Origin of the sequence: Xanthomonas sp. WHRI 1810A (genome assembly GCF_040202885.1) — a bacterium.
In the GTDB taxonomy this organism is placed as follows: Bacteria; Pseudomonadota; Gammaproteobacteria; order Pseudomonadales; family Pseudomonadaceae; genus Aquipseudomonas.
This window is the reverse complement of record NZ_JBEGED010000002.1, coordinates 57,672-115,342: the sequence shown is the minus strand read 5'-3', so window position 1 is coordinate 115,342 and position 57,671 is coordinate 57,672. Positions and strand designations below refer to the sequence as shown.

At 63.4% G+C, this 57,671-nt stretch carries 47 protein-coding genes (2 of these 47 cut by a window edge); 16 read left to right on the top strand and 31 right to left on the bottom strand.

Annotated elements, in window-relative coordinates; all coding sequences use genetic code 11:
* The 7 genes from ABQX22_RS03785 to ABQX22_RS03755 form a co-directional block, all read right to left on the bottom strand.
* Positions 1-2,461: the 5' portion of an error-prone DNA polymerase gene (locus ABQX22_RS03785; protein WP_349796633.1), read on the bottom strand. Its footprint begins 641 nt before the window's first position; the window shows 2,461 of its 3,102 coding nt (coding positions 1-2,461); its start codon is at positions 2,459-2,461; its stop codon lies beyond the left edge, outside the window.
* Positions 2,458-3,888, bottom strand: coding sequence for a Y-family DNA polymerase (locus ABQX22_RS03780; RefSeq protein WP_349796631.1), 1,431 nt, complete (start codon positions 3,886-3,888; stop codon positions 2,458-2,460). The genes ABQX22_RS03785 and ABQX22_RS03780 overlap by 4 nt, the downstream gene beginning before the upstream one ends.
* Positions 3,889-3,895: 7 nt before the next feature.
* Complete coding sequence (gene imuA / locus ABQX22_RS03775; RefSeq protein ID WP_349797523.1) at positions 3,896-4,513, bottom strand: translesion DNA synthesis-associated protein ImuA; 618 nt, start codon at positions 4,511-4,513, stop codon at positions 3,896-3,898.
* A complete protein-coding gene (lexA, locus tag ABQX22_RS03770; protein WP_349796629.1) occupies positions 4,513-5,121 on the bottom strand; it encodes a transcriptional repressor LexA in 609 nt (202 codons plus the stop codon). The genes imuA and lexA overlap by 1 nt, the downstream gene beginning before the upstream one ends.
* Before the next feature lie 159 nt (positions 5,122-5,280).
* Positions 5,281-5,826 (bottom strand): methylated-DNA--[protein]-cysteine S-methyltransferase, encoded by a 546-nt coding sequence (locus ABQX22_RS03765; RefSeq protein ID WP_349796627.1) that lies wholly within the window; start codon positions 5,824-5,826, stop codon positions 5,281-5,283.
* A gap of 55 nt (positions 5,827-5,881) precedes the next feature.
* Positions 5,882-6,562 carry a hypothetical protein gene (locus ABQX22_RS03760; protein ID WP_349796625.1) on the bottom strand — a complete coding sequence of 227 codons (681 nt, stop codon included), beginning with the start codon at positions 6,560-6,562 and terminating at the stop codon, positions 5,882-5,884.
* A 239-nt stretch (positions 6,563-6,801) separates the two neighbouring features.
* Positions 6,802-7,920, bottom strand: coding sequence for an MFS transporter (locus tag ABQX22_RS03755; RefSeq protein ID WP_349796623.1), 1,119 nt, complete (start codon positions 7,918-7,920; stop codon positions 6,802-6,804).
* Positions 7,921-8,223: 303 nt separating this feature from the next.
* Between ABQX22_RS03755 and ABQX22_RS03750 the strand changes: the two genes are divergently transcribed.
* The 8 genes from ABQX22_RS03750 (at position 8,224) to ABQX22_RS03715 (ending at position 16,573) form a co-directional block, all read left to right on the top strand.
* Positions 8,224-9,225, top strand: coding sequence for an aliphatic sulfonate ABC transporter substrate-binding protein (locus ABQX22_RS03750; RefSeq protein ID WP_349796621.1), 1,002 nt, complete (start codon positions 8,224-8,226; stop codon positions 9,223-9,225).
* A complete protein-coding gene (locus ABQX22_RS03745; protein ID WP_349796619.1) occupies positions 9,222-10,055 on the top strand; it encodes an ABC transporter permease in 834 nt (277 codons plus the stop codon). The genes ABQX22_RS03750 and ABQX22_RS03745 overlap by 4 nt, the downstream gene beginning before the upstream one ends.
* Positions 10,056-10,287: 232 nt before the next feature.
* Positions 10,288-11,310 carry a LacI family DNA-binding transcriptional regulator gene (locus ABQX22_RS03740; protein ID WP_349796617.1) on the top strand — a complete coding sequence of 341 codons (1,023 nt, stop codon included), beginning with the start codon at positions 10,288-10,290 and terminating at the stop codon, positions 11,308-11,310.
* Positions 11,311-11,375: 65 nt separating this feature from the next.
* Entirely contained in the window at positions 11,376-12,173 is a 798-nt protein-coding gene (locus ABQX22_RS03735) for a sugar phosphate isomerase/epimerase family protein (protein ID WP_349796615.1), read from the top strand.
* The gene (locus tag ABQX22_RS03730; protein ID WP_349796613.1) at positions 12,166-13,131 is read left to right on the top strand and encodes a sugar kinase; all 966 of its coding nucleotides are present in this window, start codon (positions 12,166-12,168) and stop codon (positions 13,129-13,131) included. Before ABQX22_RS03735 ends, ABQX22_RS03730 begins: the two co-directional genes overlap by 8 nt.
* Positions 13,132-13,200: 69 nt before the next feature.
* Positions 13,201-14,508 carry an MFS transporter gene (locus tag ABQX22_RS03725; protein WP_349796611.1) on the top strand — a complete coding sequence of 436 codons (1,308 nt, stop codon included), beginning with the start codon at positions 13,201-13,203 and terminating at the stop codon, positions 14,506-14,508.
* 22 nt (positions 14,509-14,530) lie between these two features.
* Positions 14,531-15,514 carry a 2-hydroxyacid dehydrogenase gene (locus tag ABQX22_RS03720; protein ID WP_349796609.1) on the top strand — a complete coding sequence of 328 codons (984 nt, stop codon included), beginning with the start codon at positions 14,531-14,533 and terminating at the stop codon, positions 15,512-15,514.
* A 108-nt stretch (positions 15,515-15,622) separates the two neighbouring features.
* On the top strand, positions 15,623-16,573 hold the full coding sequence (locus ABQX22_RS03715) for a VTT domain-containing protein (protein WP_349796607.1): 951 nt from the start codon (positions 15,623-15,625) through the stop codon (positions 16,571-16,573).
* Here the strand turns inward: ABQX22_RS03715 and ABQX22_RS03710 are convergent.
* The 10 genes from ABQX22_RS03710 to ABQX22_RS03665 all read right to left on the bottom strand — a co-directional run bounded on the left by ABQX22_RS03710 (position 16,555) and on the right by ABQX22_RS03665 (position 26,458).
* A complete protein-coding gene (locus ABQX22_RS03710; protein ID WP_349796605.1) occupies positions 16,555-17,547 on the bottom strand; it encodes an XdhC family protein in 993 nt (330 codons plus the stop codon). The two genes, ABQX22_RS03715 and ABQX22_RS03710, sit on opposite strands and share 19 nt — an antisense overlap.
* A gap of 642 nt (positions 17,548-18,189) precedes the next feature.
* A complete protein-coding gene (locus tag ABQX22_RS03705; RefSeq protein ID WP_349796603.1) occupies positions 18,190-18,543 on the bottom strand; it encodes a RidA family protein in 354 nt (117 codons plus the stop codon).
* A gap of 9 nt (positions 18,544-18,552) precedes the next feature.
* On the bottom strand, positions 18,553-19,734 hold the full coding sequence (locus tag ABQX22_RS03700) for an NAD(P)/FAD-dependent oxidoreductase (RefSeq protein WP_349796601.1): 1,182 nt from the start codon (positions 19,732-19,734) through the stop codon (positions 18,553-18,555).
* The gene (locus tag ABQX22_RS03695; RefSeq protein ID WP_349796599.1) at positions 19,727-21,103 is read right to left on the bottom strand and encodes an NAD(P)/FAD-dependent oxidoreductase; all 1,377 of its coding nucleotides are present in this window, start codon (positions 21,101-21,103) and stop codon (positions 19,727-19,729) included. The genes ABQX22_RS03700 and ABQX22_RS03695 overlap by 8 nt, the downstream gene beginning before the upstream one ends.
* Positions 21,100-21,453, bottom strand: a complete 354-nt coding sequence (locus ABQX22_RS03690; protein ID WP_349796597.1) for a (2Fe-2S)-binding protein — start codon at positions 21,451-21,453, stop codon at positions 21,100-21,102. The genes ABQX22_RS03695 and ABQX22_RS03690 overlap by 4 nt, the downstream gene beginning before the upstream one ends.
* Positions 21,443-22,582 carry an NAD(P)/FAD-dependent oxidoreductase gene (locus ABQX22_RS03685; RefSeq protein ID WP_349796595.1) on the bottom strand — a complete coding sequence of 380 codons (1,140 nt, stop codon included), beginning with the start codon at positions 22,580-22,582 and terminating at the stop codon, positions 21,443-21,445. Before ABQX22_RS03685 ends, ABQX22_RS03690 begins: the two co-directional genes overlap by 11 nt.
* Positions 22,579-23,376 carry an ABC transporter permease gene (locus ABQX22_RS03680; protein WP_349796593.1) on the bottom strand — a complete coding sequence of 266 codons (798 nt, stop codon included), beginning with the start codon at positions 23,374-23,376 and terminating at the stop codon, positions 22,579-22,581. Before ABQX22_RS03680 ends, ABQX22_RS03685 begins: the two co-directional genes overlap by 4 nt.
* A 6-nt stretch (positions 23,377-23,382) precedes the next feature.
* The gene (locus ABQX22_RS03675) at positions 23,383-24,255 is read right to left on the bottom strand and encodes an ABC transporter permease (protein WP_349796591.1); all 873 of its coding nucleotides are present in this window, start codon (positions 24,253-24,255) and stop codon (positions 23,383-23,385) included.
* Entirely contained in the window at positions 24,242-25,315 is a 1,074-nt protein-coding gene (locus tag ABQX22_RS03670; protein WP_349796589.1) for an ABC transporter ATP-binding protein, read from the bottom strand. Before ABQX22_RS03670 ends, ABQX22_RS03675 begins: the two co-directional genes overlap by 14 nt.
* 75 nt (positions 25,316-25,390) lie before the next feature.
* Complete coding sequence (locus tag ABQX22_RS03665; protein ID WP_349796587.1) at positions 25,391-26,458, bottom strand: ABC transporter substrate-binding protein; 1,068 nt, start codon at positions 26,456-26,458, stop codon at positions 25,391-25,393.
* A 219-nt stretch (positions 26,459-26,677) separates the two neighbouring features.
* On the opposite strand from ABQX22_RS03665, the gene ABQX22_RS03660 reads away from it, so the two are divergent.
* On the top strand, positions 26,678-27,571 hold the full coding sequence (locus tag ABQX22_RS03660; RefSeq protein WP_349796585.1) for a LysR substrate-binding domain-containing protein: 894 nt from the start codon (positions 26,678-26,680) through the stop codon (positions 27,569-27,571).
* 484 nt (positions 27,572-28,055) lie between these two features.
* Here ABQX22_RS03660 and hemB read toward each other — a convergent pair whose 3' ends face one another.
* Entirely contained in the window at positions 28,056-29,030 is a 975-nt protein-coding gene (gene hemB / locus ABQX22_RS03655) for a porphobilinogen synthase (protein WP_349796583.1), read from the bottom strand.
* A 215-nt stretch (positions 29,031-29,245) separates the two neighbouring features.
* Between hemB and ABQX22_RS03650 the strand changes: the two genes are divergently transcribed.
* Together ABQX22_RS03650 and ABQX22_RS03645 are read left to right on the top strand one after the other, a co-directional pair.
* Positions 29,246-30,526, top strand: coding sequence for an MFS transporter (locus ABQX22_RS03650; RefSeq protein ID WP_349796581.1), 1,281 nt, complete (start codon positions 29,246-29,248; stop codon positions 30,524-30,526).
* Positions 30,523-31,476 (top strand): class I SAM-dependent methyltransferase, encoded by a 954-nt coding sequence (locus tag ABQX22_RS03645; RefSeq protein WP_349796579.1) that lies wholly within the window; start codon positions 30,523-30,525, stop codon positions 31,474-31,476. Before ABQX22_RS03650 ends, ABQX22_RS03645 begins: the two co-directional genes overlap by 4 nt.
* A gap of 119 nt (positions 31,477-31,595) precedes the next feature.
* Here the strand turns inward: ABQX22_RS03645 and ABQX22_RS03640 are convergent, their stop codons facing one another.
* Complete coding sequence (locus ABQX22_RS03640) at positions 31,596-33,215, bottom strand: methyl-accepting chemotaxis protein (RefSeq protein WP_349796577.1); 1,620 nt, start codon at positions 33,213-33,215, stop codon at positions 31,596-31,598.
* A 688-nt stretch (positions 33,216-33,903) separates the two neighbouring features.
* On the opposite strand from ABQX22_RS03640, the gene ABQX22_RS03635 reads away from it, so the two are divergent.
* Entirely contained in the window at positions 33,904-35,250 is a 1,347-nt protein-coding gene (locus tag ABQX22_RS03635; protein WP_349796575.1) for a cation:proton antiporter, read from the top strand.
* Between the two features lie 21 nt (positions 35,251-35,271).
* Here the strand turns inward: ABQX22_RS03635 and ABQX22_RS03630 are convergent, their stop codons facing one another.
* On the bottom strand, positions 35,272-36,990 hold the full coding sequence (locus ABQX22_RS03630) for an ATP-binding protein (protein ID WP_349796573.1): 1,719 nt from the start codon (positions 36,988-36,990) through the stop codon (positions 35,272-35,274).
* Positions 36,991-37,408: 418 nt separating this feature from the next.
* Here ABQX22_RS03630 and ABQX22_RS03625 point away from each other — a divergent pair, with 418 nt between their 5' ends.
* Both ABQX22_RS03625 and moaA read left to right on the top strand, forming a co-directional pair.
* A complete protein-coding gene (locus ABQX22_RS03625; protein ID WP_349796571.1) occupies positions 37,409-38,236 on the top strand; it encodes a formate/nitrite transporter family protein in 828 nt (275 codons plus the stop codon).
* Between the two features lie 60 nt (positions 38,237-38,296).
* Entirely contained in the window at positions 38,297-39,295 is a 999-nt protein-coding gene (moaA, locus tag ABQX22_RS03620) for a GTP 3',8-cyclase MoaA (RefSeq protein WP_349796569.1), read from the top strand.
* A gap of 450 nt (positions 39,296-39,745) precedes the next feature.
* Here the strand turns inward: moaA and ABQX22_RS03615 are convergent, their stop codons facing one another.
* The 6 genes from ABQX22_RS03615 to ABQX22_RS03590 form a co-directional block, all read right to left on the bottom strand.
* Positions 39,746-40,561 (bottom strand): ABC transporter ATP-binding protein, encoded by an 816-nt coding sequence (locus ABQX22_RS03615; RefSeq protein ID WP_349796567.1) that lies wholly within the window; start codon positions 40,559-40,561, stop codon positions 39,746-39,748.
* An 11-nt stretch (positions 40,562-40,572) separates the two neighbouring features.
* Positions 40,573-41,442 carry a nitrate ABC transporter permease gene (ntrB, locus tag ABQX22_RS03610; RefSeq protein WP_349796565.1) on the bottom strand — a complete coding sequence of 290 codons (870 nt, stop codon included), beginning with the start codon at positions 41,440-41,442 and terminating at the stop codon, positions 40,573-40,575.
* A 27-nt stretch (positions 41,443-41,469) separates the two neighbouring features.
* The gene (locus ABQX22_RS03605; RefSeq protein WP_349796563.1) at positions 41,470-42,801 is read right to left on the bottom strand and encodes a CmpA/NrtA family ABC transporter substrate-binding protein; all 1,332 of its coding nucleotides are present in this window, start codon (positions 42,799-42,801) and stop codon (positions 41,470-41,472) included.
* A 305-nt stretch (positions 42,802-43,106) separates the two neighbouring features.
* Positions 43,107-44,402 carry a nitrate- and nitrite sensing domain-containing protein gene (locus tag ABQX22_RS03600; protein WP_349796561.1) on the bottom strand — a complete coding sequence of 432 codons (1,296 nt, stop codon included), beginning with the start codon at positions 44,400-44,402 and terminating at the stop codon, positions 43,107-43,109.
* A gap of 355 nt (positions 44,403-44,757) precedes the next feature.
* On the bottom strand, positions 44,758-45,084 hold the full coding sequence (locus ABQX22_RS03595; protein ID WP_349796559.1) for a thioredoxin family protein: 327 nt from the start codon (positions 45,082-45,084) through the stop codon (positions 44,758-44,760).
* Positions 45,085-45,607: 523 nt separating this feature from the next.
* The gene (locus tag ABQX22_RS03590) at positions 45,608-47,233 is read right to left on the bottom strand and encodes a methyl-accepting chemotaxis protein (protein WP_349796557.1); all 1,626 of its coding nucleotides are present in this window, start codon (positions 47,231-47,233) and stop codon (positions 45,608-45,610) included.
* A gap of 652 nt (positions 47,234-47,885) precedes the next feature.
* Here ABQX22_RS03590 and ABQX22_RS03585 point away from each other — a divergent pair.
* Positions 47,886-48,149, top strand: a complete 264-nt coding sequence (locus ABQX22_RS03585) for a DUF1652 domain-containing protein (protein ID WP_349796555.1) — start codon at positions 47,886-47,888, stop codon at positions 48,147-48,149.
* A gap of 81 nt (positions 48,150-48,230) precedes the next feature.
* Here the strand turns inward: ABQX22_RS03585 and ABQX22_RS03580 are convergent, their stop codons facing one another.
* The gene (locus ABQX22_RS03580) at positions 48,231-50,723 is read right to left on the bottom strand and encodes a UvrD-helicase domain-containing protein (RefSeq protein WP_349796553.1); all 2,493 of its coding nucleotides are present in this window, start codon (positions 50,721-50,723) and stop codon (positions 48,231-48,233) included.
* Positions 50,724-51,099: 376 nt separating this feature from the next.
* On the opposite strand from ABQX22_RS03580, the gene ABQX22_RS03575 reads away from it, so the two are divergent.
* Positions 51,100-51,795: a pirin family protein gene (locus tag ABQX22_RS03575; RefSeq protein WP_349796551.1), complete on the top strand. Its 696-nt coding sequence runs from the start codon at positions 51,100-51,102 to the stop codon at positions 51,793-51,795.
* Between the two features lie 200 nt (positions 51,796-51,995).
* Here the strand turns inward: ABQX22_RS03575 and pgm are convergent, their stop codons facing one another.
* From pgm to umuC, 4 genes are all read right to left on the bottom strand, one after another.
* Positions 51,996-53,642, bottom strand: coding sequence for a phosphoglucomutase (alpha-D-glucose-1,6-bisphosphate-dependent) (gene pgm / locus ABQX22_RS03570; RefSeq protein WP_349796549.1), 1,647 nt, complete (start codon positions 53,640-53,642; stop codon positions 51,996-51,998).
* Positions 53,643-53,814: 172 nt separating this feature from the next.
* Complete coding sequence (locus tag ABQX22_RS03565) at positions 53,815-56,058, bottom strand: ATP-dependent DNA helicase (RefSeq protein WP_349796547.1); 2,244 nt, start codon at positions 56,056-56,058, stop codon at positions 53,815-53,817.
* A 180-nt stretch (positions 56,059-56,238) separates the two neighbouring features.
* Positions 56,239-56,484, bottom strand: coding sequence for a hypothetical protein (locus ABQX22_RS03560; protein WP_349796545.1), 246 nt, complete (start codon positions 56,482-56,484; stop codon positions 56,239-56,241).
* Positions 56,485-56,536: 52 nt separating this feature from the next.
* Positions 56,537-57,671 carry the 3' portion of a translesion error-prone DNA polymerase V subunit UmuC gene (gene umuC, locus ABQX22_RS03555; RefSeq protein ID WP_349796543.1) on the bottom strand. 146 nt of this gene lie beyond the right edge of the window, so 1,135 of the gene's 1,281 nt are visible here — the last part of the coding sequence; its start codon lies beyond the right edge, outside the window; it ends in the stop codon at positions 56,537-56,539.

Sequence of the window (57,671 nt, the reverse complement as noted above, 5' to 3'; positions counted from 1 at the left end):
TTTCAATGCGTCTGGCGTCCTCTTCCCGAAAGCCGCGGATCATGCGCAGGCCCATCCTGATCGCCAGATTCTGGTTGTATTCGCGGTTGTCCAGCGGTTCCAGCGTGCAATCCCAGTCGCTGTAACGCACGTCCACCGGGCGGATTTCGATGTGATGACGCCGCGCGTCCTGCAGCAGTTGGTCAGGGCTGTAGAACCCCATGGGCCAGCTGTTGATCAGCGCGCAGGTGAACGCGGCCGGTTCGTGGCATTTGAGCCAGCAACTGGCATAGGTCAGCAGCGCGAAGCTGGCAGCGTGGGACTCAGGAAAGCCATAGCTGCCGAAGCCTTTGATCTGCTCGAAAATGCGGGTGATGAATTCATCGGTATAGCCTTTCTCGGCCATACGCTGACTGAGCCGGATGCGGTGAGGCTCCAGCCCGCCGTGGCGTTTCCAGGCCGCCATGGAACGGCGCAACTGGTCCGCCTCGCCGGGCGAATAATCGGCGGCAACAATCGCCAGCTGCATCACCTGCTCCTGAAACAGCGGAACGCCCAGAGTGCGCTCGAATACGTCCTTGAGCTCTTCCGAAGGATAAACCACTGCCTCTTCGCCCATGCGTCGACGCAGGTACGGGTGCACCATGCCGCCCTGAATCGGTCCCGGCCGGACGATGGCGACCTCGATCACCAGGTCGTAGAAGGTCTTGGGCTGCAGGCGCGGCAGCATGGACATCTGCGCCCGGGACTCGATCTGGAACACGCCAATCGTGTCGGCGCGGCTGATCATCTCGTAGGTGGGTTTGTCTTCCTGGGGGATGCTGGCCAGTGTCCAGTGGGTCTTGCGGTGCAGTTCCACCAGCTCGAAGGTGCGGCGCAAGGCCGTGAGCATGCCCAGCGCCAGGATGTCGACCTTGAGCAGCCCCACCAGGTCCAGATCGTCCTTGTCCCACTGAATGATCGTGCGGTCGGCCATGGCGGCGTTTTCCACCGGCACCAGGGTGTGCAGCGGGTGTTCGGAAATCACGAAACCGCCAGGGTGCTGCGACAGGTGCCGGGGAAAGCCGATCAGTTCGGCGGTGAGCGCCATGACCCGACGCAGGATCGGGCTGTCCGGGTCGAAGCCGCACTCGCGCAGGCGTTCAGCGGGCGGAATCGAGTCGCTCCAGCGGCTGAAGCAGTCGGCCAGCGCGTTGATCTGATCCGGCGGCAGGCCCAGCACTTTGGCCACGTCCCTGACCGCCCCGGCGCCGTGGTAAGTGCTGGCCACGGCCGTCAGTGCTGCCCTGCCCCGGCCATATCGGCGAAACACGTACTGCAGGACTTCCTCGCGACGCTCGTGCTCGAAATCCACGTCGATGTCCGGCGGTTCGTTGCGCTCGGTGGAAATGAAGCGCTCGAACAGCAGGTTGCTCTTCTGCGGGTCCAGCTCGGTGATGCCCAGGGCGAAACACACCGACGAGTTGGCGGCCGACCCCCGGCCCTGGCACAGAATCCCGCGCTCACGGGCAAAGGCGACGATGTCCTGCACGGTCAGGAAGTAACTTTCGTACTTCATCTGCGCGATGACTTTCAGCTCTTTTTCGATGTTTTCCCGGGCCTTGTCGGGCACACCGCCGGGCCAGCGATAGCGCGCGCCTTGTTCCGTCAGCTGGCGCAGCCATGAGGTGGCGGTGTCGCCCTTGGGCACCAGTTCGCGGGGATACTCGTAGCGCAACTGGCCGAGATCGAACGTGCAGCGCTGGGCAATGCGCAGGGTTTCGGCCCGCAACGGCGCGGGGTAGACGTCCGCCAGCATGGACCGGGAACGCAGGTGCCGTTCGCCATTGGCAAACAACCGGTGCCCAGCTTCGGCCACCGTGGTGTGATGGCGGATGGCAGTCATGGTGTCCTGCAAGGCGCGGCGACCCCGGGCGTGCATGTGCACATCGCCGGTGGCCACGGCCGGCATGCCAGTTTCCCGGGCCAAGACCATCAACTGCGCCAGGCGCTTGTCATCGTCAGGCCCACGATGCAACCCGACACTCAGCCACAGGCCGAGGGGAAACGTCGTACGCAGCCATCGGCCTTGCTCGTGCAGCGTCGCGGAATCTTCGTGCACGTCCGGCACCCACAGCGCCAGCAGCCCGGCCATGGGCGCCATGAAGTCCTCACGCAGCACCCGGTATTCGCCCTTTTTCACCCGTCGCCGGGCTTGGGTGATCAAGCCGCACAACGCCTGATAGCCGGCCAGGTTTTCCACCAACAGCACCACCTTCGGGCCCTGGTCGATGAGCATTTCGCTGCCGATGATCAACGGCAGTTCACAGTCTTTCGACGCCTGCCACGCCCGCACGATGCCGGCCAGGGTGCATTCATCGGTGATCGCCAGCGCCTGATAGCCATGCAGTCTGGCGCGCTCGAACAGCTCTTTGGCGCTGGACGCCCCGCGCTGGAAACTGAAGTTGGACAGGCAATGCAGCTCCGCGTAGTCGCCGCTCATGCGAACCAGCCGTGCAGCAACAGGCCGCTGTCGTCACCCACCGGGCGGTAGGCCCAGGCGCGCTGGCCAGTGCGGGTTTCAATCAGGAAATAGTCGCGCCGCACGTCCCCGCCGTCCCACCAGCCGGACTCGATCCGCTCGGGGCCGGCCAGCACTCGCACGCTGGATTCGTGCAGCGGTTCGGGGTCGCGCAGCAGCCAGCCGGGGCGCGGCGCATAAGGGGGCGGCGCCGCGATCTTGCCGATCAGGCCCGGCTGCCACGCGCACTCGGGCCGATGATCGGCATGGGCGCGCACGCCATTGACCGCCCCATCGCCCAGCCGCGCCCGCAGTCGTTCGCGCAGTTGCTCCCAGGGCAGCGACTGCTGCGGACGTTCGTCGAACAGCTCGCGGTGCGAGGGCACAAATGCAGGTAAATCCCGCGCTTGCAGGCGCATGGCGCGGACCGGTGACGGCACCTGAATCTGCTCCAGCCGACCCCGGGCCAGCTCAAACAGCATGTTGGCTTCACGCTCGGCGCTGAGCAGGCCCACCGGCACCAGCGTGTCCGACACGGCGCCCGTCACACTCGGCACATGCTCCAGATGGATCGTGAAGCGCTGCACCCCGCTGTCGCGTCCGGCCAGGAAAACCGCCAGGTCAGACACCAGCCGCTTGAGCGGAAACAGCAGCGCCTGATGCGATTCAACGTCGAAGTTCAGCTCGATGCGCAGGTCGAAAAAGTCCGGCGGGATGTAGCACTCCAACGCCACGGGCCGGCGCCCGATCAGGGTGTCCACGTGCTGCAAGACCTGCGCCGGAAAGCGCCGGGCCAATGTTTCCCGAGGTAAGGCCAGCACGTGCCGCAGGCTGTGCAGGCCCATGCGGGAAAACGCTGTCGACGCCTCGCGGCTCAGGCCAATCCGGTTGACGGGCATCTGCTCGATGATCTGCAGCAGGCTGTCATTGCAGGTCACCGACAGTCCGTCGTGGCCATTGGCGAGCATGCGCGCGGCCACCGGATTGGGCGCCACCACGATGCGATGGCTGAAGCCCAGCGTCGTCAACTCGTGGCGCAAGCGCGCTTCGAACACCGGCCACGGCCCGAACAGCCCCAGGCTGGATTCGATTTCCATCAGCAGCACCCGGGGGTATTTCAGGCTGACCTGTGAGCTGAAGCGGTAAGCCCAGGCCGCCAACAGGCGATGCCAGCGCTCAGTGTCTGCCGGGTCGTATTCAACGGTGGCGAAACCGTGGGTCATGGCGTGGGCAGCGGTCAGTGACTGACCGGGACGCAGGCCCAGCTCGCGGGCTGCCGGATTGACGGTTTGCAGCACCCGGCGCTGGGCCGGGCCGCTGATCAGCGCCAGCGGTTGTTCAGGATCGGCGCGACGACGCAAGACGCCGTCCAGCGCCAGTTGCGGCAACAGGACACAGGCCCAGAGCATAGGAACCTCAAGCGTCAGTCACGAAGGGAATGGGAGTCGCCGGCACCAGACCGCCCCGGCATTTGAGCACCCGCAGTTGCGTCGGGCGCACGTCGATGGCCAGGCGCAACGCCGCAGGCGACGGGTTGGCAGCGGCCTGTTGCGGACGGCAGGCGAAGGCCAGGGTCTCTCCGGTTTCGGCCGCCACTTGCAGCCGGCGCAGGGCCCGGTCATCGACCTTTTTCGGCCAGCACAGCACCGCCCCGCAACTGCCGGAGCGCAGGCATTGCTCCACCGCCCACAAGGCATCGCGCTCGTTGGCGTCGATCACCGCCAGTTGCTGCAGATCAATCCCTGCCGCCTGCCAGGCCTGCGGGTACGGCACGTACGGCGGGGCCACCAGCACGATGCGTTCGCCGCTGTCCGCCAGCCGCGCCAGGGTCGGCCACAGCAGGCGCAACTCGCCACTGCCATCGGCCGGGATCAGGATTTCGCTCAGCGCCGACGGCGGCCAGCCTCCCATGGGCAACGCGGCATCGAGCAACGCATGCCCGGTGGGTTGCGCAGCGACTGGTTGGGCCGCAGGACGGCCTTTCCAGATGCGGCGCTCGTCCAGCAGCGCCTCGAGGCTGACCACTGCGCCCATCATTCGCGTCGCACCAGGCCACAGAACACGCCTTCGATGGCGAAGTCCTGATCGGGATGAACGATGATCGGCTGGTACGCAGGGTTGCGTGGCAGCAGCTGGATTTGGTGCTCACCTTTGTGCAGGCGCTTGATCGTCACTTCGCCATCCAGACGCGCCACGACAATCTGCCCATCGTGGGCCTCGACGCTTTGCTGCACCCCCACCAGATCGCCGTCGAGGATGCCGTCTTCGATCATCGAGTCACCCTTGACCCGCAGCAGGTAATCGGGAATGCGAGAAAAGGTGCTCCGGTCCAGCAGCAAAGTGGCGTGGGTGTCGATGTCCGGCCCGATGGGCAAGCCCGCCGCCACCCGACCGAGCACCGGCAGTTCCAGCAATTCAGATCGAGGGCCGCTGTCCACCAGCCGGATGCCCCGCGCCTGATTGGGGGTGACTTCGATCAGACCGGCCTCGGTCAGGGCCACGATGTGCTTTCGCGCCACACTGCGGGACGCAAAGCTGAAGGCTTCGGAAATTTCGGCCAGGCTCGGCGGCTGCCCGTGCTGCGCGATGCGGTCACGGATAAAGGCGAGGATCTGGGTGCGGCGGGGAGATAAGGTCGTCATGGAGTACATTTGTACTCCAACGGGGATTTTCTGGCTAGAACCTCTGGTCAGGAGAAAAAAATGTGGGAGGGAGCTTGCTCGCGATCAAGGTTGATCGGACGACACAGGCGTCACTGACACACCGATATCGCGAGCAAGCTCCCTCCCACCTGACTGACGTCAGTCTTGAAACAACACACCCTGCTTCGATTTCTGGCCCTGGACCTTCTCCTTCACCCGACTGCGATCCCAGCCTTCGAGCCGCAACAGCAACTCTTTGGCCGCCAACCCACCCGCAAACCCGGTGAGTTCGCCGGACATGCCGATCACCCGATGACAGGGCGCAATGATGGAAATCGGATTCTTGCCGTTGGCCGCCCCCACCGCCCTGACCGCCGCCGGGCTGCCGACCTGAAGGGCAATCTGGCTGTAGGTGCGGGTTTCGCCGAAGGGAATGGTCAACAGCGCTTGCCAGACTTTCTTCTGAAAGTCGGTGCCGGAAAAATCAAGATCGAGCTCGAACCGCGTCCGGGTACCGGCGAAGTACTCGTTCAACTGCTGTTCGGTGCGCTGGAGGATGTCACTGGCCGGGGCTTCGGTCGCAAGCCCGAGGCGAACGCGACCAGGACGGTCGTTTTCCCAGAGGATGCCCACCAGGCGATTCCCCCGGGCCAGCAGTTTCAGCTGGCCCACCGGGGAATCCATGAAGCGACAGATGAGGGTCATGAGGGGTCCTGCCGTGCTCGCCATTGAGAACAGCGAGTCTACACCGCACCCACCCTCACGTCGGACACCCCACCGCCCCACCATTCAAATCCTGCTTGTAGTTCTCGTACTCCAGCGACGCCTTGCCATTGACCCATTTCAGCGTCAGGACCAGCACCGAGTCGAAGTCGTCGCCGACCCAGTCGTCCAGCAGTTTGAGTTTCTGGCCGGACGCTTCTTCGGCGACTTTGTTGATCAGTTCCGGCAGGTAGCCGTGGGACCAGGCGGTGTAGATGGTGGCGTCGTGGTATTTGTCGAGCATCAGCTCGTCGGCCAGGTCGCTGGTGTCGTTGGCGGAGAAGTCGATGTTGATCGGCAGGCCGAGCTTGATGGCGCTGGGGCTGATGGTCATGAGCGGGCGCAGGTAGCTGTAGGACAGGTCGCCCTCGCCTTCTTCCACGTGCCGGCTGGGGTTGGCGGCGAAGATGAAGTTGGCGTCGCCGAACTTTGCCGGCAGTACCGTCGACAGGTCGATGGCGCGGTTCAGGCCCTGACAGTTCAGCTGGCCCAGGCCCATGGCGGGTTTTTCGGCGTGGCGCAAGAAGACCAGGGTCTGCGTACCGTTCTTGGTCTCTGCGTGAACGCCTCGGCCGATGGAGAAGAACAACACGGCGGCGCAAGCAACCAACGTTGGCAGCAGGAAGTACGCACAACGCCGCATCGGTCGTGATAACGAAGAGAGTTTGAAGAAGGTCATGTTGGCCTGTTTTTATCGTACGTGGTGGCAGTACTGCCTGGCTCACTACGTCCTTGTAGGCTGACTCGTTGACACGCTGCACAGCTTGGCAGCGATTTATTGCTAAATGAAGAATCCGGAATAAGAGGCTAAAACGCCTCAAAGGTTGCACGTAAGTGCCTGATTGAGCGAATTATTCGCCCAGCGGTCGTGCGCGCAACCCCGGCCTGGCGCCGCACTATACGCTGATCCAGGGTCGCTCACCTGCGCAGGCTGCACACCACGGCACTGATGACCACGGCCAGGCCTGCCAGGGAATACACCCACGAGGCCGAGGCAACCGGCAACAACACCCCGGCCAGCAAGGGCCCGACGCCAGCGCCGACGTCGCGCCAGACCGCATTGGCCGCCAGCGCCTGGACGCGTCCCGCGCCCGGATTGCGTTGTGCAACCAGGGTGGTAACCAGCGGCAACTGCAGCGCGCGCAGGATCAGCACGCCGCCGGCGCCGATGATCAGCCAGTGAAAGCCGAACGCGGTCAGGGCCACGGCGGTCAGCGCGGAAAACACCACCAGCATCTGCACCGCGCCGAAGGTGTCGGCGGCCCGTCCGCCCAGGGGGGCGAGCAGCATTTCCGAGGCGTAACGCAGGGCCAGCAGCACCCCGGCGATGAACACCGCATTGCCGCCCAGCACCGCCTGGGCCTGCAACGACAACCCGAAGATGAACAGCCCGTCCAGCGCGACGCCTTCGACGAATGACCACACCGCCACGCTGTCCGGCATCTTGAAACGCCGGGCACTGGCCGGCGGCATTGCATGGGCGTTTTCCGGCAAGCCTCTGGCCACCCACAGCGCGGCCAGCGAGGCGAAGGCCAGGATCAGGAAGATCAGCCGTGGTCCGAAATGCAGGCTGATCAAGGCGCCGACCGGCAAGGCAAACATGGGACCGATGGCGATGATCGCCCGCGAGCGACCGGAGCGCCGGGCCGCGCCGCCGGGCTCGGACGTCGCCAGCACTTGTGTGGAAAGGTTGAGCGCCGCGTAGGCCAAACCCCAGCCCAGGCGCAGGATCAGCAACCACCAGAAGCCGGAAATGAACGAGTTACCCACCGCGCATATCGCCGAGACCCCGGCGGCCATCATCACTGTGGGGCGATCACCCCGGCGGGCGAAATAGCGCACGACGTAGCTGTAGCCAAAAATCCGCACCAGCCGATTGGCCGCCAGCAGGACACCGGCCTGGGCCAGGGTGATGCCAAACGCCGCGGCGTTCATGGGCAGCAGCAGGTACAACAGAACATCACTGGGCAGGCACAGGCTGAGGACAATCGCGGAGCGGCGGGAAGCGAGGTCGGCGTCTCGGGCAGCGGCAGGCATGCGCAGAAAGATCCTGTAACGATTGGACTCCCAGCATGCTTCGCTACCGGTCATCTGACAACCGCCCATGACAAATTTGTTGCACGGCGTGCGCCACTGTTTGTCGAGCAACAGCGGATCAACACAACTGTTGCCTACGCCACTCTTCCGGGATGAAAACCCGCCTGGATACCCGACCCCCGCGGTGTGCGAGCACATGGCACAGAGCCTGCAATATTCCATTCAGACAGCCTCACCGCACGCGAACCGCTTTTTTTGAAATAAGCGAACCCGCTCTTCTTTCGCCACTGAATGGACGCTTCAATGACCCACCTCCTCCGTTTCAACGCGCTGCGCCTTCCTTTCATGTCGCTGGCGGCCACGGTCGCGCTGACGCTGGGCTTGCAGTCCTACGTGCAGGCCGCCGAAACGCCGCCCGCCGAGGTGCATCTGGACTACGCCTATTACTCGCCGGTGAGCCTGGTGCTCAGGCATTTCGGCTGGCTGGAAAAAGCCCTGCCCCAGTCGAAAGTCACCTGGGTCTTCAGTCAGGGCAGCAACCGCTCGCTGGAATACCTGAACAGCGGCGGTGTGGACTTTGCCTCGTCAGCCAGTCTTTCGGCGGTACTGGCCCGGGCCAATGGCAGCCCGATCAAGTCGGTGTACGTCTACAGCCGCGCCGAGTGGACCGCGCTGGTGGTGCGCAAGGACTCAAACCTGCAAAGCGTGGCCGACCTGAAAGGCAAGAAAATCGCCGCCACCAAAGGCACCGACCCGTACCTGTTCACCTTGCGCGCCCTGCAGCAGGCGCACTTGACCAAGGACGACGTCGAACTGCTGCACCTGCAACACCCCGACGGGCGCATTGCCCTGGAGAAAGGCGACGTCGACGCCTGGGCCGGGCTCGATCCGCACATGGCCGCCAGCGAACTCCAGGCGGGCTCGCGGCTGCTGTACCGCAACAAGGACTTCAACAGCTTCGGCGTGGTCAGCGTCACTGAGACCTACGCCAAGGAGCACCCGGAAGCCATCAAAACGGTGTTGAGCGCGTACGAAAAGGCCCGTGAGTGGTCGCTGAAAAATCCTGAAGAGCTGGCGAAATTGCTCGCCACCGAGTCGGGCCTGCCGCTGGACGTAGCCAAGCTGCAACTGACCCGCACCGACATCAGCAGCCCGCAACTGACGGACAAGGACATCACCGCGTCCAAGGCCGCCGCGCCGATCCTGGCCTCCGAGGAACTGGTGCGCAAAGGCGTGAACGTTGATCAGGTGATTGACCAGTTGATCGACCCAAGCGTCTCGAAAACGGTGATCGGCCAGCCATGAACGCCCTGAAAGGCCAGTGGCGCAACCGCCTCAAGGGGCTGGCGGTGCCGGTGGCGATCATTGTCCTGCTGGAGATTGTCGTACGCATCGGCTGGGTGCCGTCCTACCAGATGCCGGCACCCAGCGAGATTGCGGCGACACTGACTGACCTGGCCAATGGCGCGCTGTGGAAACACATCGGCGCCAGCCTGACCCGGGTGTTGAGCGGTTTTGCCATCGGCGCCAGCCTGGCGCTGGTGTTCGCCGCTTGGGTCGGGTTGAGCCGTCAGGCCGAGGCGTACCTTGAGCCGACCTTCGCCGGGTTGCGTTCGATTCCGAGCCTGGCCTGGGTGCCGCTGTTGCTGCTGTGGCTGGGCATCGGCGAGACCTCCAAAGTGGTGCTGATCGCCATCGGCGCGTTCTTTCCGATGTACCTCAACGGCGTCGCGGCGATTCGCGGCATCGACCGCAAGCTGGTGGAAGTCGGCCAAGTGTTCGGTTTCAGCCAGCGGCAAATGGTCCTGCACGTATTCCTGCCCGCCGCAATGCCGGGGCTGTTCACCGGACTGCGCAGCGGCCTGAGCCTGTCGTGGATGTTTCTGGTGGCCGCCGAGCTGATTGCCGCCACCAAAGGCCTGGGCTATTTGCTCAGTGACGGTCGGGAAACGTCACGTCCGGACATCGTACTGGCTGCGATCATCGTCCTCGCGGTGCTGGGCAAACTGAGCGATGGGGTACTGGCGGCACTGGAAAAACGCTTCCTGGCCTGGCGCGATTCCTACAACGGCAACAGCAAAAGCCCATCTCGCCTGACGCCCGATCCCGCCAAACTCAAGCCCGCCCGGGAATAACCTTTCATCTGAAGCCGAGTTGACGAACCGCCCGCGATGGTGTTTCCTGAAACCGGTTTCAGAGCGTGACAATTCGTCGCACCTTCTCATTACAGAAGCGTGCTCTGTTCGCCCGGAGACGACGTGATCACCGGCTATGGCGCCTGATGATTTGCCTTCGCGGGCAAGCCTCGCTCCCACAGTTCCGGTGACGGTTTAAAAGCCTGCTGATAAATCCAATAAGGATCAGGCCATGAACGCTATTCCCACCACAACCCGTGCCCGGGTCACCATGAATGACGTGGCGACACTGGCGGGCGTGTCCAAAGCCAGCGTCTCGCGGTTCATCGGCGAAGACCGGCAATTGCTCTCGGCCGCCATCGCCCGGCGCATCGAAGACGCCATCCAGACCTTGGGTTATCGCCCCAATCAAATGGCTCGCGGCCTCAAGCGCGGCCGTACCCGCCTGATCGGCATGCTGGTGGCCGACATCCGCAACCCCTATTCGGTGGCCGTGATGCACGGCGTCGAAACCGCCTGCCGCCGTCACGGCTACAGCCTGGTGGTGTGCAACACCGACCGCGATGACGAGCAGGAACGCGTGCACCTGGCGGCGTTGCGCTCGTACAACATCGAAGGCCTGATCGTGAACACCCTCGGCCATCATCTGGATGAACTGCGCGAACTGCACGCCGAACTGCCCATTGTGCTGGTGGATCGCAAGGTCGATGCGCTGCACAGCGACCTGGTGGGTCTGGACAACCTGGCCACCGTGCGCCAGGCGCTGGACCACCTCCAGGATTGCGGCTTTCGCGACATCCTGATGGTCACCGAACCCCAGGACGGCACCAGTTCCCGTACCGAGCGCGTCAAAGCGTTTAACGCCCTCACCCTTCAACGTCCCGAGCTGCGCGGCCAGGTGCTGGAAACCCATGACGCGTTCGGCGACCGGTTGAACGCCTTTCTTGCCGCCGAAGGCCCTGGCCCCAAGGCGCTGTTCACCGCCAACGGCGTGGCCACACTGACCTGCACCCGGCAGCTGCATGAGCTGGGTTGCCACCTGTTCGACGACATCGGCCTGATCGCCCTCGACGAACTGGAGTGGTACCCCTTGGTGGGCAGCGGCATTACGTCGCTGGCCCAGCCGACCCACGACATCGGCGTTACCGCGTTCGAATGCCTGCTGGGCCGGCTGCGTGGCGATCGGGCACCGGTGCGTGCCTACGACTTCCCGGCGCAACTGATCGTGCGCGGCTCCACCCGACGACGACCCTGACGCGCGCTTGATCCACCCCACTTTCTGTTTGCTTAAAATGAAACCGGTTTCAGAGGACAACAATAATGAATCGATACCCCGTCTCCATCAGCCTGTCCAGCTTCGGCGCCGACCGGGTGCGTGCCCAGGGCCAGGCCAGCTTTATCCCGTTGCTGGTGGACGCTGGCGTGACGCGCATCGAACTGCGTGAAGAACTGTTCACCACCGAAGACTTCCCCGCCCTGGCCGGGGCGATCAAATCCCAAGGCCTGGAGTGCCTGTATTCCGCGCCGCTGGAGCTGTGGCTTGAAGATCAGTCGCAACCCAACCCTGCGCTGGAGCCGACATTGCAGCGCGCGGTTCAGTGTGGCGCGGCGTGGCTGAAAGTGTCCCTGGGACACTTCTCGGAGAACAGCGAAGTGGCGGCACTGGCCGAGCGCCTGGCGCGCTACAACGTGCACCTGCTGGTGGAAAACGACCAGACCGTGCAAGGCGGACGTCTTGCGCCCTTCGCGGCGTTCTTCGCCCGGGTCGAGGCCCTGCAGATGCCCATCGGCATGACCTTCGACATCGGCAACTGGCAGTGGCAAGGGGAATCGGCCAGCGACGCGGCGCAGACGCTGGGCCGCTACGTGGAGTACCTGCACTGCAAGGCGATCACCCGCAATGCCAGCGACAAGCTGATCGCGATCCCGCCGTCGCCGGCGGACGTACGGCAGTGGAATCAACTGATGACCCACATGCCCCTCGGCCTGCCCCGCGCGGTGGAATACCCGCTGCAGGGCGAAGATTTGGTGCAGGTCACCCGGGAGCAAGTGGACATTCTCGCCACCCTCGGCCAGCCTCACACCACCCCGGCTGCGGAGGTGCTGAGCCATGTCTGATCTCGATATCCTCTCGTTCGGCGAAACCATGACCATGCTGGTGGCCGAGCAGCCCGGCGATCTGGCCGGGGTCACCCATTTTGAGAAACGCATCGCCGGCGCCGACAGCAACGTCGCCATTGGCCTGTCGCGGCTGGGCTTCAACGTGGCCTGGCTGAGCCGGGTGGGCCAGGATTCCATGGGGCGTTTTGTGGTCGACAGCCTGGAAGCCGAAGGCGTGGATTGCCGTCACGTCAGCGTCGATGCCGCGCACCCCACCGGCTTTCAGTTCAAGTCGCTGGAACTGGAAGGCGCCGACCCCACCGTGGAATATTTCCGTCGCGGCTCAGCAGCCAGCCACTTGTCCCTGGCGGACCTGAAGCCGGCGCTGCTCAAGGCCCGGCACCTGCATGCCACCGGCATTCCTGCCGCGCTGTCCGACAGCTGCCGGGAGTTGTCCCGGGCGCTGATGACGCAAATGCGCGACGCCGGTCGCAGCGTGTCGTTCGACCCCAACCTGCGGCCGTCGCTGTGGTCGAGCCAGGCCACCATGATCCGCGAGATCAACCACCTCGCCAGCCTTGCCCATTGGGTCATGCCGGGGCTGGCCGAAGGTGAACTGCTCACCGGGCACGACACCCCCGCCGACATCGCGGCGTTCTATCTGGATCAGGGCGCGGAAGCGGTGGTGATCAAACTGGGCGCCAAGGGCGCGTATTACCGCACCCAACTCAATCAGGCGTTTGTGCCCGGCGTGGTGGTGCCCGAGGTGATCGACACGGTGGGCGCCGGTGACGGGTTTGCCGTGGGGGTGATCAGCGCGCTGCTGGAAAACCTCGGCTTCCACCAGGCCACCGCGCGCGGTAACTGGATCGGCAGCCTGGCGGTGCAGAGCCGGGGCGACATGGAAGGCCTGCCAACCCGGGCGCAACTGCAAGCCGCACCGAGCACACCCGAACCGCACACACAAAACGCCTGATGGCTTCACCCCGCACACGACATCCCAACCACCTGATGCAAAAACAACAACAAGCTCCGGGAGACCGAAATGGAAAACGTCCTTAACACCCTGAAAACCGGGGGCCTGAAACGCCGCTGGCTGCTGATCATGCCCATCGTGTTCATCACCTACAGCCTGGCGTACCTGGACCGGGCCAACTACGGCTTCGCCGCCGCCTCCGGCATGGCCGAAGACCTGAACATCACCCCGAGCATGTCGTCGCTGCTGGGGGCGCTGTTCTTTCTCGGCTATTTCTTCTTCCAGGTGCCCGGCGCGATCTACGCGCAGAAGAAAAGCGTCAAGAAGCTGATCTTCGTCAGCCTGATCCTCTGGGGCGGCCTGGCGACCCTGACCGGGATCGTCTCCAACGCGTACATGCTGATCGGCATCCGCTTCATGCTCGGCGTGGTCGAAGCCGCGGTGATGCCGGCGATGCTGGTGTACCTCTGCTACTGGTTCACCAAGGCTGAACGCTCACGCGCCAACACCGTGCTGATCCTCGGCAACCCGGTGACCATGCTCTGGATGTCGGTGGTGTCGGGCTACCTGGTGGCGCATTTCAGCTGGCGCTGGATGTTCATCGTCGAAGGCTTGCCGGCGGTGATCTGGGCCTTTATCTGGTGGCGCCTGGTGGACGAACGTCCGGCACAGGCCAAGTGGCTGAGTGACGCGGAAAAGACCGAACTGCAACGCCGTCTCGACGCCGAACAAGTGGGGATCAAGCCGGTGAAAAACTACGCCGAAGCCTTCCGTTCGCCCAAGGTGCTGTTGCTGGCGGCGCAGTACTTCTGCTGGAGCATCGGTGTCTACGGCTTCGTCCTGTGGCTGCCGACGATCCTGAAAAAAGGCATGCAGATGAACATGGTCGAAGCCGGCTGGCTGTCGGCGCTGCCGTACCTGGCGGCGGTGATCGGCATGGTCGCGGTGTCCTGGGCTTCGGACAAACTGCAGAAGCGCAAGCTGTTCGTCTGGCCGCCGCTGTTGCTCGCGGCCGTGGCCTTTTACGGCTCGTACGCGCTGGGTACCGAGCACTTCTGGTGGTCGTACTCGCTGCTGGTGATCGCCGGCGCCTGCATGTACGCACCCTATGGGCCGTTCTTCGCCATCGTCCCGGAAATCCTGCCGTCCAACGTGGCTGGCGGCGCCATGGCGCTGATCAACAGCCTCGGCGCGCTGGGTTCGTTTGCCGGCTCGTACCTAGTGGGTTACCTCAACGGCATCACCGGCACCTTGAGCGCGTCGTACCTGTTCATGAGTGGGGCATTGCTGGTTTCGGTGCTGCTGACGCTGATGCTCAAGCCCGACGCCAAAACCACGCCCGTGCAAAACGCGCCGGCCGCGCCCGCCCATTCCTGACCTTAGACGTGGAACCGAATTGATGAAAAAGCAGGTCGTTCTGTACAAAACCCTGTCCGCGCCGTTGATGGCGCGGTTGCAGGCATACGCCGACGTCACGCTGATCGAAGACGTCAAAGGCGCGGGCCTGGCGCAGCTGAAAGCCGCCCTGCCTCGGGCTCACGGTCTGCTGGGGGCCAGCCTCAAGCTGGACGCCACCTTGCTGGACCTGGCGCCGAACCTGGAAGCGGTGGCCAGCGTGTCGGTGGGTGTCGACAACTACGACATCGACTACCTGGACCGGCGCGGCATCCTGTTGAGCAACACCCCGGACGTGCTGACCGAAACCACCGCCGACACCGGCTTTGCCCTGATCATGGCCAGCGCCCGGCGCGTGGTGGAACTGGCCAATCTGGTGCGCAACGGCCAGTGGACGCAAAACCTCGGCCCTGCGCATTTCGGCACCGACGTGCACGGCAAGACCCTGGGTATCGTCGGCATGGGGCGCATCGGTGAAGCGGTGGCGCAACGGGGTCACTTCGGCTTCGGCATGCCGATCCTCTACCACAGCCATTCGCCCAAACCTGCGGTGGAAGCGCGATTCAATGCCGGCTATCGCAGCCTGGAAGCGTTGTTGCAGGAAGCGGATTTCGTCTGCCTGACCGTGCCGCTGACCGCCGAAACCGAAGGCCTGATGGGCGCCGAGCAGTTCGCGCTGATGCGACCGGAGAGCATTTTCATCAACATCGCGCGGGGCAAGGTGGTGGACGAACAGGCGCTGATTGCCGCGCTGCACAAGGGGCAGATCCGCGCCGCCGGGCTGGACGTGTTCGAGGGCGAGCCGATTGCGCCGGATTCGCCGCTGCTGAAGATGGACAACGTGGTGGCCACGCCGCACATGGGCTCGGCCACTCACGAAACCCGGGAGGCCATGGCCCGTTGCGCGGTGGACAACCTGATCAGCGCGCTGGCCGGGGAAAAGCCAGCGAACCTGGTCAACCCAAACGCCTGGGGCGCTCACCACTGACCTGCGCTCGGGGCGCCGCTTCAGCGCCCCAGTGACACAGCGGCATTGACACATCCGGGCGTTCAGGCGAGGTTACGGGCACCCCGCTATTTTCCCGAGCCGCGCCCGATGAATGAACTCCAGCAACTGAACGAAACCCATGGGCTGCTGCTGGTGTTCGTCAACGTCCTGCTGGAGCAATTGGGCCTGCCGGTGCCGGCGTATCCGACGCTGATCGTCACCGGCGCCCTGGCGATGCAAAGCAAGCCGCTGCTGGGCGCGGGGGTGGTGTTCGCGATCATTGCCTGCCTGATCGCCGATTCGGTGTGGTACTGGGCCGGCAAGCGCTTTGGCGGCACGCTGCTCAAATCCATCTGCAAGATTTCCCTGTCCCAGGACACCTGCGTGCGCCAGGGCCTCACCGTGTATGAACGGGTCGGGCCGCGGGCGCTGCTGCTGTCCAAATTTCTGCCCGGTGCCGGTGCACTGGTAACCACGGTGGCGGGCATGAGCGGCACGCCGTTCCCCACCTTTCTGCGCTATTCGGTGGCGGGCTCATTCATCTGGGCGGGTTCGGCGATGCTGCTGGGCATGCTGTTCAGCGATGCGATCATGCCGATCCTCGCCTGGCTGACCGGCTATGTGCCGCTCGCGCTGGCGGTGGTGGTCGGCGCGCTGGCGGCGTTCATCGCCTGGAAATACTGGAAGCGTCGGGGTTTGCTGCGGCGTACCGCCCAGGTGCCGCGCATTACCGTGCCCGAGCTGCTGGCCCTGCGCGACACCGACGATGCACCGGTCGTCATCGATGTGCGTCCGTCGTTTCATGTGGCCGGTGAGCCCGGCATCCCCGGCGCGCTGACCATCAGTCTCGAAGAACCGCTGGCCCCGTGGTTGAGCCAGCTGGGCGATGTGGACATGGTGATCTACTGCGCCTGCCCCAACGAATTGTCCGCCGCGCTGCTGGCCGAGAAACTGCGCGCCCACGGCCTGACCAAAGGCAAGGCACTGATCGGCGGGCTGGTCGCCTGGCAACTGGCGCACCCCGCACCCACCGTTACGCCTCAGACCACCATGGTCTGAGGGAAGGGTTTTTTCTGCACGGCCGTGACGCCGTTCTTGATCGAGACGATCTCGGCCATCAGTGACAGCGCGATCTCGGGCGGTGTGTGGCTGCCGATGTGCAGACCGATGGGGCCGTGCAGCCGGGCGATTTCTTCGTCGGCCAGGCCCAGCAACGCCAGGTTTTCACGACGCTTGAGGGTATTGACCCGCGAACCCAGCGCGCCGATGTAGAACGCATCGGACTTGAGGGCGGTGAGCAGCGCCATGTCGTCCAGCCGTGGGTCATGGGTCAGCGCAACGATGGCGGTGCGCGCGTCCGGCACGATGGACTCCACCGCGTCGTCCGGCATCCCCGGCACGAACCGCGCGCCCTCTTCTTCCCAGCCAAAGGCGAATTCTTCCCGGGGGTCGCAGATCAGCACTTCAAAATCCAGCATCCGCGCGATGGAGGCCACGTAGCGGGACAGCTGGCCGGCACCGATGATGAACAGGCGCCAGCGCGGGCCGTAGATCGCGCGCAGGGTCTGGCCATCGAAACTCAAGGCGTCATCGCGGGTGGCGGTGCCGAGGGTGACGGCACCGCTGGCCAGGGACAGCTCGCGGGAAACGATTTCGTGGTTTTCACAACGCACCAGCAAGTCATCGACCCAGGCGTTGTCCACCACCTGCTCTTCGGCCAGGCGCAAGGTGCCGCCGCAGGGCAGACCGAAGCGCGCGGCTTCTTCCTTGGTCACACCGTAGGTCACCAGTTGTACCTGCCCGGACGGCGCCTGTCCGGCGGACTGGGCTTGCATCCGGCTGATCAGGTCATCCTCGATGCAGCCACCGGACACCGAGCCAATCACCACACCATCGTCCCGCAGCGCCAGCATCGCGCCGGGCGGACGCGGCGCACTGCCCCAGGTCTGAATCACGGTGTACAGCCACACGCGATGGCCCTCGAGACGCCATTGACGAACGCTTTTCAGCACGTTCAGATCGACACTGTCCACGGGAATCTCCAGTGCAAAATAAGGATGCGCGAGCGCGTACGTAAAAAAAGAAGGGTCACCCAAGCAGTCTAGGAGCGCCGGCAGCCGCGATAAGTTCGGTCGGCCCGATGGCAATGAGTGAGCCGCGCCATGATGAGCGTTCCCGCCCGCCAAGGGAATGCGTCCAGAACCCGCACCCTGCGATGACTGGATGATCGTGACGACGCGGAGCGTCAAGGGCGGCGTCACCACGCGGAGCGTGGGGACGATCATCCTACGGGAGGCCACTGATTACCCGTTGGAGCGAGGCTTGCCCGCGAAGAGGCCCGCACGGGCAATGCATCTCCAGCGCCTGAATACCCTTCGCGGGCAAGCCTCGCTCCAACAGGGTTCATCATCAATTCTGATCGTGCCCACGCTCCGCGTGGGCATGCATACAAAGACGCTCCGCGTCAGAGCGAAGACGCGGAGCGTCGACGGCGGCGTCACCACGCGGAGCGTGGGGACGATCATCCGGGGGAGTTGCGGCTCGACGCTCTGATCGTGCCCACGCTCCGCGTGGGCATGCATACGAAGACGCTCCGCGTCAGAGCGAAGACGCGGAGCGTCGAAGGCGGCGTCACCACGCGGAGCGTGGGGACGATCAATCACTGAACAGGGCAATCACCCCGCCGCAATCACGGTGATTTCCACCAGCAGGTCGGGCGCTGCCAGTTTCGACTCGACGGTGGCGCGGGCCGGGGCGTGGCCTTCGGGGGCCCAGGCGTCCCAGATTTCGTTCATGCCGGCAAAATTGGCGTTGATGTCCGACAGCCACACCTGGGCGCTGAGGATGCGGGTCTTGTCCAGGCCGGCCTTGGCCAGGAAGTTGTCGATCTTCTCCAGCACCTGCGCGGTCTGGCCTTTGATGTCCAGCGTACGGTCGGTCGCGGTCTGGCCGCCGAGGAAGGTGAAGCCGTTGCATTGCACGACGCGGCTCATGCGTTGGTTGGTTTCGATACGGGTGATGTCCAGCATGGGAACTCCTTAATGATGCGGAAGGGTTACAGCGGGTTTAAGAACAGAAAGCGACGCCAGCACGGCGGCGTTCTCAAAACGGTCGGCGGCGAACGGCGCCAGGGAAATGTCCGAATGCTCGCCGAGTATCTCTTGCGCCAGGCGTTTGCCGGTGCCCGGCCCCATCTGGAAGCCGCTGCCGCAGAAGCCAAATGAATAACTCAGCTTGCTGGCCTTGCGACTGGCGCCAATCACCGGCAAATCATCGGCGGTAAAGGCTTCGACGCCGGCCCAGACGCGGTTGACGCCCAGGTGTTTCAAATGCGGGAACAAGTCGGTGACGGTGCGCGCGCTGGTGCCCAGGCGGGTCATGTCCACTTCACCGTGACGCGCCGGAAAGTCCAGCGAGCCCATCAGCTTGCCGCCGATCACCACGGTGCCGTTGGCGAATTGCTTGAACGACAGCGAACGCCCGGTGGCCCCCAGCACCGGCGCGCAGAACGGCGCGACACGGTGAGTCACCATCAGCATCAGCCCTTCAGGGTGCACCGGCACTGGCTCGCCGACCTGCGCCGCCAACTCCCCGGCCCAGGCCCCGGCGGTCACCACCAGATGCTCGGCTGAAAACACGCCCTGTGGCGTAGTCACTCGCCACTGGCTGCCGGTCTGCTCGATGCGTTGCGCCGGGGTGCTTTCATGCACCTGCACCCCGAGCTTCTGCGCCGCCAGGCGAAACGCGGTGACCACTTTGTACGGCACAGCGTAGCCATCGTCCTTGACCCAGACCCCACCGACTACATGCCGGGCCACGGTGGGAATGATCTCGAACACCTGCCGTTGATCCACCAGCACCTCATGGCTGAACCCCAGCGCCTGAAGCTGTGCCACCCGCTGCCGGCACTCCTCCAGCTCCGCCGGGTTCTCCGCCAGCTTCAGCTGACCGCTGGGGACAAAACCGCCGTCGTCGCCGAGGGTATTTTTCATTTCATGCCACAACGCGCGGGACGACAGCGCCAACGGAATCTCCGGTGTGTGCCGACCCAACGTGCGGACGCCGCCGGCATTCACCCCGGACGCATGCCGCCCGCAGTAATCGGCCTCCAGCACCGTCACCCTGACCCCGCGCTGGGCCAGGTGAAACGCCGTGCTCAGGCCATGAATGCCGCCGCCGATGACCAGCACGTCGCCCTGACGTCGGCTGGCCTCACTCACCGGCCAGTTCTCCCAGGGTGATGGGCTTGATCGGCGGACGAATCCGGTAGTACCCCACTTCAGAGGCCGACACGCCGCGGGCCTTGGCGATGACTTCGGTCACGGTCAGCCCGCACAGCCGCCCCTGGCACGGCCCCATGCCGCAACGCCCGAAGGACTTGGCCTGATTCGGCCCGGCGCAGCCCAGCGCGACGAAGCCGCGCAGATCCCCCGCCGTCACCTCTTCGCAGCGGCAGACCATGACGTCGTCGGCCGGGATGCGGTTTTCCTCTTTCGGCTGGTACAGCGCGTCGAGAAACGGCCGGATGCGCAGGTTACTGTCCAGTGCCGTGCGCAGCGATTCGGCCTGTTGATCGCGCAGGGCCGAGTTAATGACTTTCAACTGATGGGCGATGCCCAGCGCAGTCAATTGCCCCTGCACCGCCGCCGCCTGGGCGCCACCAATCCCGGCGCCGTCGCCTGCAACATAAACCCCCGGCACGTCCAGCTCGCCCCAGGGATCGACCACCGGACTGAAGCACAGTTGATCCACGTCCCACTCATGCCGGGCGCGCAATGACTGGCTGAACTGAATATTCGGCACCACGCCCTGATGCAGCAGCACGCAGCGGGTGGCGATGCGATGGGATGTGCCGCCGGCGTTGAAGGTCAGCGCGGTAGCGGCTTCATCGCCCTCCACCGCCAGGTGCTCGGCGCCGGTGTGGTGCGCGATGCGGGCGCTGCGCAGACTGCGCATCAGCTCCAGCCCCTTGCGCAGGTACGGCCAGGCGCGTAACGCGGCGAACAGATGACGCCGGGCGCGCCAGTAATCCTCGGGTTTGGTGGTATCGACCAGCGCCTTGATCGGCACCCCGGCACGCAGGTATTGCCAGCCGAGCAGGTACAGCAGCGGCCCGCAGCCGGCCAGCACCACCGGTTCGTTGGGCGCCAGACCTGCGCTTTTCAGCAGAATCTGCGCGGCGCCAGCGCTCATCACCCCGGGCAAGGTCCAGCCGCTGATGGGAAACGGTCGCTCCATGGCCCCGGTCGCCAGCACCACGGCCTTGGCCTGCAAGGTGTGCAGGCGACCGTCGCGCAGATAACTGACTTGATGATCACGCGTCACCTGCCACACCGCAGCGCCTTTTTCATAGCGCACGGTGGAAGACGCCAGCGCCTGGGCCAGCACGTTGCCGTGGGCGTAATCGGGACCGAGCAGGTCCCGGCGTGACAACGGCGCCAGGGTGATGCCGCGATAAATCTGGCCACCGGGGCTGCCCTGCTCGTCCAGCAGCACCACGTTCAGCGCCCGGGCAGACAACGCCACCGCCGCGCTCATCCCCGCCGCGCCGGCACCGATCACTACCACGTCAACGGTCTCAAGGTTCATGACTGCACCTCCACGGCCAGGACGTCCATCGGTTCGAAGACCAGATCCCGCGCCCCTTCCTGGGTGTGGATGCGCATGCCGTCGGCGACGTCGATCAGGCAGCTCTGGCGATTGGGCACGCCGTCGATCTGCACCAGGCACTCGAAGCACACGCCCATCATGCAATACGGCGCCCGGGGCGATTCGCTCACCGGCGTGGTCCGAAAACGGTTGATCCCGGACTGCAGCAACGCGGCGGCCACGCTGATGCCAGCGGGCACGGTCAGGGGTTGGTCGTTGAAGATCAGGTTCACGGTCCGCGTCGATCGGACTTCGCTGGCGACCCGTTGAAACAGCGGATCAGTGCGCATGGGAAAACACCTTGTCAGTCAGGAAACGCTCGCCGGCAAACACCGCCAGCTCCTCGGGTTGCGCGCCGCCCATGACCCACGGCGCGATGCGCAGGGCGTGGGCCGCGGCCAGGGTCACGCCGCTGTGGCAGGTCACGACGAAGGCACCGGGGTGCGCCTCGGATTGCTGATAAATCGGAAAGCCGTCCGGGCTCATGACCCGCAGCGCGCCCCAGGCACGAATCAGGCGCACGTCCCGCAGCAACGGAAAGGTCGAAACCCCGCGTCTGGCGATGGCCGCCAGCACTTCGGTGGAGGTGCCGTCATCGAAGCCCACTTCCTCCATGGAATCCCCCAGCTGCACGGTGCCTTCGTCGGTCTGGCGCACGTTGATGGTGGGGTATTCGAGAAACGGCCGGACCCGCTCGCTGACCAGCACCTGCCCGCGATTGGGCGCCACCGGCGCGTGCAGGCCGACCTGCTTCGCCAACCCCGGATTGCCCAGCCCGGCGGCCAGCACAATGCGTGGCGCGATAAAGCGGCGATGGCCCGCGCTCACGCGAAACTCCCCCGGCGCGCAGTCGATGCGATCGACCTGCACCCCGCCAAACAGCCGCGCGCCTTTGGACTGGGCCGAGGTGTGCAGCGCCCGCAGCAGTTTCAGCGGATTGACGTGCCCGTCCTGGGGCGTGTAACTGGCGCCGACCACCGACGGCCCGATCAGCGGCAGCCGCGCCTTGACCTCGGCGGCGTCGAGCATCTGGAACGGGTAGTCGCCCAGCGCGTCCTGCAGGGTCTGCAAGCGCGATTGGCGCTCCAGGAGTTCTTCATCGCTGAAGCACATGTGGAAACCGCCCGGCTGCCTGAGCTGCACATCGACCCCGCTGTCTTCCATCAGCGCCTGGGCCAGCGCCGGCCAGCGCGTGGCGGATGAACGTGTCCAGCGCGAATAGTCCGGCAAATCGTGGCCCTTGCCCTGCACCCAGACCAGTCCGAAATTGCCCCGCGAGGCGCGAAACGCATCGTCGCCCTGGTCGAGCACCACGGTGTCCGCCCCCGTGCGCGCCAGCCCGTAGGCCACCGCGGTACCCACCAACCCGCCGCCAATGACGATGACGTCAGACTGGGTGACTTCTGATTCCTGGCTCATTTGCCCTCTCCGATCAGTACCTTGTCCAGGCCAACCATGCGGTCCAGCACCAGCATCAACAGCAGGGTGCCGACGATCAGCACCGTCGACACGGCGGTGATCAACGGGTCGATGGTCTGGGAAATCTGGTTGTACATCGCCACCGGCAAGGTGGTGGTGCCGGGCGTTGCGACGAACACGGTCATGGTCAGTTCATCGAAACTCTGGATGAACGCCAGCATCCAGCCGCCGATGACCCCGGTGCGAATGCGTGGCAGCACCACCCGGTAAAACGCGGTCCAGCGACTGGCGCCCAACGACAACGCCGCCTGCTCGATGTCGCGCTCAAGGCCGATGGTGGAGGCCAGCGTCAGGCGCAGCGCATAAGGCAGCACGACGATGACGTGGGTCAGGGTCAGCGCCCAGAACGATCCGCCGATCTGCGCCAGGGAAAAGAACCGTAGAAACGCGATCCCCAGCACCACCGAGGGAATCATCAGCGGCGACAGCAGAAAACCGGTCACGGCGCCGCGTCCAGGGAACTCATAGCGACTGATGGCCAGCGCCGCCGGGATCGCCAGTAACGCGGCGATGGTGGCCGAGGCCAGGCCCAGCTTGATGGACAGGGTGAACGCGTCGAGCATTTCCTGGTTGTCCAGCAACGCGCGAAACCAGCGCAGGGACAGGCCATCGGTGGGCAGCGACAGGTAACCCTTGTCGGTGAACGCCATGGCCATCACCACCAGCAACGGCGCGACGATGAACGCCACAAAACAGGTGTGGTACAGCTGCGAGAAAAATCCGTTCTTTTGCATGGCCGTCTACTCGAAGACTTGCTTGAAGCGGCGCTCGGCCAGCTTGCTGCAACCCAGAATGATGATCAGGTTGGCCACCAGCAGCAGCATCGCGATGGCGGCGCCAAGCGGCCAGTTGAGGGTGCCGAGGAACTCGTCGTACGCCGCAGTCGCGACGACTTTCAGGCGACGCCCGCCGATGATCGCCGGGGTGGCGAACGCCGAGGCCGCCAGGGCGAATACGATGATCGAGCCGGACAGGATGCCGGGCATGATCTGCGGCAGGATGATCCGGCGGAACACCGTCAGCCGCGATGCGCCCAGCGACAACCCGGCCCACTCCACTTGCAGGTCCAGGCGCTGCAACGTCGCCCACACCGCGATCACCATGAACGGCACCAGCACGTGGGTCAGGGCGACGATCACGCCGACCTGGGTGAAGAGCATTTTCACCGGTTGATCGGTGATGCCCAGCGCCTGCAAGGCATCGTTGATCAGGCCGTTGTTGCCCAGCAGGATCGCCCAGCCCAGGGTGCGCACCACCACCGAGATCAGCAGCGGCCCGAGCACCACCAGCAGAAACAGCGAGCGCCAGCGCGGCGCCATGCGCGCAATGATGATGGTCTCCGGCACGCCCAGCAGCACACAGAGCACCGTGACCGCCAGCGCCATGCCGCCGGTGCGCAGGAAAATCTCGTGGAAATAACCGTCCTTGAACACCTCGATGTAGTTGCCCAGGCTGTAGCCGGACACCACTTCGCCGCTGTCGCTGAACAGATTGAGGGACAGCACCGCCGTCAGCAGCAACGGCGCCAGCAACAGGGCGACGAACACCAGCAACGCCGGCCCGCTCAGCAGCCAGGGCGCGGCGCCCACACGTTCTGCGTCATACGTGGCCATGGGCGACCTCCCGGTCCAGCAGGCGCAGGTCGTCATCCGACCAGTCCAGCCCGATCTCGCTGCCCTCCTCCGGCGGCGGCGTGCCGAGGTTGGGCTGGGTCATGTGCACCAGCCCGAGATGGCTGTCCACCGCGATCAGCCACAGGTTGCCGAGAAACACCCGCAGGCGGACGCGACCGATCAAACGACCTGCACCCACCGCAGTCAGGCGGATTTTCTCCGGCCGGATGTAGACGTTGACCTCGTTGCCCAGCGCGCGGTCTTCGTGGGGCACGTGCAGCGTCGTGTCCTTGACCTGCACGTGGCAGCAGCGATCGTTGCGCAACTGCACGGCGCCGGCGAAGGCGTTGGTCTTGCCCAGGAACGCCGAGGCGAACGGCGAATGCGGCCGCTCGTAGGCTTCGAACGGCGTGTCGATCTGCACGATGCGACCCTTCTGCATCACGGCGATGCGGTCGCTCATGGTCATGGCTTCCACCTGATCGTGGGTCACCAGAATGGTGGTGATCCCCAGGTCGCGCTGGATCGCCCGCAATTCGATGTGCATCTCTTCGCGCAGCTTGGCGTCGAGGTTGGACATCGGCTCATCGAGCAGCAACAGGTTGGGACGGATGGCCAGGGCGCGGGCGATGGCCACTCGCTGCCGTTGCCCGCCGGACAGCGCCTTGGGGTAGCGCTCGCCCAGTCCCTTGAGGCGGACCAGGTCCAGGGCCTCGGTGACCCGGGTGCCGCGCTCGGCCTTGGGCACGCCGCGCATTTCCAGGCCGAAGCTGATGTTCTGCGCCACGGTCATGTGCGGAAACAGCGCGTAGCTCTGAAACACGATGCCCAGCCCCCGCTGTTCGGGGCGCACGTGGGTGATGTCGCGGCCGTCGAGGACGATGCGCCCTTCGGTGGGCTGCACGAAACCGGCGATCGATTGCAGGGTGGTGGTCTTGCCGCAGCCGGACGGACCGAGCAGCGCGATGAACTCACCGTGCTGCACGTCGAGGTTCAGACCGTCAATGGCGTGGAAGCTGCCGTAGGTCTTGACCAGGCCTTCGAGTGTGAGAAATGCCATGGGCTTGCCACGCAGGCGCAGGGCCTGCGTCTCCAGAAAGGGTTTCGGGAAGCGTTGTGCATCAACGCAGGCGGTCTAGCGCTCGACGGTGCGGTTCCAGCGCGTGGTCCATTCGCTGCGCTGGGGGTTGATGGCTTCCCAGTCAACCTTGATCAGCGCGTTGACCTTTTCCGGCCCATACGGCATGCGGGCGGCGATGTCCGGCGCCAGTGATACCGTCTGGTTGACCGGCGCAAAGCCGTTTTCCTTGGCCTGGATGCTTTGCACTTCCGGCGACAACACGTACTGAATGAACGCCTGGGACAGCTCGGACTGCGCGTTGGGGGTCACGCCGCAGGCCGCCACTTGCAGGGCGATGCCGCCCTCTTTCGGGTAAATGAATTTCAGCGGGAAACCGGTGCTCTGCAACGCCACGGCCCGACCGCTGCCGTACACCGCCATGACCACGTCGCCGTTCTGCATCATGCCGTCCATCTCGCCGGGGGCCGAGACCCAGGCCAGGACGTTGGGGCCGATCTCGTCTTTCAGCGCCTTGAAGCCGGGGTCGATGTTTTTCTCGCCGCCGCCGCGCAGGCGGGCCATCTCCACCAGAGTGTGCAGGCCGTAGGTGTTGGTCACCGGCGGCATGCCCAGCAGTTGCTTGTATTTGGGGTCCGTCAGGCTTTCCCAGGAATCGGGTGGCGCCCAGCCGCGCTTCTTGAACGCCTCTTCGTTGTAGCCGATGCCGGTGGCGACTACGCCGATCCCGGTGGCTTCCGGGCTGAGTCGGGCCAGGGGATAGAGGTCTTTGTATACCGGCGCGTCGCTGAGTTTTTCACACAGTCCCATCTGCAACGCCTGGTACATCGGGCCGTCGTCCATCATCGCCACGTTGATCTGCTGCCGGCCTTTTTGCGCCTGCAGCTTGGCCAGGGTTTCGGTGGAGTTTCCGGCGACGTAGACAACTTTGACGTTGTGCTGTTTTTCGAAGGCGGGGATGACTTTGTTCTTGTACATCTGCTCGGTGGAGCCACCGACGCCGGCGACGTACAGGGTGGTGTCGGCGAAGGCGCTGGCACTGCCGAACCCGACAAGGGTCAGGGCGACGGCGGTGGCGAGACGAGTAAACGGCTGTGCGGCTGAGGACGAGTTGAGGCTATTCACAGACTATCTCCGAAGTGCGTGGGGCAGATCGAACAATGCGTCAGTTGCCCGGGCGCAAACCCGGGTCATGCATGCACGGTGCATGCTCCCGGCGTATCCGTGCCGGGCCGCGCATCTTCATGTGCGCTATGGGTGTTGACCCGAGTATTGCGACAGCCCATCCATATGGTCAAATACGGATATTCGGGTTAGTTATTCATATTTGATATGGAAGGTCCCATGAATCTCAGGCAGATCGAAGCCTTCCGCAGCGTCATGCGCCACGGTTCCATGACCGCTGCGGCCGAAGTGCTGTACACCTCGCAGCCCAATGTCAGCCGGCTGATTTCGCAGCTGGAGCTGAGCACCGGGCTGAGCCTGTTCAAGCGTGCGGGGGTGCGGCTGATCCCGACCCAGGAAGGCCAGGCGTTCTTTCAGGAAGTGGAGCGTGCGTATGTGGGGCTGGACAGCCTCAAGTTGTCGGCCAAGAACATCCGCAACCTGGGCACCGGGCGTCTGCGGGTGGCGGCCGTGCCGTCGACCGGGATGAGCGTGATCCCCAGGGTGCTGAAGACCTTCACCGATTCACGGCCGGAGCTGACCGTGTCGCTGCACGTGAACTCCTCGCCCACCGTGGAGCAATGGGTCAAATCGCAGTTCTGCGACATCGGCATCGTGGTGCACCCCGGGGATGTCAGCAGTCATCAGGTGGAGTTGCTGGCCCAGGTGCCGGCGGTGTGCGTGCTGCCGGGTGACCATGCGCTGGCTGCGCGTTCGGAGATCACCTTCGGCGATCTGGAGGGGGAAGCGTTTGTCTCGCTGTGCCATGGCGACGGTACGCGCTCGCTGGTGGACGGCTTGTTCGAACAGGCGGGGGTCGAGCGGGTCATGGCGGTGGAGGCGCAGTACAGCGCGATCAATTGCGAGATGGTGGCGCTGGGCATGGGCATCACCCTCGCCCACCCGTTGGTGGCCCGGGATTACCTGCACCTGAACGTGGTGGTCCGCCCCTTCAGGCCGAACATCCTGTTGCCCACGTACGTCATCTGGCCGATCACCCAGGCCCGGACCCGTTTGGCTGAAGAATTCATCGAGACATTGAAGGGGTATTACCGGGAAGTGCTGAAGACCTGAGCTCAGTAGATGACGCTTCGCGTCACAGGGACGCCGAGCGTCCGGCCGGCATGCCCACGCAGAGCGTTGGAATGATCAGAACAGCGCGGCAGTTTCCGCACCGAACGCAAAACCTGCAGGAGCGAACTTGTTCGCGAAGGCGATTGATCAATCGACATAGATGTATCGGATGCACCGGCCCCTTCGCGGACAGGTCCGCTCCCACGGGGGATTGGCGGTTACCCCTCAGGTTGCGCAGCGCCGCAGTTAGATGGTGGATGGTGGGAGGGAACTTGCTCGCGATGCGTTGTTTGACGCTCAGGATGTTTTGCGGATGTACCGGCCTCATCGCGAGCAAGCTCCCTCCCACAAGGACTGGCGTGCAGTCGCGATTTGAAGCAGCGCCACAGCTCCTACAGGTTTTGTGTTTTGTCGCCGGTTAGGGATTGGCCGTGTTTTTTCGCTCCGGCCGGCGTGCCCACGCAATGCGTGGGCACGACCGGCGTCAGATGCCGTTCAGCGCCAGGTCCATCGCGAAGTAGGTGAAGATCAGGTCGGCGCCCGAGCGTTTGATGGCGCCGAGGGTTTCGCGGACCACGCGGTGTTCGTCGATGGCGCCGGCCTGCGCGCCGAACTTGATCATCGCGTATTCGCCGCTGACCTGGTACGCGGCAAGTGGCAGGGTCGAGGCTTCGCGGATGTCGCGGATGATGTCCAGGTACGCACCGGCGGGCTTGACCATCAACGCGTCGGCGCCTTCGGCTTCGTCCATCAGCGATTCACGCAGCGCTTCGCGGCGGTTCATCGGGTTCATCTGGTAGGTCTTGCGGTCGCCTTTCAGCGCGCTGCCGCCCGCTTCACGGAACGGACCGTACAGCGCCGAGGCAAACTTGGTGGAGTACGCCATGATCGGCACGTGGGTGAAACCCGCCGCATCCAGCGCCGCGCGAATCGCCTTGACCTGGCCGTCCATTGCGGCCGACGGTGCAATCACATCAGCCCCGGCACGCGCTGCCATGACGGCCTGCTTGCCGAGGTTTTCAATCGTCGCGTCGTTGTCCACGTGATCGCCGTGCATCACGCCGCAGTGACCGTGGTCGGTGTATTCGCAGAAGCAGGTGTCGGACATCACGATCATTTCCGGCACTGCGCTTTTGATGGTCCGGGAAATCCGCGAGACCAGGCCGTTCTCCTGCCACGTGTCGCTGCCGGAAGCGTCCAGGTGGTGCGAAACGCCAAAGGTCATCACCGACTTGATGCCGGCGCGGGCGTAACGCTCGACTTCCTGGGCCAGCTTCGACTCGGGGATCCGCTGCACGCCGGGCATGCTGTTGATCGGCACGAAATCGTCGATTTCTTCTTCGACGAAAATCGGCAGCACCAGATCGTTGAGGGTGAATTCGGTTTCCTGAAACAGTGCGCGGAAGTTTTCGTTGCTGCGCAGGCGACGGGGACGAGAAGCGGGAAACAGGCTGGACATGGCGGTTCCTGAAGAGGACGGCAAGCGTCAGGCAAATAGCGATGGCGCGAAGCTTATGCCCGCCGCGCTCGCGATTCAAATGCTGCCGCGATAAAGACCGTTGCCCAGCCTGCAATAAAGACCTGAACGTCCCTGCAACCAACTGCTGGCAGCGCGAGTCTGTGCTATCAGACGCGCCGTATTACGCAGCGCGACCTCCTTGGGCGGCACCGGCCTTGAACAGACAAGACACCCCTGCAGATCGACGCAACAACCTGTCCCTGGACGGCCTCAATTTTTTCCTCGCCGACGTGCGCGACGGCCTGGGGCCGTACCTGGCGATCTACCTGCTGGCGGTGCACAAATGGGACCCGGCCAGCATCGGCCTGGTGATGACCCTGGCCGGCATCGCCGCACTGGTCACGCAAACCCCGGCCGGCGCCCTGATCGACCGTTCCAAGAGCAAACGCCTGATCGTCGCCCTCGCCGCACTGTTGGTGACAGCAGGTTGCCTGGTGCTGCCCTTCATCCACTCGTTCACCTGGGTGGCGATCACCCAGTCCATCAGCGCCATTGCCGGCTCCGTGTTCGCCCCGGCCATTGCTGCCATTTCCTTGGGCATCACCGGACCCAAGGCTTTTACCCGCCGCACCGGCCGCAACGAAACCTGGAACCACGCGGGCAATGCCGTCGCGGCGCTGCTGGCCGGCGTCTTCTCCTGGATGTTCGGCCCGGTTGCGGTGTTTTACCTGATGGCGTTCATGGCCGTGGCCAGCATCGTCGCCGTGGCCTTCGTGTCAGGGGATGCCATCGATCACGAGGTCGCACGGGGCTTCGACCCGGCGCACAAGGACACCGGCGAGCAACCTTCGGGCGTCCGCGTGCTGCTGGGCAACCAGCCGCTGCTGGTGTTTGCCGTGTGCTGCGGGCTGTTTCACCTGGCGAACGCCGCCATGCTGCCTCTTGTGAGTCAGAAGCTGTCACAGATCGACATGAGCCTGGCCACGCCGCTGACGTCGGCCTGCATCGTCGCCGCGCAACTGGTCATGGTCCCGGTGGCCTGGCTGGTGGGTGCAAAAGCCGATGATTGGGGGCGCAAGCCGCTGTTGCTGTCCGGTTTCATCATTTTGCCGTTGCGCGGCGTGCTGTATGTGCTGTCGGACAACCCGTGGTGGCTGGTGTCGGTGCAGTTGCTCGACGGCATCGGCGCCGGGGCGTTTGGCGCGCTGCTGCCGCTGGTGGTGAAGGACCTGACGGCGGGCACCGGACGTTTCAATGTCAGCCTGGGGGCGATTTCGACGGTGTTTGGCCTGGGCGCAGCGTTGAGCAACGGCCTGGCCGGACTGGTGATTCAGCGGGCGGGCTACAGCGCCGCGTTCCTGACCTTGGCCGCGATTGCGGCGGTCGCGTTCGTGCTGTTGTGGCTGGCGGTGCCGGAGACGCGGACGCAGTCCAGCGCCAGTCCTGCAAATGCGATTAAAATGCCGGCCACTCCCCTTGCCGACCCTGCCGAATGAACCCTGACGCTCTCGCCACCCTGCACGCCCATCTGATGAACGCCCTGCAACACCCGCCTGAAGAAACCCGCCGTGTGTTCCACGGCCGGGGCCGTTGCTGGCCCGGGCTGGAGCAACTGACCGTGGACTGGATGCAGGGGGTGGTGCTGGTGTCGCTGTTCAAGGCGCCGGCCGAGGCCGAGTTGCAGGCGCTGAACGACCTACTCAAGCAGATCATCGGATCCGAGGCGTGGTCGACCTCGGGCGCACACACCCTGCTGCTGCAGCATCGTTATCTGCCCGACAGCACCACCGAATGGCTGGCCGGCGAGCACATCGATGAATGGACCCTGAGCGAAGGCGGTCTGCGGTACCTCGTGGATTTCGGCAAAAAACAGAACTCCGGGCTGTTCCTCGACATGCGCTACGGCCGCGACTGGGTCCGGGCCAATGCCCAGGGCAAGCGGGTATTGAACCTGTTTGCCTACACCTGCGGCTTTTCGGTGGCAGCGATCGAGGGCGGCGCGCAATCGGTGGTCAACCTGGACATGTCCCGCGCGGCCTTGAGTCGAGGTCGCGACAACCACCGGCTCAATGGCCATGACCTGAGCCAGGTCAGCTTTCTCGGCCACGAGCTGTTCAAATCCTGGGGCAAGGTCAAGAGTACGGGCCCGTACGATCTGGTGATCATCGACCCGCCGTCGTTCCAGAAAGGCAGCTTTCTGCTGACCAAGGATTACCAGCGGGTGCTGCGCAAACTGCCGGAATTGCTGACCGCCGATGGCACGGTGCTGGCCTGCATGAACGACCCGGCCATGAGTGCCAGTTTCCTCATCGAAGGCGTGGAGCGCGAGGCCCCGAGCCTGCGATTCGTGCAGCGGCTGGACAACCCGCCGGAGTTTCCGGATGCGGAGCCGGAGGGCGGATTAAAAGCGTTGGTCTTTACACAGCATGTGATGAATGACGAATAACCGGTTGGAGCGAGGCTTGCCCGCGAATCGTTGTTCCAGCGACACATTTGCATAGTCGTCACTGGCCATTCGCGGGCAAGCCTCGCTCCAACAGATCAGGGCAGCTGCCGGAGGCGCTTTTAAGCACTCAACCTCGATATCACGTCATTGAGCCCTACCGACAACTGATGCAGGTTGCCGCTGGCGACCTGGGTGCGGGTGACGTTGTCCTGGTTGGTGGTGGCGATGGCGGTGATTTCCGTGAGGTTGCGCGAAATGTCTTCGGCCACCGACGTCTGCTCCTCGGCCGCCGTGGCGATCTGGCGGTTCATGTCGCGGATCGATTCCACCGCGGCGGTGATGCGCTGCAGCGAGCTGCCGGCCAGCGCCACTTGGTCGACACTTTCCTGGCTGCGGGCCTGGCCGTTTTCGATGGCCAGGGCGGCATCGGTGGCACCGGTCTGCACCGAGTGGATGATCTGATTGATTTCAGCGGTGGACGCCGCCGTGCGCTGGGCCAGGGTGCGGACCTCATCGGCCACCACCGCGAAACCACGCCCGGCATCCCCTGCCCGCGCCGCTTCAATGGCCGCGTTCAACGCCAGCAGGTTGGTCTGCTCGGCGATCCCGCGAATCACTTCCAGCACTTTGCCGATGCGCCCGCTGTCGGTTTCCAGACGGCGGATGACCTCGGCGGTGTTGCTGATTTCATTGCGGGTCTGGTTGATGGCGGAAATGGTCGCGCCCATCACCTTGTCGCCTTCCTGGGAACAGCGATCCGCTTCGTCTGCCGCCTGGGAGGCTTCGGCCGCATGGCGCGCGACTTCCTGCGCGGTGGCCGACATCTCGTTCATCGCGGTGGCCACCTGATCGGTGCGTTCGAACTGCTCCAGCGTGCCCTGGGCCATCAGCGCGGCGATGGCGTTGAGCTCGCCGCCGGCGCTGTCCAGGTCGGTGGTGCTGCGCTTGAGGCGGGTGAAGGTGTCGGCGAGAAAATCGCGCAAGGTGTTGGCGGCCACAGCCAGGCGCCCCAATTCATCCCGGCGGTTGATGCTGACGCGCTCGCTGAACTTGCCTTCACTCAATTGCGCGACGTACTCGATCAGCATGCGGATCGGGCCGACGATGTTGCGGTTGACCACCCACAGCGTGAGCAAGCCCACCAGCAAGGCGGATGCGAGCATGACCACCGTGCCCAGCAGGATGGTGCGATCAGCGGCGGCGCTGATGGCTATCGATTGTTGGTCACTTTGCTTGCGCAGCTCGGTCACCAGTTCGGTCATCTGCTCGCTGGCGGCGCGGTCCACGCCCTTGACCGCCTGATCCCCGGCCACCGGGTCACCGTTGGCGGCGACGAAGGCATCACGGCCCTTGCGGTAGGCGGTGCCGAGGGTGCGGTGTTCTTCTTTGAGACGTTCAATGCGGGTCTTGAGCGCCGGGTCGATGCCCTGCACGCCACTCAGCTGTCCGAGGGTCGCCTGGACCGCGCGCTCCTGCTCTTCGAACTGGCCCCAGAACTTGTCGCGGTCGGCAGGCAGCTTGCCGCGCAGCAACACGTTCTTCCATTCCTGGACCTGCACCTTGAACTGCAGGTTGGCCTGGTCGATCAGTTGCGAGCCCTGCAAGGGCCCGTCCAGCAGCCCGCGATACGCCTGCACGTTGCTGGACAGAAAATGAAAACACGCCAGCGCAATCAACAGCACCAGCACCAGGCTTGCGCTGAGCAACGCCAGAATCTGGAATTTAAGGGATTTGGACATACGGGGAATCTCGCCGGGAAAGGACCGCTGTCTCCGGAAAAAACCCGGAGGCTGAAAACACCGCCACCTCCCTGTGGCCCTGTCCGGAAAGCGTTCCGCAACAGAGGCTTACCTAGCCTCCATCGACCTGCTGCAGCGGTTCTTTAACCCCGTGGCGTCGCACCCGACGGTCGGTCGACAACCTCGGCCCAGCGTCCAACCGTGGGAGGGCGCTTGCTCGCGATGAGGCCGGTACAGCCGACACATCGTCTGCGTGTCGAACATCCACTCGCGAGCAAGCTCCCTCCCACAGATCGTGCTGAATGCGCCGCTGCGGGTTCCGGCAACCGGCATTGATCGTTCCCACGCTCCGCCTGGGCATGCATTCAAAGACGCTCCGCGTCACGGCCGGGACGCGGAGCGTCAGGGGCGGCGTTACCACGCAGAGCGTGGGACGATCAGCACAACATCGGCCCAGCGTCCAACCGTGGATGACCTGTTGGAGCGAGGCTTGCCCGCGAAGAAGCCGGCACGGGCGATACATTTCCAGCGTCTGGACACCCTTCGCGGGCAAGCCTCGCTCCAACAGTGACCCACCGTCGGACGCGTTATCTGGCTGCGTCACCCCGCCGCAACAAATTGTCTCAACTATCCCGTCACGAGGCAGTCACACACAGAACGAGGCACCCCCCACGCATATCGAGGCCCAATGAGCTTTATTCTTTGCATGACTGTGCTCGGCGTCTTGTTGATGCTGCTCGCACTGACGTCCTCTTACTTGCGCTGGCTGCCGGTGACCACTTCGGCGGTGTGCCTGGCGTTCGGTTTCGCCATCGGCCCCATGGGGCTGGACGTGATGAAGCTAGACGTGCGCACCTCCTTTGAATGGCTGGAACGCCTGACTGAAGTTGCGGTGTTGTTCTCGCTGTTCAGCACCGGGATCAAACTGCGCCTGCCGTTCAACAGCAAAGCGTGGGCCGCGGCGTATCTGCTGGCCGGCCCGGTGATGCTGCTGACGATCCTGGGCACCTGTCTGGCGGCGCACTACCTGCTGGGGATTTCCTGGGGCATTTCGTTGCTGCTGGGGGCGATGCTGTCGCCAACCGACCCGGTGCTGGCCGGGTTGGTGCAGGTCAACAACGCGCAGGATTTCGACCGGGTCAGGTTCGGCCTGTCAGGCGAGGCCGGGATGAACGACGGCACCGCCTTCCCTTTCGTGATTTTCGCCCTGGCGTTTCTGGGCATGCACGACGGCAATTTCGACTGGGTGCAGGGCTGGCTGCTGAAGAACATTGTCTGGGGCGTGCCGGTGGGCTTGCTGCTGGGCTACGGCCTGGGCCGTGGTGTCGGGCATCTGATGATTTACCTGCGCATCAAGAATGCCGACAGCACCTCCTCACCCAATGACTTCCTGGCCTTGGCCTTGATTGCCATGTCTTATGTAATCGCCGAAGGCCTGGGCGCGTTCGGCTTTTTGTCGGTGTTCGCCGCCGGCCTGGGCTTGCGTCAGGCCGAAGCGCAGGTCACCCAATCCGAGCTGCCTTCCGAGCACGTGGCCAAACCGGTGCTGGGCCACATGCACGCCGACCCGGAAACCGCCCTCGCCACCACCGAAGACCTGAGCGATACCCAGCTGGCGGCCGGCGTAATGATGGGCGACATGCTGGCCTTCGGCGGGCTGGTGGAGCGCTCGATGGAAGTGCTGCTGATCACCCTGCTGGGCGCGGCGTTGTCGCTGTATTGGGACTGGCAGGCCATCGGGCTGGGATTGGTGCTGTTTTGCATCATCCGTCCGCTCAGCGTCTGGGTGCTGGTCAGCAAGCGCTTGATGAACGTGCCGCAGAAAGCCCTGGTCAGCTGGTTCGGGATTCGCGGCATCGGCACCCTGTATTACCTGTGCTACGCCCTGGCCCATGGGCTGCCAGCGAACGCGGTGCACACCACCATCAGCATGACGCTGTCGGTGGTGGCGCTGAGTATTCTGCTGCACGGGGTGAGTATTCAGCCGCTGCTGGAACGTTACGAACGCAGCAACGCCGTGAACCGCGACGACTGAGGCCGCACCGGGCCTCGCAGCTTATAGCCGCAGCCCGGTGCTCATGTGGCTGGGCAGTTGCTGCTCAATCTTGATCAGCAGGCTGTCGAGGCTGACCGGTTTTTGCACCAGCAACTCGTCGCGTACCGTTTCGCTAATCAATGCACTGCGGTCGGCAGCCCCGGACATGAACAGCACCGGCAGGTCCGGTCGAATCTGCTTGATCACCTTGGCCAGCACGGCGCCCCCCAGATCCCGCATCAGGCAGTCGGTGATCACGATGTCCGGGCAGGTGTGTTCCAGCGCCTGCACGGCGGCAAACCCGGTGCCGACCGCGTGCACCTGATAACCGACGTCCATCAGTAACTGAGCCAGGGCCTCACGCAGCGTGTCGTCGTCATCCACCAGCAGGACTTTGGCCTGGCAGGTCACGGACCCGGTGTTGGCCTCGGCCTGGATCTGACTGCGCGCGTCATCGACGCGATCATTGACTTTAAGCAGCAAGCGTACCGAGGTGCCGGAAGTCTCACCGCAGGACACCGAGGCCGAGCCGCCGGTCTGGATCGCGAAGCCATAGACCTGGGACAACCCGAGCCCGGTGCCTTCGCCCAGCTTCTTGGTGGTGAAGAACGGCTGAAAGACTTGTTCGCGCACGGTATCCGGCATGCCGGGACCGGTGTCGGTGACCAGCAATTCGACGTACTGCCCGTCTCCCCCGCTCTCGTGGGCGTCGACCAGGCGCGTGGACACGCGAATCCGGCCACGGCCCTGCATGGCGTCCCGAGCGTTGATCAACATGTTGAACACCGCCGACTCCAGCTGGGTCGCGTCGCACAGCACCGTCCCCGGCGCCCGCGCCAGATCGAACTCCAGCACGATGTCGGGCCCCAACACCCGGCCCAGCATCATTTCGATGCTCGCCAGTTGTTCACAGATATTGAGCGCCTGCAGCGTCGGCTGCGTCTCCCGGGAAAACGCCAGCAAACGGCTGATCAGGGCCGCGCCTTTGTCCACGGCCTGCAACCCGACCTGAGCCCAGCGTTTCACCACGTCCGGCTGCTGCGCCTTGCGCTCGACGAACTGGAAGCTGGAGCTGATGGCCTGGAGCAGGTTGTTGAAGTCGTGGGCGATGCCGCTGGTGAGCTGCCCGATGGAGGCGATGCGCTGGTTCTGTCGCAGGCGGGCGTGGGCGGTGTTGTCATCGGCCAGGGCGGCGATGACTTGCAGGCTGAGGTGCCGGGCCTCCTGGTCGCGCTGGGCACTGAGTTCGCGCAGCTGCAACAACGCAGCGGTCTGCCGCGCCAGGGCCTGCAGCGCGTCGAGCTGCCCTTGGTTCAGGGTTCGCGGCTGGTTGTCGATGACGCACACCGTGCCCAAGGCGTGGCCGTCATCGGTGATGATCGGCGCACCCGCATAGAAACGAATGAAGGGTTCGCCCAGCACCAGGGGGTTGCTGCTGAAGCGCGGGTCAAGGGTGGCGTCTTCGACCACCAGCAAGGTGTCGGGCTCCAGAATCGCGTAGGCGCAGAACGCCAGGTCCCGGTGGGTCTGGCTCACCGGCAGGCCGATACAGGCCTTGAACCATTGACGCTCGTTGTCTACCAGCGAGACCAGCCCGATAGGCGCATCACACAGGCGGGTGGCCAGGGCGACGATGTCGTCGAAGGCCTGTTCAGGGAGGCTGTCGAGGATCGCCGAGCGTTTCAACGCCTGAATCCGACGCGCTTCATCAAGGGGTAACGGGGCGGGAATTTCAGTCATGGAAAAGGGTTCGCGCTAATTCGGGCATTGAGCGATGTGCACACTCACGCGCCATCGGTGGAAGATTACGAGGGAGCAAACAGCAGTGGTATCGCGCCCGGAGCCATGATTCAGGATAGCCAGCAACACTGGCAATCGGCCTTTGGACAAGGGGTGCGACCAATGGTCCCTTTAAAGATCGGTTTTATTTTGAGAAGTTCTGTAGATGTCCATCGGCTTCCCATAGACACTGTCGATCACATCATCGGAACAAGCAATTTGACGCTCTACGGCGGGATAGGTAGCTTGCTTAGCATTCAGGGACAAGCCGTCCTGTGCACTCACAGGATCGCGCAACAAGACCGGATTCTTGCCCACTCCCCTTCGCGGACCGCTCGACCCAAGGTCGTACGTTCGCCACTGCGTCCGAGCCCTGTCCATGTCCGTCAACACACCTCAACAGATCGCCGACATCACCATCGAAGCCGGCGTCAAGAAATCCCATCTTCCCGCGACCGCAGTCATGGTGCTGGGCTTCCTGGCCGGGGCGTTCATTGCCATCGGCTTTCTGCTGGACATTCACGTCAGCACCATGATCCCCGCCCCCTGGGCTTCGCTGGGCAACCTGCTGGGCGCCGCCGTGTTTCCGATCGGTCTGATCCTGGTGGTGCTGGCCGGTGGCGAATTGCTGACCGGCAATATGATGAGCCTGCCCACCGCGATGTTTGCCCGACGCATCACCCTGAGTGCCGTCGCCCGCAACTGGGGGCTGGTGACCCTTTCCAATCTGCTCGGCGCCCTGTTCGTCGCCTGGTTTTTCGGCCACGTGCTGGGGTTGACCGAAGGTGCGTTTCTCAACAAGACCGTTGCCATCGCGACCGCCAAGGTCAACGCCGACTTCGAACACGCGTTCATTTCCGGGATCGGCTGCAACTGGCTGGTGTGCCTGGCGGTGTGGTTGTCCTACGCCAGCAAGGACGTGGCGGGCAAGGTGCTTGCCATGTGGTTCCCGGTCATGGCCTTTGTCGCTATAGGTTTCCAGCACGTGGTCGCTAACATGTTCATCATCCCTGCCGCGATTTTCGCCGACGCCCTGACTTGGGCTCAGTTTGCTGAAAACTTCGTCGCGGTGTTCCTGGGCAATGCGGTGGGCGGTGCAATATTTGTCGGTTTGGCGTATTACGTATCTTATTCGAACGTCTTGCAGTCCGCGGTTTCCAACCACGGCGACACAGTGACTTCCGCCAGCGAAATTCAAAAAATGTAAGCCTTCGGGCAGCGGCGTCCTGACGACGCGGCGCTGCCCATGTGGCTTCGAGAGCATCAAATGTCAGAACGAGTGTTATTGGACGGGTTTGCACGCAAGGTCGATTACGTACGGATTTCCGTGACGGATCGCTGTGACTTCCGCTGTGTCTACTGCATGGCCGAAGAGATGACATTTTTGCCGCGCCAGCAGATCCTTTCCCTGGAAGAGATCGAGCAGGTGGCCGAGCGCTTCGTCGCCCTGGGCACCAAGAAGATTCGCCTCACCGGCGGTGAGCCGCTGGTACGCGCCGGGATTGTCGGCCTGTGCAAGCGCATCGCCGCCCTGCCCGGCCTGCGTGAACTGTGCATGACCACCAACGGCTCGCAGCTGGACAAACTGGCGCAGCCGCTGTTCGACGCCGGGCTGAACCGCTTGAACATCAGCCTGGACAGCCTTGATCCGGCGCGCTTCAAGGAACTGACCCGCACCGGCGATCTGGCCAAGGTCATCGCCGGGATCGATGCGGCCAATGCTGCGGGTTTCGTGCACACCAAGCTCAACTGCGTGGTGATGCAGGGTCGCAACGATCACGAGATCAACGACCTGGTGGCCTTCGCCATCGAGCGCAAGCTGGACATCACGTTCATCGAAGAGATGCCGTTGGGTGTCATCAGCGAACACAGCCGCGCCGAGTCGTTTTTCTCCAGCGACCGGGTGCGCGAGCGGATTGCCGAGCGATTCACCCTGATCAACTCCACCGAATCGACCCAGGGCCCGTCGCGCTACTGGCGCGTGGCCGAAGCACCGGATATCCGCATCGGCTTCATCTCACCCCACAGCCATAACTTCTGCGCCACCTGCAACCGGGTGCGTGTGACCGTCGAGGGCCGTTTGCTGCTGTGCCTGGGCAACGAGCACTCGATGGACCTCAAGGCCGTGCTGCGCGCCAACCCCGGCCACCCGGAAAAGCTCGAAAAAGCCATCATCGACGCCATGAAACTCAAGCCCTACCAGCACAACTTCGAAATCAACGACGACGTGCAAGTGGTGCGGTTCATGAACATGACCGGGGGTTGATGCACCGCGATTCGCCCTGCCCCCCCCAAAATGAGGGTCCGCCATTGTGGGAGGGAGCCTGCTCGCGATTCGCCATCGTGTCCCCGAGAATGTGTCGGATGTACCGGCCCCATCGCGAGCAAGCTCCCTCCCACAGACCCGGCGTGGTGTCTGACGACTCAGCGTTGAATGACCCACCGCATTCGCGGGCAAGCGCGCTCCTACAGAGAGGACGCGTGAGGCAGGGATTCGGGTGACCTGACCCACCGTCATCGCAGCCTTCGGCAGCGCCTACACGACATTGGCGTATCCGTTGGAGCGAGGCTTGCCCGCGAAGGCTGAGATATGAACTCCCTGACACCCCGCCACACATTGTAGGAGCGCGCTTGCCCGCGATGGCGGCGTGTCAGACGGCACAAGGTTGCATGACCCACCGCATTCGCGGGCAAGCGCGCTCCTGCAAATAACGCGTTAGCTTGCCGTTTCGACCTTCCGGTGCTTCTCGTACAAAAAGCTCAGCACTTCGTGGCGATACCGGCTGTACAGGGGGTCATCGGCCAGGGCGATGCGGTTGCGGGGGCGTGGCAGGTCGATTTTGAGGATCTCGCCGATCGTTGCTGACGGGCCGTTGGTCATCATCACGATGCGGTCGGACAGCAACACCGCCTCGTCCACGTCGTGGGTGATCATCATCACGGTGTTCTTGAGCTCCATCTGAATTCGCATCACCTCGTCCTGCAAATGCGCCCGGGTCAGCGCGTCCAGGGCGCCGAACGGCTCGTCCAGCAGCAGCACTTTGGGCTGCATCGCCAGGGCCCGGGCGATGCCGACCCGCTGTTTCATGCCGCCGGAGATCTCGCTGGGCCGTTTGTGCAGCGCGTGGGTCATGCTCACCAGCTCAAGATTGCGCAGCACCCACTCGTGCCGCTGCGCCTTGGATTTGCTGTGCTTGAACACCTTGTTCACGGCCAGCGATACGTTTTCGTAAACCGTCAGCCACGGCAGCAGGGAATGGTTCTGGAACACCAGGCTGCGGTCCGGCCCCGGCGAGCGGACTTCCTTGCCGTCGAGGATCACCGCGCCGCTGCTGGAATCGATCAGCCCCGCCACGATGTTCAGCACCGTGGACTTGCCGCATCCCGAATGGCCGATAATGGAAATGTACTCGCCCCGCTCCACGTCCAGGTTGATGTTGCGCAGCACCTGGCTGGACACGCCGTCGCGCTCGAAGCGCTTGTCGACCTTTTCGATGCTCAGGTATTGCCGTGATGGGCTGTTGGAAATCATGTCCGTGCTCCTTAACTGGCCGAAGTGCCGCGCGTGACCAGATGGCCGATGAAGGCCACCAGCCGGTCCAGCATGAAGCCGACGATGCCCACGTAGATCAGCGCCAGAATGATGTCGCTGATGCGCGAGGCGTTCCAGGCGTCCCAGATGAAGAACCCGATGCCGACGCCGCCGATCAGCATCTCGGCCGCGATGATCGCCAGCCAGGACAGCCCGACGCCGATCCGCAGCCCGGAGAAAATGTACGGCGCCGCGGCCGGCAGCATGATTTTGCAGAAGTACTCGACGCCATTGAGGCGCAGCACCTTGGCCACGTTGCGGTAGTCCTCGGGGATGTTGCGCACCCCCACCGAGGTGTTGATGATGATCGGCCAGATCGCGGTGATGAAAATCACGAAGATCGCCGAAGGATGGCTGTCCTTGAAGCCTGCCAGGGACAACGGCAGCCAGGCCAGGGGCGGCACCGTGCGCAGTATCTGGAACAGCGGGTCCAGGGCGCGCATCGCCCAGGTCGATTGCCCCACCAGCACGCCGAGGCTGATCCCGGCGAGCACCGCCAGCACGTAGCCGTACGCCACCCGTTGCAGGCTGGCCAGCAGTTGCCAGGCCATGCCCTTGTCGTTGCCGCCGTTGTCGTAGAACGGATCGACGATCAACTCCCAGGTGTCCTTGATCACTTGGGTCGGTGGCGGCAGCGCGGAGCCGGGCCCGCTGCACAGCACCTGCCAGACCAGCAGCAACAGCGCCGCCACCACCAGCGGCGGCAGCAGGCTTTGCACCACGAACTGGCGCACGCCCTTGATCCGCGCCGGCCAGCGGCTGGCGGTCGATGACAGGTCCACCCGTGCGGCGGCTTTCAGGGGTTTAACGTCTGCGTTCATGCTGTTCTCCCGAACCGAGGGCCGCCATCAGGCGAGGGCTTTGATGGTCTGGCTGTCGAGGTAGGCTTGCGGGTTTTGCGGGTCGAAGGTCTTGCCGTCGAAGAAGGTTTCAATGCCCCGCGACGTGGACGTCGGGATCTGCGCGGCCGGGACGTTCAACTCCGCCGCTGCCGTGCGCCAGATGTCTTCGCGATTGACCTTGTCGATCAGCGCCTGGCTGTCGAAGTCTTGCGGCAGATAACCCCAGCGCTTGTTCTCGGTGAGGAACCACAAGTCATGGCTCTTGAACGGGTAGGAGGCGAACTCGCTCCAGTAGCGCATCATGAACGGGCTGTTCTCCACCACTTTGCCGGTGCCGTAATCGAACTTGCCCTTCATGCGGTCGACGATGTCGTCGTAGGGGGCGTTGATCCAGCGACGCTTGGCGCAGATCTGCGCGACTTCGTCTCGGTTCTCCGGTTTGTCACAGAACATCTGCGCCTCCATCACCGCCTTGAGCAACGCCTTGGCGGCATTGGGGTTGGCGTCGACGTAATCGGCGCGCAGTGCCAGCGCCTTTTCCGGGTGGTTGTTCCACAGCTCGCCGGTGGTGTTGGCGGTGTAGCCGATCTTCTGGTTGATCAACTGCGCGTTCCACGGCTCGCAGACGCAGAAGCTGTCCATGCTGCCGACCTTCATGTTGGCCACCATCTGCGGCGGCGGCACGACGATGGTCGACAGGTCTTTGTTCGGATCGATCCCCCCCGCAGCCAGCCAGTAACGCAACCACAGGTCGTGGGTGCCGCCGGGAAAGGTCATCGCGGCGCTGACCGGCTTGCCCGCGGCCTTGCGCGCCGCCAGTGCGGTCTTGAACGGCGCGGCATCCACGCCCACCTTGAGGTCCGCGTACTCATTCCCCACCGAAATGCACTGACCCGCCAAGTTCAGCCGGGCGAGGATGTACATCGGCACCGGCTGATTGTTCGGCGTGACCTTGCCCGCCGAGATCAGGTACGGCATGGGCGTGAGAATGTGCCCGCCATCGATGCCGTTGCGCGCCGAACCCAGCACCAGGTTGTCACGGGTGGTGCCCCACGACGATTGCTTGAGCACTTCAACGCCGGTCATGCCGTACTTGGCGAACAGCCCTTTTTCGTCTGCCACAAACAGCGGCGCAGCGTCGGTCAGGGCAATGAAGCCCAGTTTGGCGGAGGTGGTTTCGACACCGTCGGTACCCGCCGCCCAGACCGCCGATTGCAGGCCGGGCGGCAGGATGCTCAACGCGGCACCCGCGCCCAGCACGCTCGCCGATTTTTTCAGAAAGGACCGGCGTTGCGCATCGTGCTCGTCATGTCCTGCGATTACTGGCTGTTCGTCCATCGTCGATCCCCTGAGAAGCGCGCATAAAAAAACGGCGTACACGCTCTCAAGGCCTGGCCTGATGAGAGAGTGGACGCCGTTGTCCGGAATTCGCTGCGGGGCCGATGTGTCCATCCCGGGATGGCCGGCCTGCGCTTAGCTCAAAGCAGTTTGCATGCCACATCGACTGGCATGAGCTGCAGGGCACGGTGCGTCGGTTATCGGGTTTGATTCGCCGCAGGTTTCAGCAGGCAATGCTGGCGGGGTGAGCGCACAGATGTGGGGCGACTGATCACAGTCTTGCGCAGCGCAAGTGCAGCCAGCGGTCACTTGCGTTTGCGCGGGGTCGGGCGCCCGGCAGCGAACGCCAGCAGGGTCTGGGCGACGTCCACCATACGTTGGCCGCGCTCCATGGCCGAGACCCGCAGTCGCTCGTAGGCCTCGCTCTCACTCAGCCGGTGTTCGTCCATCAACAGGCGCTTGGCCCGCTCCACCAGCTTGCGTTCGCTCAGGGCTTCGCGCGCTTCGTCGCGCTCGTCGTTGGCACTCAGCAGCTGCTGGGTCTGGGAGTGCAGCAGGTCCAGCACCGAGCGACCCAAGTGATGACCGAGGCCGTCCTGGGGGGCGCTGTCCAGGTCCAGCGCCTGAATGTTGAACAGCAGCGCTTGATCGACGCCGCCGGCCGATTCGAGGCTGACCAGCCGATTGAGCAGCGCGCGGTGATTGTCCAGGTCGGCCCGGGCCTGCTTGATGCTGGTCTGGCAGGTGTCCAGCAGCACGGCAGCCAGGTGCACTTCGACCTCGCGCATGGCATCGATGCGCTGGGTGTTGAGTTCGAACCACAGCTGCGACAGGGTCGAGTCGACCTTGGCCGTCTCGCAGGTCTTGAGCGCCACGCCGCGCAGCTGGATGACGTGGCCGAACGTGTCACTGGCCTGCAGCGCACGCCAGAGGCCTAGCCCTGCAGCGTCGGTAAACTCGGCAAACGTCTGGAAGCAGCGCTCCTGGCTGTGGGCCAGGTGCGCGATGCGGTCACGCAACGGCGGGTCGAAATAACCGGCCGCAAATCCTGTCACACCGGCGGCCCGCTCCTGCCCGGCCAACTCCTTGCCCTGCATGAAATTGAACATCGCGACCAGCACCCGGGTGGTCACCGGATCGATGGCCGTGTCCGCCGCTTCGAAGACCACCGCCAGCAGTCCGCCGATCAGGCGACTCAGCGCCGCCGTGGCGTCCAGCGGTGTCAGCAGGTGGTCGCGGATACGCCGGCGCAGGCGTGGCAGTTCATCCAGCCCGTGCATCACGTACGCCAGGCGGTTGAACAGGCGGGCACGGTCCGACGCACTCGCCGCCTCCAGATCAATGCCCTCGAAGCGCTCCACCACGTGGCGCTCGATGACTTTGGCTTCGTCGGTCAAGGCATTGAGCTGGGCCAGGTGCGCGGCGGTCTGGCTGCCCAGAAACAGATTGGAATACCCGCGTTCGCGTTGCAGCGCATGCACCAGCTCACCGATCCGCGTCACCAGCTCGCAGGTCTGCGCCAGCCCTTCCAGCCCCTGCAACTCGCTGCGGCGCGCAGCCAGCATGAAACGCAATGCGCTTGGCATGGTGGTGTCAGTCATGGGCATCAGGTTCTTTGAGGGGGGTGGTGAAGCGGTATGCAAAAGCGGGTCCATTCCATGCCTGGCGTAAGACGGGGAGATAAGGCTGCCCTGCCCGGCTTGACACACTTGTAACAGTGGGTTGACGCGAATTTAAAATCCGGTAGCTTCCGTTTCCGCAGGTGGGTAAATCCTGAATCACCGCGAAGCGCCGCTTGCAGGCGCATCGTAAGCACGCTCTAAGCGCAGCCGGCTTCAGGGCCCGCCACTTACATCCTTAGCTCCTTTCGAGGGGCTATTTTTTTGCCCGAAGGAAATGGACTTCCCTTTGAATTTTTATCTGGACGAAAGCGGCCTGACCGAAACGCTCAACGCTTCACCCCTCCTGAACAAGCGTCTCGAAAGCCTCTTCTATCAGGCTCACATCGGTGGGCCGCACCAGCCGCGCGACTTCCTGGCCGTCGCGGAAGAAGATCAGGGTCGGCCACAGTTTGACGCGGAACGAGCGACCCAGCGGGCGGCCGCTGCCGTCTTCGATTTTCACGTGGCGCACGTTGGGGAAGTCGGCGAAGACTTCGGCGATCAGGGGTTGCGCAGCCTTGCAATGGCCGCACCAGTCGGTGCCGAACTCGATGACGCTGGTGCCGGGTAACGCGTTGATCTCGTCACGGCTGGGGGCGGTGGTGGCGTAGGGCGTGCTCATGAGGGGATGCTCCGAAGGATGGCGGCTGATGGGAGTTCGTATGACAGCTGACCCGTACAGCCGCTAAAAGGTGCCGCAATCCTGATTCGCCTGACGCACCGCACGCACAGGTTTACTGCCGCTGCGCGCCAGATCGTCAGCAAGCTGGACGCCCACGGCCTTCGGCCAGAATCAAAAGCCCGGACGCGGAGCGTCAGTCACGGCATGCCCACGCAGAGCGTGGGCATGATCAGGAGCACCGCACTCTGCTTCTGCCCAAAGGGCGTGGGAGCGATCACGAGCATCGCGCTCTGCTTCTGCCCAAAGGGCGTGGGAGCGATCACGAGCACAGCAATCTGCTTCTGCCCAAAGGGCGTGGGCGCGATCACAAGGCCTGCAATCTGCTTCTGCCCGGAGGGCGTAGGAGCGAGGCTTGCCCGCGATGGGCTGCGAAGCGGCCCTGGTCCAGACAAAGCAATATGCTTGACTGGACCGCAATCGCAGCCCTCCGTGGCTCGGAAGCGCCTGCCAAAAGCGCGCTGGCTCAGATCACAAAGCGCGTCACCAGCGCATTCAGGTCCACGGCCAGGCGTGACAGCTCATGGCTGGCGGCGCTGGTCTGGTTGGCCCCGGCGGCGGATTGAGTGGACAGGTCGCGAATGTTCACCAGATTGCGGTCCACTTCCCGCGACACCTGCGCCTGCTCTTCGGACGCGCTGGCGATCACCAGGTTGCGTTCGTTGATCTGGGCGATGGCTTCGGTGATCAGTTCCAGCGCATCCCCGGCCGCGTTGGCCAGGCTCAGGGTGCTGTGGGTGCGGTCGGTGTTTTTGACCATCGACTGTACTGCTTCACCGGTGCGGGTCTGGATGCCCGCGACCATCTGCTCGATTTCCTGGGTCGATTGCGCCGTGCGATGGGCCAGCGCCCGCACTTCGTCGGCCACCACCGCAAAGCCGCGCCCCGCCTCGCCTGCCCGGGCCGCCTCAATGGCCGCGTTCAAGGCCAGCAGGTTGGTCTGCTCGGCGATGGAGCGGATCACGTCCAGCACTTTGCCGATGTCCCGGCCCTGCTCTGCCAACCCTTGCACCAGGCCGGACGTCGCCTGAATTTCGGTGGCCATGGATTCGATGGATTTGACCGTATCGACCACCCGATCGCGCCCCTGACGCGCCGTGTCGGTGGACTGCCGGGAGGCGTCGGAGGTGGAGACCGCGTTGCGTGCCACTTCTTCCACCGCTGCCGTCAGCTCGTTGACCGCCGTGGCAGCTTGTTCAATTTCGTTGTTCTGCTGCTGAAGCCCCTTGGAAGACTCCTCCGTCACCGCGTTGAGTTCTTCAGCGGCGGATGCCAGCTGCGTCGACGACCCGGAAATCAGTGCGATGGTCTGGCGCAGGTTGGTTTGCATCGCCACCAGCGCTTCCAGCAACCGCGTCGGTTCATCGTTGCCGTCTACGGTAATCGGTCGCGTCAGGTTGCCCGATGCAATGTCTTGCGCCGCACGCAGCGCTCTGGACAGCGGGTTGACGATACTTTTGGTCAGCAGCCAGGCCAGGAGCACGGTCAGCAGTACCGCGAAAACCGAAACCCCGATCACGCCTGTCAGTGCATTGTCATACTGCTGTTTTGATTCAATCGCCGCCTTGGCGGCTTCTCGGTTATTAAGGCTGATAAGTTGATTGATCTGCACACCCATCAAATCAGTCGCCTCTTTCATGCGGGTGTTAATCAACGTACGCATGTCTTCGGTTTTATCTTGGCGCGACAGCTCTAGCACTTGGGTCTGCACCTGAAGGAAGGTGGCCAGCGTGGTATCGAACTGTTTGAAAATAGCCGATTCCTCATCCCCCATGTCGATAGTGGCGTAGTGTTTTTTTGCGTCTTGCAACTTACCGATCAACTCAGCAATGCGGCCTTCGGTCTCCTTCAGGCTGGCAGGTTCGCGGTTGACGAGGGTGCGGAACGACGTGATCCGCAGGCGCAGAGAACTTTCCATCATGTTGCCAAGCAAACCGACGCTGGGCAGCATATTGGTTTCCATTTCCGTGGTCGCCTGGCGGATGAGTACCATCCGGTTAATCGAGAAAATCCCGAGCCCCACGACCAGCAACGCAATAAACGCAAATCCCAGAAACGCGCGCGGCGCGACATTGATGCTTCTGATAGACATGGACACACCCTCATTAGTTATCGTTATTTGCGTCCGAGCCTCAGTACTACCGAGCGTTCGCGAGTGGGCTGTTTTGTGATGACAGGGCGATAGTTACATTAACGCCTCAAGACCTTTGAGCACCTGAGCGTACTATCGGCCGCCGTGAACGTACGTTGAGTAACAACGTGCAGTATTTTAAAACAAGCGTTCAATAATGAATTCCTTGCCACCCGAAAACGTTTGCTGCATCTGATTTATAACTAATAACGCCAGATAACGGAGTTTTCACTTTAATTTCACGCGCGATGATTATCGTGAGAATGTTTAAGTGCACCAACAGACGCCATAACGGCACATGCCTGATGATAAACAGCGCTGAATAAAGCAGATGAAACGATTCACCCGATTTAAAACATGACGCGTATCAAGGGATTAAAAAAAACCGCGCTTATGTAGGAAATTTTTCTCCAAACTGTCAGAAGTCGGTGCTACTTTTACTGTCTGACAGGACTGTCTACCCGCACGTCGATGAACGCAGCGCATTTTACGCGTCGCCATGGTCTGGCAAAGGCGTTGCAGGCCTGATTCTGCTGTGTGCGATCAGGGGTGACGGGACTGGTTTCCTGCCCAGCGGAGCGTTGGCATTGCTCGATTGAACGAGGTAGGCCCCATGAATAAAGTCACCTTCCCCAATGCCTGCCAACTGATGCGCTGGCATTTCCATCCGGTTGGATTTGAAGCCAACATGGATGCACCCAGTAGCATGGTTGCGCGCCTGTTCGATCGTGCCAGTGGCGAAACGGTCATCGCCATCGCCGGCATTCCCTGCGCCACGGTAATGAACGCCCTGGACGTGGAACGCATCATCGAGGCCATCGAGCTTGAACTCGAAAGCTTCGTCCCGCCGCAGACGGTGTATCTGAATCAGGCGTGAGCCTGTCGGCACATGACACGCTTTTGATTCTGCCCGGAGGGCAGAAGTCAATAGGGTATTCCCGGAAGGATCACTCCCGAGCTACTCCTGCACCACCGCCCCGCGCTGATCCTCGAAAAACGCTTTGTCCCCGGCAATCCGCGCCGAGGCCCTGGGCAGGTGGGCGTCGTCCTTGCCATTGGCGTCGATGTACCAGTAACAGTGCCGCACCGCACGGGTGATCGCCACATAGGCCAGGCGCAACACCTCATCCTTCTGCGCGTTGTCGAACGCTTCCAGATCACCCTCCTTGCCCAACCCGGCCAGCAGGTACACCTGATTCTTGTACGGCGAGTGCGTCAGGTGCTGGCAATCGCCCAGCAGGAACACGGCATCGGCCTGCAGACCCTTTGAGCTGTGGTAGGTCAGTTGCTTGAAGCGTCGGTCGGCCGCCGGCAGCGCGTAATCGGCATCGGCCAGCGACTGCACGGCCTCGGGCAACCTGGCTTTGTCGCTGCCCTTGCGGTAGAGCAACAGCACCGAGTCGCCCGCGTTGTAGTGTTCGATCAGCCGGGTCGTCAGTTGATCGTCGTCGCGGTCCAGCACGGTCACCGGCAGCAGCGTCTGTTCGGCCCCGCTGGCCCGGGCTTTCTTGCCGGGGATCGCAGGCGCTGCACGGACAATGTGCTCGGCGGCGTCGATGATGTGCTGATGGCTGCGAAAGTTCTCGCTGAGCATCACTTTGGTGGTGGCCGGCGACGAAAACTCCCTGGCGAATTCCATGAAGTATTTCGGCGAACTGCCGCGCCAGCCATAGATCGACTGCCAGTCATCGCCCACGCACAGCAATGAAGACCGCTGTGCGCCACGCCCGGTGTGCAGGGCCGGTCCACGGCGGCGGATCTCCCGCAGGCTGGCGCGAATCCACGAGACGATCTGCGGCGAGACGTCCTGAAACTCATCGATCATCAGGTGCGCGAGGGGACGCAAGCCCTCATCGCTGACCAGCCTAAGGTTTTCCGGGGACTGCTCGCCGAACAGCGAAAACATCCGGTTGTAGGTCATGACCGGCGGCGACTGATCCAGCAAGTGATCTTCGAAGGCTTTCCAGAACAGGCTCAGGGCTTCGAAGAAAAAGCGGTCCGGGTCGTCTTCGGGAAAGCTCATCTGCGACACCGCCAGCGGGACGTCCAGCCCCAGGTTCTCGATGAAGCTGGCGGCCGCCACGAAACAGTCCAGCAGCGGCGCCGCGCTCAGTTCGCCATTGACCTTGTAGTCAAACCCCGGCCCGGCCACGGCTGCACCCGACAACGACTGCAAAAAGTCCTTGGACGACTGGTAGTTTTCGATCCAGATCAATGGTTTGCGGCAGAAAGCTTGAAACAGGGTGCGCTTGATCACCCATTCGGCCCAGACCGGCAGCTTGGCATCCGGGCGGCGCAGGTGCTGGTCTTCGCTGGGGTCGAAGCCGAGGACAATCCAGGCGTCCAGCGCCGGAGAATAGCCATGAACATGGAACGACAACCCGCTGATTTCAATAACATTACGCATAGGTTCGATGCCCTGGATAGGCCAGGCGCCCGCGCGGATCCACAAGTCCTCAATCACGTCGCACAGTTCTTCATCCCGTTTCGAGGACAAACCCATGACGGTGATGCGTTTCTGCACGTCGGGGTGGTCGCGGTCCAGTTCCTTGAGTTGCAGCGCGTGGCGATACAGCGGCGCAATGACCTCCCGAAAGCGCTCGTTGCTGGCGTACAGGTCCCGATAGCACAAATTCATCTGCTGGCGCTGGGCGTCATTGATCCGCAGATCAAACGGGTTGCTGTCGGCGCCCCCATCGAACAGGTTGCCGGACTGGCTGCTGAGGTTTTCGAACGCCTGCAATTGCTCGAACCCCGGCAGGCTGCGCACCAGCGGCAGGATGCGCGAATGAAAGGTTCGCACCACCTCGCGGGCGTCTCGCAGGCTGAGGCTGCGCCCCCACAACGCCATGACCTCGATGAGCTTGTTGATGAAGTCCTTGCGCGACTCACGGGTGAAGGTCACCACGGTCATCGAATCCAGCTCGAAGCCCAGGTAGTGATGCAGCAGCAGTACCCGCAGCACCAGCGAGGTGGATTTGCCCGCCCCGGCGCCAGCGATGACATAGGTTGACGGCGTGTCGCTGAAGATCATCTTCCACTGCGCGGCGGTGGGCTGCGCATGGGCCGGCAGGTGCTGGGCCACGTCGGCCTTGATGCGTTTTTTGAGTTCAGTGGTGAGCGGCAGGCGCCAGTCATCAAACAGGTGGTTGTCGGTCTGCGGCCCGCGGTGGTCCTGCGGGCGTGTGTCGCGGATCACCAGCACCTGACGGCCCTCCTCGATCCCGTCCAGATGCCCTTCGGCATAGCCTTCGTTCATGCCTTCCATGTGGCCGTTGAGGTAGCCGTCGGCGTGGCCCTGATGCCAGGACGGCACGTGCTGCGCCTGCAACCGCGACAGGCTGCGGCCCATCAGTCCGGCCAGCAGGCGTTTGAAGAACGGCAGGCGCTCAGGGGTGGACAATTCGGGGGGCATTTCGTGGATGGGCTCGGCAGAAGGATCGTGCGGCACGCGGGCTCCAGATATCAGCGGGTGAACGTGAGAGCCGGCTATGGTCCCCTCATTCGCCGCCAAGCTCCAGCGAAATGCTTGTTGCTCATGGGTTTAGCCGATCAAGTGCACGTAGTCTCGCAGCTTCAGCACCTGTCGGAGCGAGGCTTGTCCGCGAAACCAGCAACGCAAGCGATCAGGCAAACCGGGCCATGGCCTTCGCGGGCAAGCCTCGCTCCAGCGAATATTGCATCTATAAAACCGATTGATTTAACACAAAACTTACGCTTTTTATCGATACGAATCTGATCAATCATTAACCCATCGACAATGCGTCATCATTCAGCGGCGCGGGTAGCTCCCTGTAGCCACCCGGCCCCGCTCTGGAGGAAATATCATGCTGCAACTGAGACCCTTCAACACCCTGGGCGGCGCCAACCACGGCTGGTTGAACGCGCATCACCACTTTTCCTTCGCCGAGTACTACGACCCCAAACGCATGAACTGGGGCAACCTGCGCGTCTGGAACGACGACGTGATCCAGGCCGGCACCGGTTTCCCGCGCCACCCGCACCGGGACATGGAAATCATCACTTATGTGCGTGAAGGCGCGATCACCCACGAAGACAGCCTGGGCAACCGTGGCCGTACCGAAAAAGGTGACGTGCAGGTGATGAGTGCGGGCACCGGCGTGGCCCACAGCGAGTACAACCTTGAGTCCGAGGAAACCCGCATCTTTCAGATCTGGGTCATCCCGGACGAAATGGGCGCACCGCCGTCCTGGGGCGCCAAGCCGTTTCCGAAAGGCGACCGCGAAGGCTTTGTGACCCTGGCCAGCGGCCGGGCCGACGACGACATCGAACTGCGCATCCGGGTCAATGCCCGCCTGGTGGCGGCCAACCTGAAAGCCGGTGAAACCGCCGAGTACGTGCTGGATGCGGGACGCCGGGCGTACCTGGTGCCCGCCACCGGGGTCATCGACGTGAACGGTCTGCGCGCCGAAGCCCGCGACGGTATTGCAGTTGAAGCTGAGCGTACGCTGCGGGTAACGGCCATCGAAGACAGCGAAATCGTCTTGATGGATGTGGTGTGACCTGACACCGGGCAGTCAACAAAAAACCCCACCTGTGTGAGCAGGCGGGGTTTTTTATTGAGCGTGTGGGGAGCCCGATTTGTGGGAGGGAGCTTGCTCGCGATGGGCCGTGCATTCGATACATCTCTATCGTCTTTACGGTCGTTATCGCGAGCAAGCTCCCTCCCACAATGCACCCCCCACCCTCATGCGGGATGGTATCAGCGTGGCGCGATGGCGTTATCCACCAACACCTGCGCTTCTTCCACCAGGCGCTTGAGGTGATCCTCGCCCACGAAGCTTTCGGCGTAGATCTTGTAGATGTCCTCGGTGCCTGACGGACGTGCCGCGAACCAACCGTTCTCGGTGGAGACCTTCAACCCGCCAATCGCCTGATCATTGCCCGGCGCCTTGCTGAGGATGTTCTGGATCGCTTCACCCGCCAGCTCGGTGGATGTCACCTGCTCCGGCGACAGCTTGCTCAACAGTGCTTTCTGCTCCGGATTGGCCTTGGCCTCGACGCGTGTGGAATACGGCTTGCCCAGTTCTTCGGTCAGTGCTTCGTAGATTTCACTGGGGTCGCGGCCTTTCCGCGCGCGGATTTCCGCGGCCAGCAGCGCCGGGATCAGGCCATCCTTGTCGGTGGTCCAGACCGTGCCGTCGCGACGCAGGAACGATGCGCCCGCGCTTTCTTCGCCGCCGAAGCCCAAGGTGCCCTCGTACAGGCCCTGGGCAAAATACTTGAAGCCCACCGGCACTTCATACAGCTTGCGGCCCAGACGCCGGGTCACCCGGTCGATCATGCCGCTGCTGACCACGGTCTTGCCCACGGCCGCATCGGCGCGCCAGTCCGGACGGTTCTGGAACAGGTAATCGATGGACACCGCCAGGTAGTTGTTCGGCGCCAGCAGGCCACCGGTCGGGGTCACGATGCCGTGGCGGTCGTGGTCCGGGTCGCAGGCGAAGGCGACCTGGTAACGGTCCTTGAGGCCGATCAGCCCCTGCATGGCAAAGTTGGACGACGGGTCCATGCGGATCTTGCCGTCCCAGTCGACGCTCATGAAGCGGAACGTCGGGTCCACGTGCTTGTTCACCACGTCCAGGTTCAGGCCGTAGTGCTCGCCAATCGCGGACCAGTAACGCACACCGGCGCCGCCCAGCGGGTCGACGCCCAGGCGCAGATTCGCGCCACGGATGGCATCCATGTCGATCACGTTTTTCAGGTCAGCGACGTAGGTGTTGACGTAGTCATGGCGGTGGGTGGTGTCGGCGCGCAGGGCTTTTTCGTAGCTCATGCGGGTCACGCCCAGCACTTTTTCGGCCAGCAATTCGTTGGCCTTGGATTCGATCCACTTGGTGACATCGGAATCGGCCGGGCCGCCATTGGGCGGGTTGTACTTGAAGCCGCCACTCTCGGGCGGGTTGTGCGACGGCGTGATGACGATACCGTCGGCCAGGCCCGACGTGCGGCCCCGGTTGTAGCAAATGATCGCGTGGGACACCGCAGGGGTCGGGGTGAATTCGTCGTCCTGGGAAATCATCACTTGCACGCCGTTGGCGGCCAGGACTTCCAGCGCCGTGACGCTGGCCGGGGTCGACAGCGCGTGGGTGTCGGCACCGAGAAACAGCGGGCCGTCGATGCCCTTGGCCTGGCGGTACAGGCAGATCGCCTGGCTGATGGCCAACACGTGCCACTCGTTGAAGCTCAGTTCGAACGAGCTGCCCCGGTGGCCGGACGTACCGAACGCCACGCGCTGGGTGGCCACTGAGGCGTCGGGCTGACCGGTGTAGTACGCGGTCACCAGACGGGGAATATCGACCAGCAATTCTGCAGGCGCCAGTTTGCCCGCGAATGGACTGATACTCATGCGAAACCTCCATGGAGGAAAAGGGAATTAGGCTTGGCGCTAAGAGAAAGCACCTACAGCGTATTTGGGAAATTGCCTACATAGCGGCAGTTTACTGGCAGTTTGACCACCCCGCTCGCCTAACGATCCGTAAACGCTTGAGCGGTCTGCAAACAGACCTGACGACGCCGTGTCAGAGCGCCCACCAGGTCGGCAGCAACTGCTGCACCTTGCGCTCGGCAAAGCGGTCGTCGATCAGCATCACCACCCCCTGATCGTCCAGCCCGCGAATGACCCTGCCCGCCGCCTGCACCACTTTCTGCAAACCGGGGTACAAGTAGGTGTAGTCGTAACCGTCGCCGAACAACAGGTTCATGCGCTGTTTGAGTTGCTCGTTGATCGGGTTGATCTGCGCCAGCCCCAACGTGGCGATGAATGCGCCGATCAAGCGTGCCCCCGGCAGATCGATCCCCTCACCGAATGCGCCGCCCAGCACCGCAAAGCCGATCCCGCGGCTGCTGTGAGTGAAGCGGTCGAGAAAGCCCTGGCGGTCGGCTTCGATCATGCCCCGGGATTGCTGCCAGATCGGCAGTTCCGGGTGATTGCGCTGCATCAGCTCAGCCACCTGTTGCAGGTAATCGAAGCTGCTGAAGAACGCCAGGTAATTGCCCGGCCGCGCGGCAAATTGCTCGGCCATCAGCTCGACGATGGGCGCCAGCGAGGCCTGGCGATGGACGAAACGCGTGGAAATCCGGCTGACGATGTGCACGTCCAGTTGCGCCCGGGTGAACGGCGACTCGACGTCGACCCAGGCGGTGTTGTCCGGCAGCCCCAGCAGATCGGCGTAGTAGCGGCGCGGGTTGAGGGTGGCGGAAAACAGCACGGTGCTGCGTGCGGCGGTCAGGCGCGGGCGCACGAACCCGGCCGGCACCACATTGCGCAGGCACAACCTGGACAACGCCGGCTTGTTGCCGAACTCGCGCTTGCTGATGTCGAAAATGAAGTGCTCGTCGAACACCTCGGCGATCTTGCCGAACTGGATGGCTTCGAAATAAAACGCCTGCAGTTCACCGTTGGCGGCCTGGGGCTGCTCGTTGAAGTAATCGCCGAACAGCGTGATGCACTGGCTCAGCAAGAGCAGGAACCTGGCCGGCAGACCGGGATAAGCCTGATACGGCGCGATCTGCTCCTTGTGCAGCGCGTTCCATTCGCGGTGCAGCCGTTGCAAAGGTTTCTTCAGCGGCTCGGGGGCATGCTGGCGCACGGTGTTCAGGCTGTGCTGGTCCAGCGTGGCGCTGTACATCGAGCGCGTGCGTTCGACCATGTTGTGCGCTTCGTCCACCAGCACCGCGACCCGCCACTGATTGAACTGGCTCAGGCCGAACAGCAAGGCGCTCAGGTCGAAATAGTAGTTGTAGTCGCCGATGACCACGTCCACCCAGCGCGCCAGCTCCTGGCTCAGGTAGTACGGGCACACCTGATGGCGCAACGCGACCTCCCGCAAACCGGCCTGATTCAGCCACGGTTTGATCAAGGCCTCGCTACGGGCGGCGGGTAGTCGGTCGTAAAAACCCTTGGCCAACGGACAGGAATCGCCGTTGCAGGCTTTGTCCAGGTGTTCGCACGCCTTGTCCCGGGCCACCAGTTCCAGCACGCGCAGGGTCAACTCCGGTGCGCTTTTGCCGATCACGCTCAGGGCGTCCAGCGCCAGCTTGCGGCCGGGTGTCTTGGCGGTCAGAAAGAATATTTTGTCCAGCTTCTGGATCGGCGCCGCCTTGAGCATCGGGAACACCGTGCCGATGGTCTTGCCGATCCCCGTGGGCGCCTGGGCCATCAGGCAACGGCCGGTGCTGACCGCCTTGTACACCGTTTCCGCCAGCACCCGCTGCCCGGTGCGAAAGCCCGCATGGGGAAATTTAAGACTGGCGAGCACCTCATCGCGCTCCTTGCGGTGGGCCATTTCCTGCTGTGCCCAGGTGAGGAAGACCGCGCACTGCTGCTCGAAAAACGCCTGCAGCTCCGCCGCACTGAAGCGCTCGCGGATCAGGGTTTCCTGTTCATTGATGATGTTGAAATACACCAGCGCCACGTGCACGTCGGCCAGGTTCAGTTGCTGGCAGAGCAGCCAGCCGTAAATCTTGGCCTGGGCCCAATGCAACTGGCGATGGTTGGCGGGCATGGCGGTCAGGTCGCCGCGATAGGTTTTCACTTCTTCGAGCTGATTGAGCCCAGGGTCGTAACCGTCCGCCCTGCCCCGCACGGTCAACGCGTGGTAATGCCCGGACAGCGGGACTTCGGTGCGGTAGTCCGGGCCCCGCCGGGCGGCGACGGTGCGATGCCCGGCGATGCCTTCCTGGGCGGTGGGCGACGGGGTAAAGCGCAGATCCAGATCGCCGACCTTGGCCGTGAACTCGCACAGCGCTCGCACGGCGACCACGTAGCCCGCCTCGGTCACAAGGGCGGGCGTCTCAGTTTCAGGGAGGCGCGCAGGCACCGCGTCGGGCACGTCGGAGGGAACAGGAATAATGGGAATCACAAAACGAATGGGCCGCAAGCTGTAGGTACTGGACGGACGTACAGATAACAGTTGCGGGCCCCTTCCCGCAACCGAAAGCGATCAGCGGGCCTGATCGGCTTCTGGCCTGAACACGGCGTCGCTGATCTGGCTGGCGATCATGTTCAGGCGCTTTTCCCCCTGCTGAAAAATCTGGATCATCCGCAGCACCGCTTGCGCGTCGGGTGAATTCCCTGCGGCTTCAAGGCGATCAGCAATTCGCGCGAGCTCAACGGCTGACCATTTCAGGTCGGAACTGATGCCCTGCAAATCGCGCCGCGTCTGCGCACTGGTGTTTGTTGCTGTCATATTTCCTACCTCCGTCACAGAATCATCACTCGCGTCCTGCCGAATGATTTCTCTATTTGCAGTACACCGTCCACAGCTCATCCATGCGCGTCGTAAAACTGGGGCTTTTCATCTCTCGCCGCATGCCCCACTCAGGGTTGATGCGCACGCTGGCGACTCTCAGCGTTCCCCTGCCCCATCGCGCGTTGATTTCGTCCAGCACGCCCATGACCTTCTCGGTCGCTTCGGGTTGCGAAACCGTAAAAAGATCCTCCGTATACTCCGTGCGCTGACAGAGATTGAGCAGCAGGACTTCCGCCTTGCTGTACTTGAAGCCGGGCCGAAACACTCGGTCTACTGCCTCCACAGCCGCTTTGGTCATCAACCGTACGTCGTCGGTGGGGTAAGGCAGCTCCACCAGGACGCCGTTCGCATATTTGGCTTCTTCCGGGTTGAACATCCCCGTCCTGACACTCACCCGAATCTTCTTGCACAGCGACTGCTGCGCACGCAGCTTCTGCGTCGCTCGCTGCATGTAGGTCGCCACCGCCTCTTTGATGGGTGCGATCTCGGTCAGGCGCACGCCGAACATGCGGCTGCAGCAGATTTCCTGCTTGGGCGGGTCGGGCTCGTCCAGTTCCAGGCAGGGCGTGCCTGCCAGCTCGCGGGCGGTCTTTTCAATGACGATGCTGAACTTGTTGCGCAGCATCACAGGATCAGCCCTCGACAGATCCCAGGCGGTCTTGATGCCAAGGCCTTCCAGGTGAATCGTCATCTTTCGCCCAATGCCCCAGACGTCGCTCGCCTGACACTTTTTGAGCACCCAGTCGCGTTTGGTTTTGTCACGCAGGTCGACGACACCGCCGCTCTGGGCCTGCCACTTTTTTGCCGCATGATTGGCGAGCTTGCTGAGGGTTTTGGTCCCCGCGATACCGACGCCAACGGGTATTCCGGTGCTGCGGTAGACCTGGGTACGAATTCGGCGGCCGAGTGTCTCCAGGTCGCAGGTCATCCCGGTGAAATCGGCGAAGGCTTCGTCGATGCTGTACACCTCGACCGCCGGCACCAGCGACTCGATCACGCTCATCACCCGCTGGCTCATGTCGCCGTAGAGGGCATAGTTGCTGCTGAAGGCGACAATGCCGTGCTGCTTGAGCTTGTGCTTGATCTGGAAGTACGGCTCGCCCATTTTGATGTGCTGCTTGCTG

What these genes read in the sequence shown, in the direction of transcription:
- ABQX22_RS03635 (WP_349796575.1), top strand. Translation starts at nt 33,904, where the DNA reads ATGAGCTTTATTCTTTGCATGACTGTGCTCGGCGTCTTGTTGATGCTG.
- ABQX22_RS03765 (WP_349796627.1), bottom strand. Translation starts at nt 5,826, where the DNA reads ATGACCCTCATCTGTCGCTTCATGGATTCCCCGGTGGGCCAGCTGAAA.
- ABQX22_RS03630 (WP_349796573.1), bottom strand. Translation starts at nt 36,990, where the DNA reads ATGACTGAAATTCCCGCCCCGTTACCCCTTGATGAAGCGCGTCGGATT.
- ABQX22_RS03760 (WP_349796625.1), bottom strand. Translation starts at nt 6,562, where the DNA reads ATGACCTTCTTCAAACTCTCTTCGTTATCACGACCGATGCGGCGTTGT.
- ABQX22_RS03640 (WP_349796577.1), bottom strand. Translation starts at nt 33,215, where the DNA reads ATGTCCAAATCCCTTAAATTCCAGATTCTGGCGTTGCTCAGCGCAAGC.
- ABQX22_RS03660 (WP_349796585.1), top strand. Translation starts at nt 26,678, where the DNA reads ATGAATCTCAGGCAGATCGAAGCCTTCCGCAGCGTCATGCGCCACGGT.
- ABQX22_RS03740 (WP_349796617.1), top strand. Translation starts at nt 10,288, where the DNA reads ATGAACGCTATTCCCACCACAACCCGTGCCCGGGTCACCATGAATGAC.
- ABQX22_RS03685 (WP_349796595.1), bottom strand. Translation starts at nt 22,582, where the DNA reads ATGAGCCAGGAATCAGAAGTCACCCAGTCTGACGTCATCGTCATTGGC.
- ABQX22_RS03735 (WP_349796615.1), top strand. Translation starts at nt 11,376, where the DNA reads ATGAATCGATACCCCGTCTCCATCAGCCTGTCCAGCTTCGGCGCCGAC.
- ABQX22_RS03725 (WP_349796611.1), top strand. Translation starts at nt 13,201, where the DNA reads ATGGAAAACGTCCTTAACACCCTGAAAACCGGGGGCCTGAAACGCCGC.
- lexA (WP_349796629.1), bottom strand. Translation starts at nt 5,121, where the DNA reads ATGACGACCTTATCTCCCCGCCGCACCCAGATCCTCGCCTTTATCCGT.
- ABQX22_RS03715 (WP_349796607.1), top strand. Translation starts at nt 15,623, where the DNA reads ATGAATGAACTCCAGCAACTGAACGAAACCCATGGGCTGCTGCTGGTG.
- ABQX22_RS03690 (WP_349796597.1), bottom strand. Translation starts at nt 21,453, where the DNA reads ATGCGCACTGATCCGCTGTTTCAACGGGTCGCCAGCGAAGTCCGATCG.
- moaA (WP_349796569.1), top strand. Translation starts at nt 38,297, where the DNA reads ATGTCAGAACGAGTGTTATTGGACGGGTTTGCACGCAAGGTCGATTAC.
- ABQX22_RS03595 (WP_349796559.1), bottom strand. Translation starts at nt 45,084, where the DNA reads ATGAGCACGCCCTACGCCACCACCGCCCCCAGCCGTGACGAGATCAAC.
- hemB (WP_349796583.1), bottom strand. Translation starts at nt 29,030, where the DNA reads ATGTCCAGCCTGTTTCCCGCTTCTCGTCCCCGTCGCCTGCGCAGCAAC.
- ABQX22_RS03780 (WP_349796631.1), bottom strand. Translation starts at nt 3,888, where the DNA reads ATGCTCTGGGCCTGTGTCCTGTTGCCGCAACTGGCGCTGGACGGCGTC.
- ABQX22_RS03745 (WP_349796619.1), top strand. Translation starts at nt 9,222, where the DNA reads ATGAACGCCCTGAAAGGCCAGTGGCGCAACCGCCTCAAGGGGCTGGCG.
- imuA (WP_349797523.1), bottom strand. Translation starts at nt 4,513, where the DNA reads ATGGGCGCAGTGGTCAGCCTCGAGGCGCTGCTGGACGAGCGCCGCATC.
- ABQX22_RS03590 (WP_349796557.1), bottom strand. Translation starts at nt 47,233, where the DNA reads ATGTCTATCAGAAGCATCAATGTCGCGCCGCGCGCGTTTCTGGGATTT.
- ABQX22_RS03680 (WP_349796593.1), bottom strand. Translation starts at nt 23,376, where the DNA reads ATGCAAAAGAACGGATTTTTCTCGCAGCTGTACCACACCTGTTTTGTG.
- ABQX22_RS03615 (WP_349796567.1), bottom strand. Translation starts at nt 40,561, where the DNA reads ATGATTTCCAACAGCCCATCACGGCAATACCTGAGCATCGAAAAGGTC.
- ABQX22_RS03720 (WP_349796609.1), top strand. Translation starts at nt 14,531, where the DNA reads ATGAAAAAGCAGGTCGTTCTGTACAAAACCCTGTCCGCGCCGTTGATG.
- ABQX22_RS03600 (WP_349796561.1), bottom strand. Translation starts at nt 44,402, where the DNA reads ATGACTGACACCACCATGCCAAGCGCATTGCGTTTCATGCTGGCTGCG.
- ABQX22_RS03755 (WP_349796623.1), bottom strand. Translation starts at nt 7,920, where the DNA reads ATGCCTGCCGCTGCCCGAGACGCCGACCTCGCTTCCCGCCGCTCCGCG.
- ABQX22_RS03750 (WP_349796621.1), top strand. Translation starts at nt 8,224, where the DNA reads ATGACCCACCTCCTCCGTTTCAACGCGCTGCGCCTTCCTTTCATGTCG.
- ABQX22_RS03695 (WP_349796599.1), bottom strand. Translation starts at nt 21,103, where the DNA reads ATGAACCTTGAGACCGTTGACGTGGTAGTGATCGGTGCCGGCGCGGCG.
- ABQX22_RS03675 (WP_349796591.1), bottom strand. Translation starts at nt 24,255, where the DNA reads ATGGCCACGTATGACGCAGAACGTGTGGGCGCCGCGCCCTGGCTGCTG.
- ABQX22_RS03705 (WP_349796603.1), bottom strand. Translation starts at nt 18,543, where the DNA reads ATGCTGGACATCACCCGTATCGAAACCAACCAACGCATGAGCCGCGTC.
- ABQX22_RS03645 (WP_349796579.1), top strand. Translation starts at nt 30,523, where the DNA reads ATGAACCCTGACGCTCTCGCCACCCTGCACGCCCATCTGATGAACGCC.
- ABQX22_RS03670 (WP_349796589.1), bottom strand. Translation starts at nt 25,315, where the DNA reads ATGGCATTTCTCACACTCGAAGGCCTGGTCAAGACCTACGGCAGCTTC.
- ABQX22_RS03605 (WP_349796563.1), bottom strand. Translation starts at nt 42,801, where the DNA reads ATGGACGAACAGCCAGTAATCGCAGGACATGACGAGCACGATGCGCAA.
- ABQX22_RS03575 (WP_349796551.1), top strand. Translation starts at nt 51,100, where the DNA reads ATGCTGCAACTGAGACCCTTCAACACCCTGGGCGGCGCCAACCACGGC.
- ABQX22_RS03625 (WP_349796571.1), top strand. Translation starts at nt 37,409, where the DNA reads ATGTCCGTCAACACACCTCAACAGATCGCCGACATCACCATCGAAGCC.
- ABQX22_RS03585 (WP_349796555.1), top strand. Translation starts at nt 47,886, where the DNA reads ATGAATAAAGTCACCTTCCCCAATGCCTGCCAACTGATGCGCTGGCAT.
- ABQX22_RS03560 (WP_349796545.1), bottom strand. Translation starts at nt 56,484, where the DNA reads ATGACAGCAACAAACACCAGTGCGCAGACGCGGCGCGATTTGCAGGGC.
- ntrB (WP_349796565.1), bottom strand. Translation starts at nt 41,442, where the DNA reads ATGAACGCAGACGTTAAACCCCTGAAAGCCGCCGCACGGGTGGACCTG.
- pgm (WP_349796549.1), bottom strand. Translation starts at nt 53,642, where the DNA reads ATGAGTATCAGTCCATTCGCGGGCAAACTGGCGCCTGCAGAATTGCTG.
- ABQX22_RS03730 (WP_349796613.1), top strand. Translation starts at nt 12,166, where the DNA reads ATGTCTGATCTCGATATCCTCTCGTTCGGCGAAACCATGACCATGCTG.